General features: G+C 42.3%; 47 protein-coding genes (2 of these 47 running past the window's edge). 22 read left to right on the forward strand and 25 right to left on the reverse strand.

Features of this window, described 5'->3' with window-relative positions; genetic code table 11:
* Positions 1 to 227, reverse strand: the start of a protein-coding gene (locus BACINT_RS05545) for a glycoside hydrolase family 76 protein (protein ID WP_021967159.1). The gene continues 973 nt to the left of window position 1, outside the view; the window shows 227 of its 1,200 coding nt (coding positions 1–227); its start codon is at positions 225 to 227; its stop codon lies beyond the left edge, outside the window.
* Between the two features lie 411 nt (positions 228 to 638).
* On the opposite strand from BACINT_RS05545, the gene BACINT_RS05550 reads away from it, so the two are divergent.
* Together BACINT_RS05550 and BACINT_RS05555 are read left to right on the forward strand one after the other, a co-directional pair.
* Positions 639 to 1,946 (forward strand): AAA family ATPase, encoded by a 1,308-nt coding sequence (locus tag BACINT_RS05550; RefSeq protein ID WP_007661245.1) that lies wholly within the window; start codon positions 639 to 641, stop codon positions 1,944 to 1,946.
* Positions 1,921 to 2,709 carry a hypothetical protein gene (locus BACINT_RS05555; RefSeq protein WP_007661246.1) on the forward strand — a complete coding sequence of 263 codons (789 nt, stop codon included), beginning with the start codon at positions 1,921 to 1,923 and terminating at the stop codon, positions 2,707 to 2,709. The genes BACINT_RS05550 and BACINT_RS05555 overlap by 26 nt, the downstream gene beginning before the upstream one ends.
* 72 nt (positions 2,710 to 2,781) lie before the next feature.
* On the opposite strand, the gene BACINT_RS05560 is transcribed toward BACINT_RS05555, so the two are convergent.
* The 9 genes from BACINT_RS05560 to rbsK form a co-directional block, all read right to left on the reverse strand.
* Complete coding sequence (locus tag BACINT_RS05560; RefSeq protein ID WP_007661247.1) at positions 2,782 to 3,927, reverse strand: glycoside hydrolase family protein; 1,146 nt, start codon at positions 3,925 to 3,927, stop codon at positions 2,782 to 2,784.
* 8 nt (positions 3,928 to 3,935) lie between these two features.
* Positions 3,936 to 4,985 carry a nucleoside hydrolase gene (locus BACINT_RS05565; RefSeq protein ID WP_007661248.1) on the reverse strand — a complete coding sequence of 350 codons (1,050 nt, stop codon included), beginning with the start codon at positions 4,983 to 4,985 and terminating at the stop codon, positions 3,936 to 3,938.
* 18 nt (positions 4,986 to 5,003) lie between these two features.
* A complete protein-coding gene (locus BACINT_RS05570; RefSeq protein WP_007661249.1) occupies positions 5,004 to 6,194 on the reverse strand; it encodes a nucleoside hydrolase in 1,191 nt (396 codons plus the stop codon).
* Positions 6,191 to 7,225, reverse strand: a complete 1,035-nt coding sequence (locus BACINT_RS05575) for a glycoside hydrolase family protein (protein ID WP_007661251.1) — start codon at positions 7,223 to 7,225, stop codon at positions 6,191 to 6,193. The genes BACINT_RS05570 and BACINT_RS05575 overlap by 4 nt, the downstream gene beginning before the upstream one ends.
* Positions 7,226 to 7,280: 55 nt before the next feature.
* Positions 7,281 to 8,267: a BACON domain-containing protein gene (locus BACINT_RS05580; RefSeq protein ID WP_007661252.1), complete on the reverse strand. Its 987-nt coding sequence runs from the start codon at positions 8,265 to 8,267 to the stop codon at positions 7,281 to 7,283.
* A 17-nt stretch (positions 8,268 to 8,284) separates the two neighbouring features.
* Positions 8,285 to 9,853 carry a RagB/SusD family nutrient uptake outer membrane protein gene (locus BACINT_RS05585; protein ID WP_007661253.1) on the reverse strand — a complete coding sequence of 523 codons (1,569 nt, stop codon included), beginning with the start codon at positions 9,851 to 9,853 and terminating at the stop codon, positions 8,285 to 8,287.
* A gap of 11 nt (positions 9,854 to 9,864) precedes the next feature.
* Positions 9,865 to 12,864: a SusC/RagA family TonB-linked outer membrane protein gene (locus BACINT_RS05590; RefSeq protein ID WP_044154795.1), complete on the reverse strand. Its 3,000-nt coding sequence runs from the start codon at positions 12,862 to 12,864 to the stop codon at positions 9,865 to 9,867.
* Between the two features lie 120 nt (positions 12,865 to 12,984).
* A complete protein-coding gene (locus BACINT_RS05595) occupies positions 12,985 to 13,989 on the reverse strand; it encodes a GRP family sugar transporter (protein WP_007661255.1) in 1,005 nt (334 codons plus the stop codon).
* Between the two features lie 23 nt (positions 13,990 to 14,012).
* A complete protein-coding gene (gene rbsK / locus BACINT_RS05600; RefSeq protein WP_007661256.1) occupies positions 14,013 to 14,921 on the reverse strand; it encodes a ribokinase in 909 nt (302 codons plus the stop codon).
* A gap of 319 nt (positions 14,922 to 15,240) precedes the next feature.
* On the opposite strand from rbsK, the gene BACINT_RS05605 reads away from it, so the two are divergent.
* Positions 15,241 to 16,782: a hypothetical protein gene (locus BACINT_RS05605; protein ID WP_044154894.1), complete on the forward strand. Its 1,542-nt coding sequence runs from the start codon at positions 15,241 to 15,243 to the stop codon at positions 16,780 to 16,782.
* A 53-nt stretch (positions 16,783 to 16,835) separates the two neighbouring features.
* On the opposite strand, the gene lgt (BACINT_RS05610) is transcribed toward BACINT_RS05605, so the two are convergent.
* From lgt (BACINT_RS05610) to ychF, 6 genes are all read right to left on the reverse strand, one after another.
* Complete coding sequence (lgt, locus tag BACINT_RS05610; protein ID WP_007661258.1) at positions 16,836 to 17,663, reverse strand: prolipoprotein diacylglyceryl transferase; 828 nt, start codon at positions 17,661 to 17,663, stop codon at positions 16,836 to 16,838.
* A 41-nt stretch (positions 17,664 to 17,704) separates the two neighbouring features.
* Positions 17,705 to 18,538, reverse strand: a complete 834-nt coding sequence (lgt, locus tag BACINT_RS05615; RefSeq protein WP_007661259.1) for a prolipoprotein diacylglyceryl transferase — start codon at positions 18,536 to 18,538, stop codon at positions 17,705 to 17,707.
* Positions 18,539 to 18,559: 21 nt separating this feature from the next.
* Complete coding sequence (locus tag BACINT_RS05620) at positions 18,560 to 19,132, reverse strand: ORF6N domain-containing protein (RefSeq protein ID WP_007661260.1); 573 nt, start codon at positions 19,130 to 19,132, stop codon at positions 18,560 to 18,562.
* Positions 19,133 to 19,207: 75 nt separating this feature from the next.
* Positions 19,208 to 20,131 carry a ketopantoate reductase family protein gene (locus BACINT_RS05625; protein WP_007661262.1) on the reverse strand — a complete coding sequence of 308 codons (924 nt, stop codon included), beginning with the start codon at positions 20,129 to 20,131 and terminating at the stop codon, positions 19,208 to 19,210.
* 52 nt (positions 20,132 to 20,183) lie between these two features.
* Complete coding sequence (locus tag BACINT_RS24350) at positions 20,184 to 20,393, reverse strand: hypothetical protein (RefSeq protein WP_007661264.1); 210 nt, start codon at positions 20,391 to 20,393, stop codon at positions 20,184 to 20,186.
* Positions 20,394 to 20,466: 73 nt separating this feature from the next.
* Positions 20,467 to 21,570 (reverse strand): redox-regulated ATPase YchF, encoded by a 1,104-nt coding sequence (gene ychF, locus BACINT_RS05635; protein WP_007661265.1) that lies wholly within the window; start codon positions 21,568 to 21,570, stop codon positions 20,467 to 20,469.
* A gap of 1,031 nt (positions 21,571 to 22,601) precedes the next feature.
* Between ychF and BACINT_RS05640 the strand changes: the two genes are divergently transcribed.
* A complete protein-coding gene (locus tag BACINT_RS05640; protein ID WP_007661268.1) occupies positions 22,602 to 22,820 on the forward strand; it encodes a hypothetical protein in 219 nt (72 codons plus the stop codon).
* A 14-nt stretch (positions 22,821 to 22,834) separates the two neighbouring features.
* The gene (locus BACINT_RS23300; protein WP_007661269.1) at positions 22,835 to 26,224 is read left to right on the forward strand and encodes a hypothetical protein; all 3,390 of its coding nucleotides are present in this window, start codon (positions 22,835 to 22,837) and stop codon (positions 26,222 to 26,224) included.
* A gap of 135 nt (positions 26,225 to 26,359) precedes the next feature.
* Here BACINT_RS23300 and BACINT_RS05650 read toward each other — a convergent pair whose 3' ends face one another.
* The 3 genes from BACINT_RS05650 to polA form a co-directional block, all read right to left on the reverse strand.
* Entirely contained in the window at positions 26,360 to 26,983 is a 624-nt protein-coding gene (locus BACINT_RS05650; RefSeq protein WP_007661270.1) for an HD domain-containing protein, read from the reverse strand.
* A 144-nt stretch (positions 26,984 to 27,127) separates the two neighbouring features.
* Entirely contained in the window at positions 27,128 to 27,520 is a 393-nt protein-coding gene (locus BACINT_RS05655; protein ID WP_007661271.1) for a DUF3836 domain-containing protein, read from the reverse strand.
* Positions 27,521 to 27,799: 279 nt separating this feature from the next.
* Positions 27,800 to 30,625, reverse strand: a complete 2,826-nt coding sequence (gene polA / locus BACINT_RS05660; RefSeq protein WP_007661272.1) for a DNA polymerase I — start codon at positions 30,623 to 30,625, stop codon at positions 27,800 to 27,802.
* Positions 30,626 to 30,711: 86 nt separating this feature from the next.
* Between polA and BACINT_RS05665 the strand changes: the two genes are divergently transcribed.
* Positions 30,712 to 31,686 (forward strand): polyprenyl synthetase family protein, encoded by a 975-nt coding sequence (locus BACINT_RS05665; RefSeq protein ID WP_007661273.1) that lies wholly within the window; start codon positions 30,712 to 30,714, stop codon positions 31,684 to 31,686.
* A gap of 280 nt (positions 31,687 to 31,966) precedes the next feature.
* Here the strand turns inward: BACINT_RS05665 and deoC are convergent, their stop codons facing one another.
* From deoC to mnmG, 6 genes are all read right to left on the reverse strand, one after another.
* Positions 31,967 to 32,869 (reverse strand): deoxyribose-phosphate aldolase, encoded by a 903-nt coding sequence (deoC, locus tag BACINT_RS05670; protein WP_007661275.1) that lies wholly within the window; start codon positions 32,867 to 32,869, stop codon positions 31,967 to 31,969.
* The gene (locus BACINT_RS05675; protein WP_044154797.1) at positions 32,856 to 33,194 is read right to left on the reverse strand and encodes a nucleotide pyrophosphohydrolase; all 339 of its coding nucleotides are present in this window, start codon (positions 33,192 to 33,194) and stop codon (positions 32,856 to 32,858) included. The genes deoC and BACINT_RS05675 overlap by 14 nt, the downstream gene beginning before the upstream one ends.
* Complete coding sequence (gene dtd / locus BACINT_RS05680) at positions 33,194 to 33,646, reverse strand: D-aminoacyl-tRNA deacylase (protein WP_007661277.1); 453 nt, start codon at positions 33,644 to 33,646, stop codon at positions 33,194 to 33,196. Before dtd ends, BACINT_RS05675 begins: the two co-directional genes overlap by 1 nt.
* A gap of 107 nt (positions 33,647 to 33,753) precedes the next feature.
* Positions 33,754 to 35,589, reverse strand: coding sequence for an excinuclease ABC subunit UvrC (gene uvrC / locus BACINT_RS05685; protein ID WP_007661278.1), 1,836 nt, complete (start codon positions 35,587 to 35,589; stop codon positions 33,754 to 33,756).
* A gap of 26 nt (positions 35,590 to 35,615) precedes the next feature.
* Positions 35,616 to 36,140: an adenine phosphoribosyltransferase gene (locus BACINT_RS05690; RefSeq protein WP_022392428.1), complete on the reverse strand. Its 525-nt coding sequence runs from the start codon at positions 36,138 to 36,140 to the stop codon at positions 35,616 to 35,618.
* Positions 36,141 to 36,197: 57 nt separating this feature from the next.
* Positions 36,198 to 38,072: a tRNA uridine-5-carboxymethylaminomethyl(34) synthesis enzyme MnmG gene (mnmG, locus tag BACINT_RS05695; RefSeq protein ID WP_007661280.1), complete on the reverse strand. Its 1,875-nt coding sequence runs from the start codon at positions 38,070 to 38,072 to the stop codon at positions 36,198 to 36,200.
* Between the two features lie 321 nt (positions 38,073 to 38,393).
* Between mnmG and BACINT_RS24505 the strand changes: the two genes are divergently transcribed.
* The 16 genes from BACINT_RS24505 to BACINT_RS05775 form a co-directional block, all read left to right on the forward strand.
* A complete protein-coding gene (locus BACINT_RS24505; protein WP_007661282.1) occupies positions 38,394 to 40,025 on the forward strand; it encodes a hypothetical protein in 1,632 nt (543 codons plus the stop codon).
* Positions 40,026 to 40,174: 149 nt separating this feature from the next.
* Positions 40,175 to 40,534 carry a DUF3244 domain-containing protein gene (locus tag BACINT_RS05705; protein ID WP_007661284.1) on the forward strand — a complete coding sequence of 120 codons (360 nt, stop codon included), beginning with the start codon at positions 40,175 to 40,177 and terminating at the stop codon, positions 40,532 to 40,534.
* 164 nt (positions 40,535 to 40,698) lie between these two features.
* Positions 40,699 to 41,364, forward strand: a complete 666-nt coding sequence (locus tag BACINT_RS05710; protein WP_007661285.1) for a DUF2589 domain-containing protein — start codon at positions 40,699 to 40,701, stop codon at positions 41,362 to 41,364.
* 69 nt (positions 41,365 to 41,433) lie between these two features.
* Entirely contained in the window at positions 41,434 to 42,063 is a 630-nt protein-coding gene (locus tag BACINT_RS05715; protein WP_007661286.1) for a DUF2589 domain-containing protein, read from the forward strand.
* A 4-nt stretch (positions 42,064 to 42,067) separates the two neighbouring features.
* Complete coding sequence (locus tag BACINT_RS05720; protein WP_007661287.1) at positions 42,068 to 42,265, forward strand: hypothetical protein; 198 nt, start codon at positions 42,068 to 42,070, stop codon at positions 42,263 to 42,265.
* 34 nt (positions 42,266 to 42,299) lie between these two features.
* On the forward strand, positions 42,300 to 42,755 hold the full coding sequence (locus tag BACINT_RS05725) for a DUF2589 domain-containing protein (protein ID WP_007661288.1): 456 nt from the start codon (positions 42,300 to 42,302) through the stop codon (positions 42,753 to 42,755).
* 40 nt (positions 42,756 to 42,795) lie between these two features.
* Positions 42,796 to 43,254 carry a hypothetical protein gene (locus tag BACINT_RS05730; RefSeq protein WP_007661289.1) on the forward strand — a complete coding sequence of 153 codons (459 nt, stop codon included), beginning with the start codon at positions 42,796 to 42,798 and terminating at the stop codon, positions 43,252 to 43,254.
* Between the two features lie 274 nt (positions 43,255 to 43,528).
* Positions 43,529 to 45,346: a glycoside hydrolase family 2 protein gene (locus tag BACINT_RS05735; RefSeq protein WP_007661292.1), complete on the forward strand. Its 1,818-nt coding sequence runs from the start codon at positions 43,529 to 43,531 to the stop codon at positions 45,344 to 45,346.
* Positions 45,347 to 45,370: 24 nt separating this feature from the next.
* Positions 45,371 to 49,321 carry a hybrid sensor histidine kinase/response regulator transcription factor gene (locus BACINT_RS05740; protein ID WP_007661294.1) on the forward strand — a complete coding sequence of 1,317 codons (3,951 nt, stop codon included), beginning with the start codon at positions 45,371 to 45,373 and terminating at the stop codon, positions 49,319 to 49,321.
* Between the two features lie 157 nt (positions 49,322 to 49,478).
* Positions 49,479 to 50,771 carry a Gfo/Idh/MocA family protein gene (locus BACINT_RS05745; protein ID WP_007661296.1) on the forward strand — a complete coding sequence of 431 codons (1,293 nt, stop codon included), beginning with the start codon at positions 49,479 to 49,481 and terminating at the stop codon, positions 50,769 to 50,771.
* Entirely contained in the window at positions 50,768 to 51,016 is a 249-nt protein-coding gene (locus BACINT_RS05750) for a hypothetical protein (protein ID WP_007661297.1), read from the forward strand. Before BACINT_RS05745 ends, BACINT_RS05750 begins: the two co-directional genes overlap by 4 nt.
* A 42-nt stretch (positions 51,017 to 51,058) precedes the next feature.
* On the forward strand, positions 51,059 to 52,477 hold the full coding sequence (locus BACINT_RS05755) for a Gfo/Idh/MocA family oxidoreductase (RefSeq protein WP_007661298.1): 1,419 nt from the start codon (positions 51,059 to 51,061) through the stop codon (positions 52,475 to 52,477).
* A gap of 39 nt (positions 52,478 to 52,516) precedes the next feature.
* Positions 52,517 to 53,857, forward strand: a complete 1,341-nt coding sequence (locus tag BACINT_RS05760) for a 3-keto-disaccharide hydrolase (RefSeq protein WP_007661299.1) — start codon at positions 52,517 to 52,519, stop codon at positions 53,855 to 53,857.
* Between the two features lie 84 nt (positions 53,858 to 53,941).
* The gene (locus BACINT_RS05765) at positions 53,942 to 54,787 is read left to right on the forward strand and encodes an FAD:protein FMN transferase (RefSeq protein WP_007661301.1); all 846 of its coding nucleotides are present in this window, start codon (positions 53,942 to 53,944) and stop codon (positions 54,785 to 54,787) included.
* 249 nt (positions 54,788 to 55,036) lie between these two features.
* Positions 55,037 to 56,011 carry a glycoside hydrolase family 43 protein gene (locus tag BACINT_RS05770; protein WP_007661305.1) on the forward strand — a complete coding sequence of 325 codons (975 nt, stop codon included), beginning with the start codon at positions 55,037 to 55,039 and terminating at the stop codon, positions 56,009 to 56,011.
* Between the two features lie 33 nt (positions 56,012 to 56,044).
* Positions 56,045 to 57,671, forward strand: partial view of a glutaminase domain-containing protein gene (locus tag BACINT_RS05775; RefSeq protein WP_007661306.1) — the 5' portion only. It continues 851 nt past the right edge of the window; 1,627 of the gene's 2,478 nt are visible here — the first part of the coding sequence; the start codon lies at positions 56,045 to 56,047; the stop codon falls past the right edge of the window.

The raw sequence follows: 57,671 nt of genomic DNA on the forward strand, positions 1-57,671 counted from the left end.
TCTTCGGATGCCAGATAGGTTGCGGTGTAGTCACCGACATTCGAAGGATAATTTTCGCGAAGCAGGCATGTGCCGGGAGCAGAGTAGTTCTGGTATAGGGAATCCAATGTTTGCTTGGCCCGTGTCAGGGAGAGTTCATTGCCTACGACTACCTGTTTCCGGGTGTCGCAACCGGTCAGTGCGGCTATGCATACCAATAGCCCGAAGAATACTTGTTTTGAGTTCATCATTCTTAATTTAGATTGTTATTGGGTTAATATTTTGTTTCAGTCGGCAAAACTTTTTCTTAATATGCAAAGTTACTCGCCGACCTGTAAAACGATATACGATTTCGCGACATTAATGTACTAGAGAGAGGGAATGACACAAAAGGAGATAGATGTGTCATAAAAGCGTAAAGGAGAAAGGATAGGGGAAATCATGCGAAATGGAATCCCTGCGATTTTTTCTTTTTCTTCTACTTAGGGTGGAAATGGAAGCTTCTCGTGCGAATAGGATTATCAAATTGACAGATTGGCAAAATGGTTGTATGGTTAAAGTTTAATGATGAAGTTTGAAAGAAAAGAATCTAATGAGTTTATCTATCAATTCAAATAAATACTCTATTTTTGTTGTGTTCAATGATTTGATGAAGACTTATGAGTAATTACAGATATACATTATCCGATTATAATGCGATTAAAGAAGCAGATATTGCTATTAATGGCATAACTGTGCTTGCCGGAGAAAATGGATGTGGAAAAAGTACATTGTCCCGTTGGCTTTATTATCTGATTAATGGTTTTAACAGGTTTGATGAGTTTGCTTATAACGACTTGTTGAAGCAGATACAAGATTGCTTGCGTAAGCCGGATCGAGTGCGTAGAGATATAGTGAATCGAGGAGATGAGAATATCAATGTTACCTATAGCCGCTTGCTGGAGACCAGAGTTGTATATGGGGATATTGAAAGTCTTTTTCATGCGAGTTTGGATGTGTTAGCCTCTTTCCGGAAAGAGTTAATAAGTTATATGAATAGTGGTGACGAGGGGAATAAAAATCGAATTCTGACATATCTTGCTATACCATTGGATGGAGGTATTACTTTGGATGATTACTGTGATGATTTAGAGAATATTGTTACGGCTGCATACGTTAATATTTTAGATGACTTAAGGATGCATCCGGTTGGGAGATTACAAGGGTATATCTATGAATATCTGATTGAAGAAGGAATCTTTGATCCTCCTGCTTCTATTCAGTTATATGAAGACCAGATTCCTCTTTTGGCAGAACGGTGTTTCAGTATGCCTTATATGTTGCATAGAGCAATATATATTGATACCCCTATGGCATTAGCAGTAGAAGGATCAGAGTTAAATCATTGGAAAGAGTTGGCGAATATGATGCTTAGCTCCACGGGAACTAATATACCGGAGCGGAATAGACTTCTTTTAGCCCGGATAATGCGTTCCATTAATGGTAAGATTTCAGTGGATAAGGGATGGTTTAAGAATGACGAATTACATTATCATCGTACTGACGGACTGGATATCACGCTTGCGTCTACAGCCACCGGAATCAAGTCATTCGCTTACTTGCAACGTTTGCTTGAAAATGGATACTTGAATGAAGAGTCTCTTTTGCTTATTGATGAACCTGAGGCGCATCTTCATCCTCAATGGATTGTAGAATTTGCTCGTTTACTGGTGTTGCTTCATAAACAAGTAGGGCTCAAAATAATAGTTGCAAGCCATAATCCTGATATGGTATCTGCTATTCAGTCAATAGCCCGTAAAGAGGGCGTATTACAGAATACCTGTTTCTATCAGGCAGAGAGAGCTTCAGAAGATTCCATGCAGTATGTCTATAAGAACTTAGGCAGCGATATAAGTGAAATCTTTAAGTCATTCAATATTGCTATTTCACGTATACAGGATTATGGTTCAACTGGTCTGTCAGAATGATATTATAGTCAGCCACCCTTTTGCTTGTCATTGTCAGGCTACTTTGAATGATGTTGCTGCAAAAGATTATCAGAGAACGGGATGGTTCGATCCACGTATCACTTGTCTTTCATTGGATGACTATGAGGCTAAAGTACTTAAAGGGAGTAATGACTGTACAATGGATGCTGCCATTGGAATAGGTAATTATGCGAATAATCGTGTTACTACTTCCCGGTTGATGCTGGTAGAGTTGAGAATGGGGTATGATAATGTAGATAATTTAAGTGCATCTTCATTGGAAAATAAGATAAACCATTCCGAAAATCTATTGTCGGGTCATCGTATAGACAAGAATAACTACTTTATCTTTAGAGACGGAGTGGCGGCTCAGGCTAAAAGCTGGGCGGAGCGAAAAAAGAAAGAAGGAGGAGTATGTCATGTATGGGTTGTCTTGTCTGTAGATGAGTTTAATCATCTGATTCAGTTTGTAGAAGATATGCCTTATGTACCAAATAATGATTTGGCACAGATAAGCAAAAGACTGACAGATTGTGTGACTGATAGAAATTGGAGAGGTTTATGTGAAGAAACGGACTACTGGCGGGAAAAGGCACTTTACTATAAACATAGATATGAATTGGCTGAGTTTGAAGCTATTCGTACTTTGTTGTTAGATACATGGTGTGCTATTGAACCTGATCAACTGGGTTTAAATATACTGTCGGATGATTACTGTTTTTTATGTATAGTCAAGGAAGATCTTTCTTGTTTGAATGTTTAGCAATGATAATAAGCTTATTTTTCCGGTAATCAACTGAAACTACTAAATTCGGTTGATTACCGGAATTACTTTTTATTTACTCTTTACTACCTTACTTTTCCAGATGTGGTACGTCCACTCCGCATGGCTACTGCCCGAAGGTTGTACATCAGGGGCTGCCTTGCTGACTGTAAAGTAGAATTCCGGTTCTTCCCAGTCTTGCAAGTGGCCGAAATTATCCCTCAGCAAAGTGGCATTGTGGTTTCTCGGATAGCCGGTATCATCCGGGGTGATCCGGTAAATCGGTGTCCAGTTACCTCTTTGATTGGTGAAGTCAGAAAGGTTCATGTAGTCTATTTCCAATGAAGAATTCAAATAATTGGGATAATCATTGGGCATAGGTTGTACCGGACGTATCATGACGATTTTATCCGCATCCTTGTCAATTGCAAATTCCGAGTTACAGGTATAATCCCTTGACTGGTTGTCAATGGCCTTTAAACCTGTCTGTACAATCGTTTGCGGGGTACTGATGGAATATGTATCCATATTACTGAAATCCGCTTCGGTCCAGACGATGCGCGTACCCCCGATATCACCTACGGTATAAGTCAGCAGTAGCTTACCTTTTCCATCCAGAGATACGACAGAAGGCTGGCCTACTCCCCATGACTTACCGCCGCCACCTATTTCCTGGTCACCTTCGCTCGACCATGTTTTCTTCACAATCTGCTGCGGATACTTCACCCAGCTATCTGTATCAAGATCGTTGCTGAACGCGACACCGATTTCATTGTAATATACTCCGTACATATTACTCAGGAAGAACATGGCATACTTGTAGGTAGTATTCTTCCAAGTGAAGTTACCTTCGATAACAGAAGGGTCACAGGTATGGTGATCGTCCCATGAACCTGGTACACCAGGCTGCAATACACTTTTGGCAGCAGTCTGTGTACCATCTGGGTTGATCTTGATATGGAAGATATTATCGACCATGATCAGGTTTTCCGGATTGCCGCAGAAGTATAGATGAACTGTCCCATCAGCTTGTTTCAAGGCACTTGGGCAGTAAGAATACTTGCTCTGGCCTTGGAAGCCGAATACAAATTCCGGTTTTGTGATGGTTACGGTAGGTGTAGGTGTTGGCGGGTCTATCGGAGGGGTTTCTCCGGGAGCGGTGTCCGAGCAGGAACACATGAGGCATAAACTTATGAGACCCAATAGATATTTAGTCATAATGCTTATTATTTATTGAAGTGAGCCGGTTGCTTGGTCAGTAACTGGACGAAATGTTGTTTGATATTCTCAGCCTGAATGGAATCTACTGTCAGGTAGTAACGGTTTCCTGCGGCATCGGGAGTAAATTCAGTAGCACCTTGGTCTGTTACGTTTATTTTACCTGCCGGAGAAACGTTGAAATAGGATGGACCTTCAACAGAATACAATACGGAAGTCAAGTCCCATGTAGGACGGTCGTAGGGCATCTGCTGGTAGCTTTTATATGCTTCTACCACTGGGTGCATAGGAGCCCATCCGAAATCGTTTTCAATGCTGCTGCCGGGATAGTTGATGGCGATACCTACTTCGAAAGGAGAAGTCACTAGTGTGGTAGGCCATTCGGAGAATATCTTCTTTGCCGCCGGAATGTCTTTCACTACGTTATATTCGAATAGGTTGGGATTGTTGAAGCAGCCTGCCATGGTACACAGCAGTTTTACTTTTTGGGCAACAAGCTCTTTTCCGGTCAGCGGAGATACATCGTCAGCCGGAGTATCCAACAGGCGTGCAAGGTTCGTGGAGAAACCTACGGAGATGATGGTAACAGAACTGTCCGGTTGCTGTGCCAATAGCTTACGATAGAGGGCAGGCGCTTCCGGCAGTTGGTTATAGTCACCTTTCAGTGAGCGCTTGAAAGCCGGTTCACCGTTATCCTTCTGGATGAGGCATACGGCTTTGGCATAGTTTGTAGCATCGTTCTCACAGTCGGCTCCGTTGTGTATGATTCCGATAGGGATTTGAGGATAGCCGTACCAGGTATTCATGATGTCGGTGTATTCGGCCGGATAAGTTCCTTCTTTGTTGATGGTGATGCCTAATAAGTCGATATCTCCTGCGTCCAGATACTTGTAAAGCATATCCAGTGCCAGTGCATCGTCCACGTCGTTACCTATATCCGTTTCCAGAATAATTTTGGGTACATTCGGGGTGATTTCCGCAGTTTGTTGTTTCTTGGAAGTGCAGCTTGATAGAGCCAATACTAACAAGCCAATCAAATAAAGTTTGCTCTTTCTCATGACGGTATATTTAAAAAATTAGTGACTGGGTGAAATGGATATATAGAGTTCGGGAATCACCTGTTGGAGTGCTTTCTCGTTCTCGTCAAGGTCTGGACGATAGTAAATCTCTTTATCGGAGGATTTATCGGTGTATGAAAACTGGAATCGTCCGTCGTCTCTTATCTCATCAAGGTTACAGCGGCGTAGTTCGTTTGCTACAATGCGGTCGCCTTTGTTGCTTTTCCCTTCTTTGACGAGGCGGTATTCTCCGGTGGGAGTACAAATGATCTCCCTTTGTGTTGCTTTCAGCCAGATGGCACTTTCCCATACGTGGAATGGACGGGGGTAACGGTTGAGGTCTATATCAACCGGATAGTCGGCATTCATGGCACGGAGGAAGTCATATTGCAGTTTCTGGGTGAAAGCAAAATCAAGATACCGTTGCAATTGGGGATTCATCTTTCGGATAAAATCCATATCGGGTAATTTCCAGTAGGTATTGTTACAGTCTTTTACGAAGCCTCCGTCTTTGCCTGCACATGGATAGATGGCTACGGGTAAATCTGATTTTAATATTCTGTTGAAAGCGAACACGTCCAGTGCTACATTCCACTCACCGCCCGGAATAGCATTTGCCCCGGCATCGCTTCCCAATTCATGGTTCTTGCTTGCTGTCCCGGCACTTAGATGAATTTTGTGTATCTTCTGTTTCATCAGCTTGGGGGCACGGTTGTAGGCAACCGCCAGTATCCTTGCCGAACCGAATGACAATACCTCTACGGGTTCTTTACTCTTTTTCAGAACTTCCAGCAGTATATTGATTGCTTCCTGCTCATAGCCTGGCAGATACTCCATCCGGTCTTCTTCCGATTTCATCATGGATAACGGACCAATGCCATAAGGTACCTTTTTGTTGAAGATATAACTTAATTGTTCCACAGGGATAATTCCGGCTTCTCTCGGTCCACGCGGGTCTTTCCACAGGGTGGGATGGTCGGCGGTATCTTTCCTGAATGCGTCTGTGATGTCCAATAAGACGGCTTTCAGGTCTACATCGGGCAGTCCGAAGCCCATAATGAGGTCCATGTTATCTCCCGGGTCCTGATACGGATGATATAAGTCGGTGATTACCACTACGGGAATCTTTTTGTATTGCCCTGATGCCTTCCCACAAGGGAAGGCAAGAATAAGAGCAATGCATACTATTTGCAGGATTGTTTTATTCATTTGAAATAGTTTTTGAGATTAAACGTAGCCGAATACAGGTCGTATGACCATAGCCAGTTTTCACCTGTCATGGCGGGAGTGAAGTACATCACCAGTTCATCGTCACTAAGCATGTAACCTTTCGTATCCGTCAGGATACCCGGATTGTGATTTCTTGGGAATCCTGTTTCTTCCGGTCCTGCATGGCCGATTTCAATCCATCCGTCTTCCTCGGTAAAGAGACTTTCTGTTCTTGGTTTGTATGCCAGCCGGCAGACATCTCCTACCCAAGTCGGTATCTCTTTGATGGGGGACACACGGGTTTCCGAAACCATATATATATTCTTGTCGGACATGGCAGGATAGCTGTTGGCGCTCAGGAAAGGAATTGCTTTCTCTTCGCCCAATATGATATTATCCAGATCATTCAATTTTATTTCGCGCATACAGAAAGGTCCGTTCTCCGTAGTCGAATGATAGAATAATTGTATGGTCGTAGAGTCTTTGACGATTGTTGTACTTTGCCCTACACCCCATTTGGTAGTATCTTCATAAGCCACCAGCGGATTGCGGTCGAACTTGATATACGGGCCTTCGATGTTCTTGGAAATGGCCAGTCCTATCTGGTTGTGGTTACAGTCCCAGCGGTCTACGCCCAGGTAGGTCATAATCCAGTTGTAAGTTTCTCCTTTATAAGTCGTTTTAAACTCACGTACGTCCGGGTCGCAGATGTGGCAGTTATCCCAACCTGTCTCGGAAGGTTCGATGATCTGTGTGCCGGGTTGCCATACATAGCCTTTCTCCGTGGGGATTCCTTTGTATAGATAAACATAGTCCACAATCTTGAACGGATCACGATTCTCACATACAAAGCCGTACCGGATGCCGTACTGGTCTTCTATGATGCTCGGAGCATAGTTATAATGGCCGGCACCGCCGCTGAACTCATACCGGATTTGCGGTGTGAGTTTCTGCGGTTCATTACCGTCATTGCCCTTGCAACTCAAGAGTGTGAGCAAGGCAAGGTATATATAGGTCTTATAGTTGTTCATCTCTTTAAATTTAGTTCGTTAATAATTGAGTTGTCGGGTATATAGATGCCATAAATCAATCCTCGACTTGTATGTTTTTGACAGGCCGGATCATGGCTGCACGTGCTTTTTGTCCGTCACCCCAACCCCATGTGTCGCGGTAGCCGCCGGAGTCTCCCAGTGACATGCCACCGTGGGTAGGACTTAATGAATTTCCGCTGCGAACGGCACAGAGCCAGGTGCGGTCCATCATTCCGGTTTCATTTCTCCAACCGCTTTGAGGCAGGAAGAGGCAACCGAGTTGTTTCAGATTATCTTTTGTAGCACGTTTGGCAGTAACCTCGTCAACGCCAATAATGATACCATCAGTTTTGAATCCGGTCTGGGCTGCTGTAACCCATGTTGCTCCTTTTTCCCAGAGAGCCACCATCTCTTCCGTGGTAGGCACACGCCAGCCCTCGGGAGATGGGTCATTTTCGGTAGTCCAGTTGGTACCGTCGTTGGTATAGTTCGAAGGCCAGTTAGCTGGTGCCGGATCGTCCTGCGGGCCAGCCGGATAACCTACTTTGCGATTGAACTGATACAGTTGTCCTATATCATCGGGAGAGGTTGCGAAAGTTCCCGGAGTGCCTACATTCTTGGTAGACCATATAAGGCCGTTTATCAGCACTTCGTCTTCACCCAGTACCATTGTCTCCTGTAATACCTTTGATTTTAATATCCGGGTACCGGAGCTTACTTCAACGATAACCGAACGGTTCTTTACGAAAGAGGTGGTTGGTTTTACAGTAACGGTGATTACTTTTCTGCCGCTTCCTGACGTTTCACTCAGTGTGCACCAGTCCTGGGCTGAGCTATTGGAATTGGTCAGTTCGGCTGTCCACGACTCATTGCCGTTGACTGTCAGTTCATAAGTTCCGCCATCAGCGCTTACAGGTATGGCTACCGGAAATATGGCGAACTCATTGGGATTGCTTTCGATGACGTAATCGGAATCATTTCCGCATCCCCATAACGTCAGCAGTATAATGACTGCTCCTATTAAATATTTTGTATTGATCATAGCTCAAATGTCTTCAATTAGTACTGGTCATTTTGGTTCAAATTCGGATTGTTGTCCACTTCGCTTTGCGGGATTGGCATACGGATGGATTTACCGATTATAAAGTTATTGAAGTCGCTGTCGCGTGCTTTCAGTTCGTTCAATGTGGTCTGGTCGTTGATACCCCAACGTTTCAGGTCGACCCAACGCACACACTCCATGGCAAGCTCCAGAGCGCGTTCTATCTTCAGGTGTTCGCGGAAAGCATCTTTGTTGGTGCTGATCTGGGAGCCGTTGTAGTATTTGCTATCCTCTATGTTGGGCAGATTGACGCGGTTGCGTACGCGGTTGAGGCATTCAATGGCTTTTGAAGGCGGTGTGGCATTCAGTTCGTTGAGTGCTTCAGCATACAGTAACAGCATATCGGCATAACGCAGGGAACGGAAGTTATTATCATTCCAGTAATACAGTGGGGAGGCATCTGTACTATATTTCTTGATGAAAACGCGGTTGCCCCAGTCGCTGTTCCATGGAGAGCCGTATATCAACTGGTTGGGGTATTCAGGGAAGTCGGAGGCTGCACCATCATACCACAGTGTGTAGAACAAGCGGGAATCGTTCTTTCCATCCGTTGTTTGTTCGCGCTTGTAGTAGTCCACCAGCCAGCGTCTTGCTTCGATGTTGTTCCAGCCGATTCCGGTAGGAGCCTGGTTCATTTCAATCTGTGTACCCAGTTGCGCATTCGGGTCCAGGTAGTTGTCTGTCTGGTCGAAGCCCACCTTGTTGGTCAGAGAGAAGTGAATCTCATACAGTGACTCTTTGTTATCTTCCGTATAGTTGCTGAAATTATCAGCCCAATTGGATACCAGTGTGTAATAGTTCTTTCCTTCGCCATCAACGAGCCATTCGAGACATCTTTTGGCATCTTCCCATTTGTGATGCTGTGCATAAGCTTTGGCCAGTAATCCGTAGGCGGCGCCTTTCGTTGGGCGGCCGTAGTTATTGGCGTCGCGTGTGGAAGGGAGTTTGGTGATGGCATCTTCCAGGTCTTCTTCTATTTGTATCAAGACTTCGTCAGCGCTAGCCTGCATGGGCTTATCGGCTGCTGAAGAGGTATTTAGCACGAGAGGTACATTATCCCACAAGGCAGTAAGGTAGAAGTAATAGAAAGCACGCAGGAACTTAGTTTGCCCAATGAGGTCATCCTTGTGCGTTTCATTACTGAACGGTACGTTACCTATATGGTCCAATACTTGATTAGCACGGAAAATGGCAGTATAGTGTTCTCGCCATATCTTGGTATTGACTTCTGAGAAGTTATAATCGGTAAAGATGAACTTGGTGTACTCGTTCAATTCGGTCCATCCGGCATAACTTACGCCTTCGTCCGCCATACCTATCATCTGTGTATAGATATTACGTGTCCAGGTTCCCTGACGGTAGAACATTCCGTATACGGCTACTACACCGGCTTCGATGTCAGATTCTGTCTTCCAGTATACGCCTGTACTCAGGGTGTTTTCATTTTGCAGATCGAGTAAAGAAGGGTCGCACGACGTAAATAATGCCGTGACACCGCATAATATATAAAGAGCTATTTTTTTCATTTCAGCAGTATTTAGAAAGTGAATGATAATGCAAACTGAACAGCGCGTGGGTTAGGGAACGAACAATAATCTGCTCCCATAGTGAAGATGCCGCTGTCTGCAAATTCAGGATCCAGGCCGGAGTATCCGGTAAAGGTCACCAGGTTCTGTAAAGTAACCGATGCACGGAGTCTTTCTAATCCAATCTTCTTAATGTAACGGGTAGGTACTGTATAACCTAATGTAATATCGCTCAGGCGGAAGAATGAACCGTTTTCCAACCAGCGGTCCTGATCGCTTCGACTGTTGCGGGAGTCTCCGTATACAATGCGCGGACGGTCGTTAACCGGGTGCTCTTGTGTCCAGGGGATAATGCCGTTGAAGTTGTTCTGGTTGTTGGCAAAGTCACCGGCTGCTGATGCCGAACCGTTCCATACTTTCTGCCCGAAGCGACCGTAGCCGTTGATGTTCAGGTCGAAGCCTTTGTAGGATGCACCGAGACTTATTCCTAATTCAAGTTTGGGCCAAGGGCTGCCTACTATCTGGCGGTCTTCGGATGATATATTGCCATCGCCGTTGTAGTCGTCATACTTAATATCACCTGGCAAAGCATTAGGTTGTATGATCTTGCCTTCTGAGTTTACATAGTTCCGTACTTCTTCTTCTGACTGGAAGATACCATTCATCTTGTAGAGATACCACATACCGAGCGGTTCACCGATTACGGTTTTGGCAAGAGTCGTATTGTAGACTGTTTGTCCGTATCCCAAATCAAGTACTTTATTTTTGATATGTGAAATGTTCAGTGAAGCGGAGTAGGCAAAGTCGCGAATCTGATCGTTCCAGCCGATTTCCATTTCAAATCCTTTATTTTCCAGGCTACCAGCATTCACGGCAGGTGCACCACCTTCATTACCCGAACTCATCAGGATGGGGAGGTAAACCAAGAGGTCTTTACTCTTTGAATAGAAATACTCAGCACTTAAACGGAAACGGTTATTGAATGCAACCAGGTCGAAACCGACGTTAGCGGTTGTTTTCTTTTCCCAAACCAGGTCATTGTTGGTTAACTGAGATTGAGTCATACCAATCAATATGTTTTCCGGACTTCCGAATACGGCGCGCGGAGCTGTGTTGATGGTGGACTGGTAGTCCCAATAACCGATACTACTGTTACCGAGAGTACCGTAATTGGCACGTATTTTCAGGTCATCAATCCAAGGTACATTGAAGAACTTCTCGCCACTAATACGCCAGCCCAATGAAACGGAAAGGAAGTTTCCCCAACGGTCATTCTTAGGTAGGCGGGAAGTACCGTCACGACGGGCTGTTACTTGTGCCAGGTATTTGTCGGCATAGGAGTAGTTGATGCGTCCAAGATAAGATATCAATGCTGATTCGCCATAGCTACCGCCTGCGGTGGTATTTCCGGTGGCAGCATCCAGAGATGTGATGTATTTGTCGCCTATCGTCAATGGATCGAGTTTGGTAATCCAACGTTTTTCTTCGTGGAACTTATTGTAAGTGATACCAAACAGTGCATTCACATCATGTTTACCGAATTTATGCTTAAAATTGTAGGTTTGCTCAATCAGTATATCATGATTCTTGGCACTATCGTAACCCAGATGCGCGGCATCGTCACCTTGTCCCATAACCCAATTACCTTTCTTGCGCAGGGAGTTCGTAACGCCCATATAACTTTTATAGGCAACATTCAGTTTTGCATCGAACATCCCAAAGAGTGAAATCTGCCCGTAGATGTTTCCGGTCAGGTATTCCTCTTCATTGTTTCGTATATACAAGTCCTGCATGGCTACTGAATTCAGGCCGTAAGAGTTGGCACGGTCTACATCGCCGTATCCGTATCCGCCGACATGTGACTCGTCATATACCGGAATAGTGGGTGGCATACCGATGAAGTCGCTCCAGGGATTACCGTTCAGTATCTTCCTGTCGGATTTGGTGTAGTAGAAATTCTCACCGTATGAGAAAATACCTTTCTGTCCGCTAGTGTTGATACGGAAGCCGTATTTGTCGTAACCGGTACGGTAGAGAGCACCATCATCGACCATGCGGTTCAGAGATGCGTAATACTTCACAGTTTTGGAACCTCCGGAAAGGGATACATTGTAGTTCTGCAATACACCTGTACCCAACATTTCATCTTGCCAGTCTGTATTTCCATCATAGTGGTTCTGGCGTTTTGTAACGCCTGAAACTCCTGCCAGGATGGCTTCGTCATAAGCACGGTCGTTATAAATCTTGTAAGTCTCTGCATCCATCAGGTCGTAGCGGGGGAGCCAACTTAGTGTCAGTTGTGAATCAAACTTCACTTTCAGGTCACCTTCTTTACCTTGCTTGGTAGTGATGATTACAACTCCATTTGCTGCACGTGAACCATAGATGGCTGCTGATGAGGCATCTTTCAATACTTGAATAGACTCAATGTCTTCTACATTGACACCCAAATCACTGCCACCATAGGCACCGTCGATGATGAATAACGGGTTGTTGTTGGTCAAACTACCCAGACCGCGAATGTTGATGGTGGCACTGGAACCCGGCTGTCCACTACTTGTAATCTTTACGCCCGAAGTAAGTCCGCGCATGGCTTCCACCACATTGCCCGAAACACGTTCGGCCAAAGCGTCTTCCTTTACCGTAGAAATGGAACCGAGCAGGTCTTTCTTCTTGACAGAGCCGTAACCAATTACAACTACTTCATCCAACATTTCATTTTCAGGCTCTAATGTGATGTTAATGACATTGTTAGTGCCTACTTTCACCTTTTGCTTGGTAAATCCGATAAAACTGAATTCGAGGGTAGCCCCCTGATTCACTTTGATTTCATATCTACCGTTGATGTCGGTGGTGGTTCCAAAGGTACGGTCACCGTCCTTCGCCAGAATGGATACTCCGGGAAGACTTTCCCCGGTATTATCGTTTACAGTGCCTGTGACGCTGACTTGTGCGTACAAATTGAGCGAGCACATGCAAAGACAGAATACTATTATTTGAATCGGTCTCATGTATTAAAATTTTAGAGGTTGAACGAAAAATATATTTTAGTTCAGGCAATTCCCTTCTCCTTTTTCACTCCGTGAGAAGTAGAAAAAGAAAGCGTTTATTTAGTAAGAGTGAGGAGCCGGTTAATTGGCTCCGGAGATGATAATTGCTCCTAAACCGGATATAAACAGAACGAACATGCAGGCCAGAAGAATATTTACCGTGCGGGAAGAACCTTTGAATTCTTTCCAGATAAATATGCCCCACAGGGCTGCGATCATGGGTGCTCCTTGTCCTAATGCGTAAGAGATAGCTGCACCGGCTTTTCCTGCTGCAATGTAACTGAGAGCCGTACCCAGTCCCCAAATAGCTCCTCCCAGCACTCCGACCATGTGTGTGCTGAACTTGCCTTGGAAATACTCCTTATAGCTCACCGGAGTACCTACAAACGGTTTTTTCATCACGATGGTATTGATAATGAAATTACTTATGAAGATACCTATTGCGAATATAAAGAATGCTGAATACGGAGTAGCCATTGTGGGGGTAGGTGACTCAAAATTGTTCAAGTCCATGGCGGCAGCAACAAACCGATAGAAGAAAGACATCAGTACACCGGCTATAATGGCAATGATAATCCCTTTCTTATTGGTGCTGCTTCCTTTCTGGTTCATCTTTCCGGCAGCTATGGCATTAAATATTATAGCCAATACGACGAGTGCCACACCACTGAACAGGATTACTGCATCGCCTTTAGGTTCACCGAAATAATTGACGAAAACACCTAATACCAAGGCTATGCCGACTCCTAACGGGAATGCTACCGTAAGCCCTGCCATAGAGACGGAAGCTGATAAAAGGATGTTGGACAGATTGAATATGACGCCTCCTGCAAAAGCACTTGCATAGTTCTCCATACTGATCTGCTTCAAATCTTCAACAAAACCGCGTCCGGCATCTCCCGTGCTGCCCAGAGTGAAACCTAAGAGGAGAGAGAAGGCAAGGATACCGATTACGTAATCCCAGTAGAACAATTCGTAACGCCAGGTTTTCCCGGCAAGTTTCTGTGTATTACCCCACGAACCCCAGCAGAGCATCGTGACAACGCAGAAAATAACTGCTAATGAATAACTGTCGACTATAAACATGGTATTAGATTTTAAATTACTATTTATAAAACATCAATTTCTTTACGATAGGGTAGGGAGGGCTGGGCTCCCATTCGGGTCACAGTGATGGACGCACATTTATTGGCGAATTTAACTGCATCCAACACATTTACATCTTCGGATAAAGCAACGCACAATGCACCACAGAAAGTATCTCCCGCTGCTGTTGTGTCTACGGCTTTGACTTTGGGTACGGGTACTTCATGGAATGTATCTTTTTCTTTAATCAATGCTCCTTTGGAACCAAGGGTGATAACTACGATGTCCACTCCTTTGGCACTGATGATATCCGCAGCCTTGCGTGCGCTTTCCCAATCGGTTACTTTGACGCCGGAGAGGATTTCAGCTTCCGTTTCATTGGGGATGATCATGTACAGGTTCTGTAGTAGTTTGTTGGAGAGCGCACGGGCAGGTGCTGGGTTTAGTATCACCTTGATGCCTTGTTCGCTGGCTATCTGGGCGGCATATTCCACTGTTTCAATAGGGATTTCCAATTGCATCAGCAGGATATCGCCTTTTTCTATGGTAGGCTGTGCCTTCCGGATGTCTTCGGGACTCAATGAACCATTGGCTCCGGAAGCGATGGCAATGCTGTTTTCTCCGTTCATATCCACCATAATTAATGCTACGCCCGAGGGGAGTGTGGGGTCTGAATAGATATTCTCAACATGAATACCTTCGTCTTCGTACTGTTCTATGGAACGTTTGCCGAACAAGTCATTTCCGGTTTTGGCTATGAAATGCACATTTCCTTTCAATCTGGCAGCGGCTACGGCCTGGTTGGCTCCTTTGCCTCCGGGATTCATCATGAAACTACCGCCTATGATTGTTTCTCCTGGTACAGGAAGACGATCGGCTTTGATGACCATATCTGTATTACAACTGCCTATTACAATGATATTTTTGCTCATGGTTACTTTATTAGTTTTAAGATTGAATAATTGAATATTGGATACTGTGCTTTCTTTTTCTATTCCAAAAGTATGCGATACTTAGTACATAAGCAAACAAAAAACTATGATTTTTAATACTGGTAAAATGAATATAATTATAAATTGATACATTTAAATAATTGATATATAAATATATAATAAATGGTTGATCGTAATGAATATGATATTAGTAATATTGGTAAAGCCTATATTATTCCGTGAAAATATTGCTTGCTTTCATTTTTTTCTCTACCTTGCTATCGTAAAAGATGTGTATCTAAAAAAATCTGCTAATACTATGCTAAAGTCCGAATCCCTCATTCATCTGATTAATAATCTCACTAAACAGGAGAAGAAAGAATTCTCCCTGTATATCTCTAATAAACCGGAGAAGGATTATATCTTTCTTTTCAGGTTGATTGATGATAAAAAATTAAGTGATCCCGAAGAATTGAAGATGTCTTTTCTGACAGCTAAACCTACTTCTTCATTTAATACGGTAGTTATTTATTTATTTGATTTGTTGATAGACATATTGACCCGGTTGCGGACAGAGCAGGACAGTTATTATCTCTTGTTCAATGAATTGCTGCACGCAAGGGTTTTGTATGAGAAATCCATGTATCAGGAATGCTTTCAGGTATTGAAAAAGGTAAAAGAGAAAGCGGTGTATTATGAGAATCACTTTGCGTTGTTGGTAGCGCAAAGGCTGGAACTGAACTATCTTCTGACATTGGATTTTGAAGATATGGATGAACAAAAGCTGCTGAATAAGCAATATAAGATGAATAATACATTAAAAAGTATCCGCCAACTGAATGAGCAGTCTTCACTGTATGAGCTGTTGAAGTATAGAATGATAAACAGAGGGGCTTCGAGGTCACTTGAGGAAACTCAGAAATTAGATGACTTGGTAACCAGTGAAATCAGTATTGTAGCAAGTGCAGGCGTTGAGAACTTTGAAATAAAAAAGAATCATCAGTTATTCCAGGCGAATTACTTTATCACAGTAGGGGATTACAAAGCAGCATTTAACTCGTTTGTAGAATTGAACAAGCTCTTTGAAGAGAACAGCCATTTGTGGAATAATCCTCCGGTCTATTACCTGATGACGGTGGAAGGTATGCTGGAAAGTCTGCGTATCATGCACAATTATGAGGGCATGAATTATTTCATTGAAAAGTTGGGGAAGTTGTCTTCGCCATCATCCAGTTTCCAGCTGAATGTTATGTATGTGATCTTTATCTACCGGTTGTTTTCGTTTATTGATGCAGGTGATTTCGATAAAGCAGGAATATGGATTGCTGAACATCAAACCTCGTTGATTGATAAGATGCTACTGCTGAAGGAGCAACAACAGGCGGAAATGTCATTGTATATTGCTCTGATCCATTTAGGAAATGGGGAGTACAGGAAAGCCCGGAAACGGCTGAGTGCGACTATCGGTAGAGGTCATTTATATTCTCTTCCGTTGTTTCGTACCATTAGGATCGTGAATGTGATGATTCATTATGAATTGGGGGATGTAGACTATATTCAGTCTGAAATTCGCTCTATCAAGCGGGAAATGTCCAAAAACAAGGGATATAATCTGAAGGTGGAATCCTTTTTGCTTAAGTTCCTGAATTATTCTTTCGCTGATACGAATCGGAAAAAGCGTGCGGAGATATGGGAAAGTATGGCGGAAGAAGTCCATGCCTTGTATGCAGATAAATATGAAACTCAGATTCTGCGTAAGTTCGACTTTGTGGCATGGGTTGAGGCTAAGATATTTGAGGTGCCTTTGAGTGATATTCTGAAGCGGGAACACGCTTCAAAGAGTAAATGGCAGCATCGATAGAATGAATGAGGATGTATCAAAATAAGAATTGTACATCCTCATTCATTCTATTTCTATGCTTTCTTCTTTCCGTAGAAGAACATGAAGTACACGCCTATAATCACGAACGGAACGCTGAGCCATTGTCCCATATTCAGTGACATGCTATTCTCGAAATCTACCTGGTTCTCTTTCAGGAATTCCACGAAGAAGCGGAATACGAATATCTCTGTGAGACAGAGGCCGAAGAAGAAACCACGGTGTAATTTCTTGCCATAATTCTTATACAAGAAAATCATGATCAGGAAGAATATGAAATAAGCGATGGCCTCGTAAAGCTGTGCCGGATGGCGGGGGAGCATATCTACCCGTTCGAATACGAAAGCCCAGGGTACATCGGTTGCTTTACCTATGATTTCGGAGTTCATCAGGTTGGCGAGGCGGATGAAGCAGGCGCAGATAGGGGTGGACACGGCTATCATGTCCAGCACATCCATATAGTGCATCTTAGTTTTGCGGCAGTACATCCACAGGGCAATAATCAATCCGAGTGTTCCGCCATGACTGGCAAGACCTGCATAACCGGTCCATTTCCAACCACCATCGGGCAAAAACTGTATGGGTAATATCATTTCCCAGAAATGATGCAGGTAATATTCCGGCTGATAGAATAGGCAGTGCCCTAATCGTGCTCCGATGAGAATACCGAAGAAGCAATAGAAGAACAGCGGTTCGAACTTGTCGTCACCAATTTTTTTGTCTTTATACTGGTAACGAACTACAAAATAGGAGCATGCGATGCCAATGACCCACAATAGGCCGTAATAACGGACGGGTACATGACCGAACAGGTTGAACAGTTCGGGGTTGGGGTTCCAGTTGATGGTTAGTAATGAGAGCATATTTTCAATATATTTGGTTTACAAATGAGCTTATTTACTTTTTATTGCTTGTTTTTCCCATAAAAGAGCATGAAATATATTCCGATGATAACGAACGGAACGCTGAGCCATTGCCCCATGTTGAGAGTCATTGTATTCTCGAAATCCACTTGGTTTTCTTTCAGGAACTCTACAAAGAAGCGGAAGACGAATATTTCTGTCAGGCAAAGTCCGAAGAAGAAACCTCGGTGCAGCTTTTGGCCATGGTCTGATTTCTTATATAAGTAAATCATTCCCAGGAAGAAGATAAAGTAGGCGATTGCTTCGTAAAGCTGTGCCGGATGGCGGGGTAGCATATCTACTTGTTCGAATACAAAAGCCCAAGGCATATCGGTTGGCTTGCCAATGATTTCGGAGTTCATCAGGTTGGCAAGGCGGATACAGCAGGCGCAGATGGGGGTGGCTACGGCTATCATGTCCAGCACGTCCATGTAGTGCATCTTGGTTTTACGGCAATATAGCCACAGGGCGATGATTAGTCCGAGGGTGCCGCCATGACTGGCAAGTCCCTTGTAGCCTATCCATTTCCAGCCTTCGCCTGGAAACTGCCTGATGGGAAGTATCATTTCTATGAGATGATTCTGATAATAACTCCAATCGTAGAAGATGCAGTGCCCTAACCTTGCTCCGAGGGTGATGCCGATTACGCAATAGAAAAAGAGCGGGGTGAACTTGTCTTCACTGATTTTCCTATCCCGGTATTGGCGCTGGACTATGATGCAGGAAAGTACGATGCCGATACCCCACAGTAGCCCGTAATAGCGAATGGGGAAACTTCCGAAGAGGTTGAACAGTTCGGGATCGGGATTCCAATTGATGGTGAGCAGTGATGGCATAAATGTATCTGATTATATGGTTTATTGTTTTGGTTTTATAAAGCCGATAGGGTTTCTGGTGCTATCTGCCAGCCTTTTCTGGGCTTGCAGTTCGGCAAGGGTTTGGTTGATTAGCTCCAGTTGCATACGGGTGTCTTCGTTGATGTCGTTGTAATCGGTGAAGACTTCTTCGATGTAGGATTTGAGTTCCTTCAGTTCTTCCTCCAATTGGCCTATTCTATCTGTGGGGGGAGTAGAGATGAGGCGGCGAGTGGCAACGAAGGTACGCATGATGGCAATGTTGACTTCAATGGCGATTGAAGAGTTAAGCACGCTACTTAACATAGCGACTCCCAATTCTGTAAATGCATAAGGATTTCGTCTTAATCCCATTTTGATAGAATTGGAGGTCACAAGTTGTGACTTCCAATTTTGAGTTTCTTCGTTGGTTAGTTGAAACATAAAGTCGTCAGGAAAGCGTTCTATATTACGTTTTACTGATTGATTGAGAACTTTTGTTTCGACTCCGTATAAGTCCGCTAAATCCCTGTCAAGCATCACTTGTTGCCCTCTTATTTCGTATATTTTACTCTGTATGATTACTGTTAATTCCATCTGCCTTTTTTATGTTGGGATGCATAAATAGTATTTCATAGGTTACTGCCTTATTTGAAGTCGCAATTTGCGACTTCAAGATTTGAACTTCTCCGCCACCATCCTGTACGTCGGAATATCAATCCCCTGTTCTTCTGCGGCAGCAATCATATCAAAAAGCAACCCTTGCACCTCACTTTCGTGTCCCTTAGCCATATCCTTCTGCATGGAAGCGGTACTTTCCGGGTCCAGTTTGTCGATAACTTTAAGATTATATTCTACAATGTCTTCCTTGAAGTCAATACCAAGTTTAGCGCCCAGTGCGGCACTCTCGCGCGACAGTCCGATAAACGTATCGCGCACCTCTCCAGGTTTCTGTACTTCGCCCATAGGCACATCGTAATAAGCTCCGGTGACAGCCATAGCAGAGATGAAAGACCACTTCACGAAAGTGTCCCGGTTGATGTCGGGAGATATCTCGGCTTTGATGCCGCTTTCCTGCAAGTCCTGTTGTATAGTTTCCAACGTTCCACGGGGAACAACCGTGCCTTTGTGTGCACCGTAAACCAGACGGAATATCTTGCCCATTTGCGTGATTTCTCCTTTGCCGGACACGAAGCCGACAATGTAGATGCAACCGTCCAGAACCGTCACTCCGGGCACCAGGCGCTGAATGCGGAGACCTGTGCCGTAGACATTGAGAATAGGGATTACGACCGTGTTCTTGTGGGCGGAGCGTTTTATCAACTCCGTTATCGAATCTATGGAATAGCCTTTGACGCATACAAAGATGACGTCGGCTTTGCCTGTATATTCTTCGGCGGTATAGGCTTTGATGGGTAGTGTATGTTCGCCTTTCAGGTCGGAGTGCAAACGCAATCCGTGTTCGCGTATGGCAGCCAGATGTTCACCGCGGGCAATGCAGGTCACATATTTGCCGGCAAGGGACAGAAAGGCGGCGATACTGCCTCCCACGCCGCCTGTTCCGGCTATAAGGTATTTCATATTATTGTTTTCCATTTTGCAATGTACTATTTTACGTAGATTTCTTTTTTCATATAGTAAAGTCGTCCTACCTTATTTTCTGCTTCATCAATACGGGGACTTCTTTACCGTGCAGTATGGATTCGGGCTTTGCCTTTTCCATCCATTGGTAGAAGCGTGTCAGGCTCATGGGACGGGCGTGTTTCTGATAGGTGGGCAGACCGCTTTTCATGGCGATATGTGCATAAGCGACACTACACAGAAGCATGACGAGCAGAGTGGAGAAAGGTTGCTTCATGGTTGGTTTGCAGTATTATTCTGTGATTAAATCGCCCGCCACTTGGCGGACGATTTATAATGAGTTCTGTAAATCAGACGTTGAACCGGAAGTGCATGATATCTCCATCCTGCACCACGTATTCTTTGCCTTCCACGCCCAGCTTTCCGGCTTCGCGTACGGCGGCCTCGCTGCCATACTGGATGAAGTCTTCGTACTTGATAACTTCGGCACGGATGAATCCTTTTTCAAAGTCGGTATGGATAACTCCGGCGCATTGCGGAGCTTTCCAGCCTTTCTGGTAGGTCCATGCTCTCACTTCCATTTCTCCGGCGGTGATGAAGGTTTCCAGATTCAGCAATTGGTAGGCCGATTTAATCAGGCGGCTTACGCCGGATTCTTTTAATCCTACTTCTTCGAGGAACATCTGGCGGTCTTCGTACGTTTCCAGCTCGGCGATGTCGGCTTCGGTCTTGGCGGCTACAATCAGGATTTCGGCATTTTCGTCCTTCACTGCTTCGCGCACCATTTCCACGTATTTATTGCCATTCACTGCGCTTGCCTCGTCCACGTTGCAGACGTACATCACCGGTTTACTGGTCAGGAGGAAAAGCTCTTTGGCAATCTTCTGTTCGTCTTTGGTCTCGAACTGCACGGTGCGTGCGCTTTTGCCTTGTTCCAGTGCCTCTTTATACTGCACCAGTACATCGTAAGCCAGCTTGGCAGTTTTGTCGCCACCTGTTTGTGCTTGCTTCTGCACTTTCTGGATGCGGCTTTCAATGGTTTCTAGGTCTTTCAGTTGCAACTCGTAGTCGATGATTTCCTTGTCGCGCACCGGGTTGATGCTTCCGTCCACGTGTGTCACGTTTTCATCGTCGAAACAACGCAGCACATGGATGATAGCATCCGTTTCACGAATGTTCGCGAGGAATTTGTTACCCAGTCCTTCGCCTTTGCTGGCACCCTTTACGAGTCCGGCAATGTCCACGATTTCCACCGTAGTGGGCACGATGCGTCCCGGATGTACCAGTTCGGCGAGCTTCGTCAGGCGCTCATCGGGTACGGTGATTACACCCACATTCGGTTCTATTGTACAAAAAGGGAAGTTTGCCGCCTGCGCTTTTGCGTTGGACAAACAGTTGAAAAGCGTCGACTTGCCTACATTTGGCAGACCGACAATACCACATTGTAAAGCCATTATCTATTTCGTTATTACTTTGTTTTCTGCCTGCAAAGATAGGTATTCTTCTGTTTATTGCCTTATGGATTGTACATTTTTACCATTGGGGGTATTGGTTTTACTCTGAGATTAGTGGTAAATGCAGGTAGGTTTGTTTTTGAGGGAACGGGAATAGAACTTAATCAGTGAAATCCATATCTAAAATATATTCATAGCTTTTCCGGATATGAATAAAGTGTGATAGAGTGGTAGGGTGATAAAGTGATAGTGGAATAATACTCTGTGATATATAACGCAGCTACTTTATCACCCTATCACCTTACCACTTTATCACTCCTTTTGTTCCTTTCTTTCCCGATATGAACACAATCCAATTCCTGATCCGCATAAATAATATTAAGTTTCAGAGGTTAAGCTGCCGCATCGCCACTTTTATCCCTTTTCGCTGCGACGGTTAAGGAAAATTGTAGTAGGTACTTATTCTTTCCACCATGGAGAAAGTTGCTTTCCATCACGGGGAAACTTTCTTTCCACCATGGTGGAAAGAAAGAAACTCCACGGTGGAAAGAATAAGCGTTCGGAAGGAAAAGGCTAACCGTTGGAAGGGAAAAAGCATAGGAATGCCTAAGAAAGGAGTTAGCTATTGCATTTAGTTCATTTCTGCACGGTAATGAATCAGACGGCTGGTGATGAGTGATTTAAAATAAAAATAGGACAAAATGTATCAAGGTAAATAATTTATAACTATATTTGCCCAGTGTTCACTATAGCGTAGTGAACTTGTTATATTTAACAAAAGCGTTATTGAAATTATCTTCATACATCAAACTTCGCAACTTTGATTAACACTCGAAGATAATAATAACAACGCTCACGTCTTTGTTATATACCTGCATCTTCTTCCACGAGAGGAGTGGTGCGTCTATATACATAATTGACGTGAGTAGCTGTTGTTTATCCGGGTGTGAGGCATTGCGAAGGCCTGATGTATGGGTAAACAGATACGGCGACTCACGTTTTTTTATGTTAAACTTTAAACAATTAAGTGTATGACAACAGACAAGCAAACCCAGAAAGAGACCTACGAAGCCCCTTCCATGGAAGTAATCAAAATGGAGAATGAAGGTGTAATCGCGGCAAGCAGCGAAGGTTACAACCCCGTTCAAACGAAATCTTACTCTAACAGAACTTCTACACGCAACTATGGCTCTGCATCAAGCAGTGATTTGGAAGATTTAATCAATGACATTCTAACCATAGAAAACTAAGGAGGAACTTTATTATGCTAAGACTACGAAAACTCATGCAAGTTGCCTGCACGGCAACTGTTGCTTTAACCGTATTCAGTTGCAGTCAGGACGAATTTGAAATGACCAATGGGAAAGGGAACACCACTATTATGGCCACCTTTGAAGGTGCAGGCGGCAATACCCGTACCACAGTAAACGACCTATATCAGATTGTATGGCAATCCACCGATGCATTGGCATTGTTCTGTACGGACTATTCTAAAACGACGCTTAATTATCAAAGCGGTGTGGGAACAACCTCTGCGACTTTCACCGGAAGTGTAGAAAGTGGCAAGACTGCATCTTTCTCCATCTATCCTGATCAATCGGATATGAGTGTAACCAACAATGCGTTGACTATGACCTTGCCCGCCACCCTCAAAAAATATGCCGGTTCGAGCAATGGTCCGATGTATGCAAAAGTAACGGATGCTGGTAATTTAAGTGCTCTTTCCTTCAAGCATATGGCAGCCTTGATTAAGCTGACGGTAAACAAAATACCGGCGGATGCCACGATTTTCAAGATTACCGCATCCAATAATATCGCGGGAACTTGCACGGCAGACTTAAGTGCGGAATACCCTGTATTGACAATAAAGGATGAAAGAGCCAGCAAGACTATCACTGCTACTTTCGATGCTTCATCAAGCACTACTTCACGGAGTTTCTACATTCCATTACCCATAGGTACTTATCAATTCATCACAGCCGAACTGACCAATGGAAGCGACAAAGTGTACTTTACCAAGACTTTGAATGACAAGACGCTTAACCGCAGAGACTTGCTGGAAGTTCCGGCTTTAGACTGTGTTACGGTAGAGGCAACCACACCAACTGCACTTAACGAAGCTTTAGCAGATAGTAGTAACCTTCCGCAGACAGCACCGGAGAAAAAAACTACTACAGACATTGCCATAACCGGAGAGTTTGCCACAGCAGAACAAAGTACCGGAATCGAGATACCTGTAGTGAAGAACTCCGATATTAATCTGGCTTTTAATTCAGTCCCCGGCACAAGCAACGGGGCATTACAACTGACGGACAAGAATAAGGAAAGCCAGACGGACCCTGCAGAAATAGCCACTAACAAAGTCTCACTGGCAATTCCGGAGGTAAGCGACGGTGGAACCAGCGCCCCTTCTGTCGCTATTGATATGCCCCGAACAACCGTTACATTGAGTGCGGTGGGTGCAACGTCTACCTACAATGAAGTGACCGTTACCACCGCCAAACAAACATTAGTGGTGAATGCTGGGGTAACGGTTAAGAAACTAATCATCAAAGGCGGTAACGTAGAAATCTATGGAACAGTAGAAGAATTGGTGCGTGATGGCAGTAACAGTGCAACTGTGGATGTCGCTTCTTTTGGAGCCGCAAACATCAAAGCGGTAACCAATCCTGAGAACTTTAAACTCACTTCTACTTGGGATGGAATCTCTCAGGTGGAAGCTACAAACGGTAATATCTATACGGCTGCACAACTGGCATTTTATCAATCGAAGACAGCCCCCAACGACGTTAATTACAAATCACTTCCGGTGACATTGACTGCTGAAACAACTACTCTGTATGCTGATGTTGACCTTGCCGATAAGCCGTGGTTGGGTATGGTTATCAATGGAAAAATATTCGAAGGAAAGAGTCATACTATTAAAAACTTGAATATGAGCCAGTATATCATGAACCAGCAGGAAACCAAGTATACCCCACAGGCTTGTATTGGTCTGTTTGCTGTTGTATATGGTGCTGCCACCATCAAGGATATCACACTGGACAAAGTAACCATTCGTCCCGATGCCTCAGTTTCTCCCAAATGGGTAGGCGCACTGGTGGGCTATTCAAGAGGTAATGTTACCAAGTATGAGAATTGCATTGCCAAAAATGTGGAGATCTTTACCCATGGTGCAGCCTCTTACCGTGTAGGTGGTCTGATTGGCTATATCGAAGCGGATGGAGCGGCAGCTAATACTGCAACGGCCACACTGAAAGGCTGTAAAGTAGAGAAGGCCTCTATAGCGGCATCCTTCGGGTATGGAGGGTTGGTAGGTTCCATGTATGACAGTGTGACGTTTGAGGATTGTTCTACAAAGAATATCACTCTGAGCCTGAACGGTGAATGTGATAACACTTACGGATATGTGTCCGGCTTTATCGGCGATATTGCCAATAGTGGCACCAAGGCGCGAACTGTCATCATCAAGAACTGTACTACAGATGCTTTGACTAATGAAACTGCTTTGAAAGTTCCGATGGGTGGCTGTAAATGGTGCGGTATTGTAGAGCCGGAATCAGTTCCTAATTTTACGATCAAAGTAACGGAGAATAGCGGAACAGAAAAAACGTTAGTTGCTGGTACGGACTTTAATATAGTCAATAATATTCCCTGGGATGGCAGCTGCGCCTTTGAACCGAAATGCGAAAACAATATTTATGCTATCACTGCTCCCAGCGAGCTGGCGTGGATAGCAAAACAAGTAGAAAAGAACAATACATTTGAAGGAAAAACGATTCAACTGTCCAATGATCTGGATATGGGTAATAAAAGCTGGAAACCAATAGGGGATAATTCAGCGCATAAAACGATTAACATGGATAAACAAGAGGCTGAATACGTGAAAACCGTGAAATACTTCAAAGGCACTTTCGATGGCAACAATAAGACTATCAGTAATCTTACGGTCAATCACAAATATCCTGGAGCCGGTCTGTTGGGCAATGTACAAAATGCAGTCGTTAAGAATCTGAACGTCACTAATGCCACTATTAATGGAAGTTCCAAATGGACAGCCATCGTAATAGGCTTTTCCAATGGAAGTCTGACGGTAGAAAACGTAAAGGTCAGCAATTCTGAGATTAATATGGAAAGTGATACGGATGGTGCTGTAAAACTGGCAGGTATTGTGTCTTATATGAATGGAAACAATACTGAAGATATCCATTTGAAAGGATGTTCTGTATCTGATTTTACAATTAACGGTGGAAGTTATAACATTGCCGGATTGGCGGGGTATATTATTAAAGCCAAATCATTCATCATAGAGAATTGCCAGACAAGCAATATAACGCTAAAGGTGTCTGATGCTAAATATGTCAATAAGGTAAACTATAGCTCGCCATTCCTTGGTTGTTTCGGGGTTACGGCAAGTAAGAATTCAGCCGTATTTAAGAATAATACGGTCAGCGGAACCTATACCTATAATGGTAGTACGGTCAATCTGAGTAGTTTTACTATAAGCGATGCTGGTAAGGCAAATGATAGTAATTATAGTAGTTTTGTCTGCGCTCCACTATTTGGAGATTGCGATGCTACAAGTATGGACATTACTATTAATGACAATGTTTATGCTTATAGCAATGGAAAATACATTCAGAAGCAGGATTAAAATAATTACTTAACAGATAGAAGAGGATGTGTCATATGATAGCAGTTCAAGTTGACACATCCTCTTTTTCTTTTAAAAGGGTAGAATTGCATAAATTCTGAGATATATTCTCTGTTTTATATATGGCTCTATTCCTTATTCTTTTTCCTCGGCAAGCAACTGTTGGAAGATACTCCTCAACTGTGCTTCGTCTGCGATAATCTTTTGCAGTTCTTTCAGCTTTTCTGCATTCTTTGATTTCGGAAACCAAAGTTTCAGATATCCACCCGGTGCATATTTCTCCATCAGATGCTGGCGGAAACGTTGGTAGTGCCATTCTTTTTCCGCTTCCGGTTTCTGTTTTAATCCGTATTGCACGGTGCGGCGTAAGGTGATTACGGGGTCAATCACACGATCTGCCTCTGCCACTATTTTGCCATAAATGCTTCGCGGTTTGTGATCGGTAGATGCCCGATGGTCTTCCACCGCCTCTTTCATGGTTTCTATTTCTTCCTCACTGAACCATTGGCAGAGCATTTTGTCTTGTTTCAGAATCTCTCCTGAGATGAGATGATGTGTAGCACGATCCCGACAAAGTCCTGTATCATGGTATGCGGCAATGGTATATGCCATGCTTTCGTTCACATTATATTCCTTGGCAAGTGCGAGGCTTTCTTCTATAACAGTACGTACGTGTGCGAGGTTGTGTGCCTTGTCAAAGTGCTCGTGACGGGGAATAATCTCTGTTTCAATGTAGTGGGTGAGGGTAGCAGGTATCATAAATAGGTTTTGTTTAGGCAGGCAAAGTTATGAAAAAAGCCGAAATACATCACGTATTCCGGCTTTCACTTGGTGTACAAAACTTATAAAGGTTTCGGTTTGTTCAATTTGTTTGTTAGATTTTTAAGAGAGTATCTGCTGTTTTTACAGATTTGGATTGTCCATTGTAACCGTCATTTCGGGAACAAGGACATATGCTTTTTGTTTGTTATTCCACTTATAATAAGTAGTAGTGAGAGTTTTTCCTTGATAAGCGTAGCAAACGCGAAGGTCGTTTTCCCAAGCATTCTTTCCGCTGTTCCATTTCATAGTCTCGCTTTCAGTCATGCGTTTTTGGTCATCATATTTATAACTATGCTTCATATAATTTGCTAAAGTACCACCGTCCATTTTGTAAACGGTCTGTCCAACCATTACTCCATCTTTCTCTTCCGAATTGTAAATGAGGTTGTTTTTGTTAGCTGCAGAAGCTGCAATGCCACCAAATAGAATAACTGCTGATAATGCAACTGTTTTTAAAAATACTTTTGTTTTCATGGTTCTATATGTTTTTAAGTTATCTCTTACTATATTCTATCATTATGTCATTAAATTCGCTGCAAAGGTACGTATTATATTGACATAATAGCGATAAATAGATTAAATATAGTCAAAATGTTAGCATGAATGGGTTTGTTATGTTTTCTTTTTGCCAATATTAATGATAAAAAAATATCCGGTAGCGATGTTGCCGGATATTCTGGTGAGCAAACTGTATTTTGAATAGATTACTTCAGTTGCTTTCTGATTGTAAGTTAAATAAAGTTATAGTTGGATTTAGTGGGCCTTTAACCAGTTCTTTCCCCATCCACAATCGGCTCTCAGGGGTACGTGCATGCGATATGCGCGTTCCATCTCTTCGATTACAATTTGTTGCACAAACTCTTTTTCAGCCTCTGGAACGCTGAAATTTAGTTCGTCATGGACCTGTAAAATCATCTTAGCTTTCAATTTGTAACTTTGGAAGCGTTCATAGATGCGTGCCATGGCAACTTTGATGATATCGGCAGCGCTTCCTTGAATAGGTGCGTTGATAGCATTGCGCTCTGCATATCCGCGTACGGTTGCATTTCGCGAGTTGATATCAGGTAAGAAACGTTTGCGATGGAAAATGGTTTCCACATACCCTTGCTCACGCGCTACTTGGATACTTTTATCCATATATTCGCGTACCTGCGGATAAGTTTCAAAGTATCCGTCAATCAGTTCCTTAGCCTCTTTGCGGTCCACGTTCATACGTTCTGCCAGGCCAAAGATAGAGATGCCATAGATGATACCGAAATTGGCGGTCTTTGCCTTACGGCGCATATCGGGGGTGACGTCTTTGATATCTATTTTATATATTTTAGCGGCAGTGGCGGCATGAATGTCATAGCCGCTAAGGAATGCGTCGATCATATTCTTATCTTCGCTTAGATGCGCCATAATACGCAATTCTATTTGCGAATAGTCGGCAGAGAAGAACTCGCAATCATCATCCGGAATAAAAGCCTTGCGGATTTCCTTTCCATCTTCGTCACGGATGGGGATGTTCTGCAGGTTCGGATTGCTGGAACTGAGGCGTCCGGTAGCTGTGACTGCCTGGTTAAAGGAAGTATGGATGCGTCCGGTACGTGGATTGATCAATAGAGGAAGAGCATCCACATAGGTTCCCAGTAATTTCTTCAATCCACGGTATTCGAGTATCTTTCCAATGACCTCATGTTTATTGCGCAGGCTCTCCAGCACTTCTTCCGAAGTAACATATTGACCAGTCTTTGTCTTTTTTGCTTTATCTATAATCTTCAGCTTGTCAAACAGGATCTCACCTACTTGTTTAGGTGAAGCGATGTTGAATGTTTCACCTGCCAGCTCATAAATTTCTTTTTCGATCTCCTGCAGGCGGACAGTGAAGTGTTCGGACGTTTGCTTCAGTGTTTCGGTATCAATACGCACTCCGTTGCTTTCCATGTTGGCAAGCACACGTACAAGTGGCATCTCTATTTCATAGAAGAGGTGTTCCACGCCTTGTTTCTTTAATTCTTCCTCAAGAACGTTTTTAAGTTTCAGGGTAATGTCCGCATCTTCGCAAGCATATTTGTAAACTTCCTCCGGTGGGAGGTCGCGCATGTTCTTTTGATTCTTTCCCTTCGGTCCGATAAGTTCGTCGATATGGATAGTTTGATAGTGCAGATAAATTTCTGCCAGATAATCCATATTATGGCGAAGTTCGGGTTGCAATACATAATGTGCAAGCATGGTGTCGAAAAGTTCACCTTTCACTTCCACTCCGTAATTTTGAAGAACCAGAATATCGTACTTGATATTTTGTCCGACTTTCATTGAATTCTCATTTTCGTAGAGTGGTCGGAATTCATTTACTATTTTTAACGCTTCTTCCCGTTCGGGTGGAACCGGAACATAATAGGCCTGATTTTCGGTGTCGCTGAAACTCATTCCTACTAATTCTGCCTCCATTGGCTCAGCAGAGGTGGTTTCGGTATCTATTGAGAGAATTTTCGTTGTAAGTAACTTTTTAATAATTTCAGATCTTTTCTCTTCTGTATCAAGGAGTTGGTAGTCGAAATTGCTGGTTTCTAAACGCGCGAGATTCGATTTTTTTTCATCGTCCAGTCGGTCGCCCGCAAATTCTTCAAACAAATTGCCTTGAACCGGGCCATTATTTGGGGCAAAAAGCGGACCTGGTGAAAAAAGATCGGGAGCAGCGGAAGAAGGAGAGGGGGCATTACTTTTTTTGAGTACGCGATCAATGAGTGTACGAAATTCCATCTCTTCGAAAATTTTCCGAAGTTCTTCTTCGTTGGGTTCTTCACGAACGAGTGCTTTCATATCAAGTTTGATGGGAACATCAATTTTGATAGTTGCAAGAAATTTGGAGAAGGTAATCATTTCGCGATTGTTTTCGACTTTAGTCTTCAAGGCACCTTTCAGTTGGTCGGTGTGTTCCAGAAGGTTTTCGATGCTGCCGAATTCGCTGATTAGCTTTTGTGCGGTTTTCTCTCCTACGCCGGGACAGCCGGGTATGTTATCGGATGCGTCACCCATTAACCCCAACATGTCAATGACCTGCTGGGTCGATTGGATATCAAACTTAGCTTTTACCTGTTCTATACCCATGATCTCGAAACCACCTGTATGTTTGGGGCGGTACATGAATACATTTTCAGATACCAGCTGTCCATAGTCTTTATCCGGTGTCATCATATAAGTTGTGATGCCTTGGCGACCTGCCTCAGTAGCAAGCGTACCGATGACATCATCCGCTTCATAGCCCGGTACTTCCAGGATAGGGATGCGGTAGGCACGAATAATATCTTTTATAATAGGTACGGAGAGACGGATTGCTTCCGGGGTTTCTTCCCGCTGTGCTTTATACTGTTCGTAGGCCTCGTGCCGGAAAGTAGGACCTGCCGGGTCGAAAGCCACACCAATATGGGATGGATTTTCTTTTTTGAGTACTTCTTCAAGGGTATTTACGAACCCTAGAATGGCAGAAGTGTTGAAACCTTTGGAGTTGATCCGTGGACTCTTGATGAACGCGTAATAGGCGCGATATATCAATGCATAAGCATCGAGAAGAAACAATTTATCGTCAGAATTCATATATTTATCCTTTTTTTCATGGTAAAAGTACAAAAAAATACCGTATTAAGTGTTTTATTACTATTTTTGTCGGAAAATAGCGATGCATGGACACCTCATCACTCATAAAAACTCCGATAGCGGCAGAACTGGATGACTTTAAGAAACTGTTCGACAGCTCACTTACCAGTTCCAACTTTTTGTTGAATGAAGTTATATCTCATATTCGACAAAAGAATGGGAAAATGATGCGTCCGATGTTGCTGTTACTTATGGCAAAACTGTATGGCAGGATCTGTCCCGAAACACTTCATGCAGCGGTATCCCTTGAATTATTGCATACAGCCAGTTTGGTCCATGACGATGTGGTGGATGAGAGCACTGAACGTCGTGGTCAGTTATCGGTAAATGCAATCTATAATAATAAGGTAGCAGTATTGGTGGGCGATTATTTGCTGGCAACTTCACTTGTGCAAGTAGGCAAAACGCATAATTATGCTATTATTGAGGTGGTTTCCCGTCTGGGACAGAATTTGTCAGAAGGGGAGCTTCTCCAACTTTCCAATGTGAGCAGTCTTCAGTTTTCAGAAGAAGTTTATTTTGATGTAATCCGTAAGAAAACGGCTGTGCTCTTTGCTGCTTGTACCAAATCCGGGGCTCTTTCGGTAGGGGTGACCGATGAACAGGCTGAATTTGCACGTCAGTTCGGTGAATATATCGGTCTTTGTTTTCAGATTAAAGACGATATTTTTGATTACTATGACAGCAAGAAGATAGGTAAGCCGACAGGAAATGATATGTTAGAGGGAAAATTGACCCTTCCTGTTCTTTATGCTCTGAATTCAACCAAAGATAAAGCTGCCGAAGAAATTGCCGTAAAGGTGAAGAGTGGTTCGGCTACTACCGATGAAATCGACTATTTAATTGAGTTTGCCAAGCAGCAGGGCGGCATTGAGTATGCTGTGCAGACTATGCTTGCTTTTAAAGAAAAGGCCCTGTCTTTGTTGCTAACTTTGCCGGATACGGACGTTAAAACTGCACTTGTGGCTTACCTCAATTATGTGGTGGATAGGGATAAGTGATTTGTTGCATGGAAAGTAATCTCCTTCTTATTTGCAAAGCATTATTTTTGCTCATTGCTGCACATCCTATACTAAGTGTGCTTCGTATGACTTATGCATTTATTACAAGAAGTATGTTTAAAAAGTTGTATTGGGCTATTCCTGTGTCCTTATTGGCTGTGGCGTTTTACGTTTGGCTTGTAAGTTTTACGATGGATGCGTTAAAATAGTCAGATAAATAGAAATGCCTGATAGGAAAGGTTTGCTTCCTATCAGGCATCTTTGTATATTAGCTTTGCTTCTAGAAGAATTTCATTTCCTCGCCTTTAATTTCAGAAAGTAAAAGATTAGCCAGACGACTGGTACCTAAACGGAACCATTGATTGTCAAGCCATTCTTCTCCAAGTATCTCTTTGACAATCGTATAGTAAATAACTGCGTCATTTACGGTGTTGATTCCTCCGGCAGGCTTGAAGCCGACTTTGTTACCAGTCTTGTCGTAATATTCTTTAATGGCCTGGCACATTACGTAAGCGGCCTCCGGGGTTGCGGCAGGTTGCTGTTTCCCGGTAGAGGTTTTGATGAAATCTGCTCCTGAATACATGGATAGGATAGAGGCTTTCATAATGTTGGAAGCGCTTTTCAGTGCTCCTGTTTCCAGAATAACCTTCATGTGATGTTCTTTGCAGACATCTTTCAGTTCCTGAATTTCTTCACACATGCTCTCATAGTCTCCACTCAGGAATTTACCTACAGAGATAACAATGTCTATTTCATCTGCACCTTCCATCAATGCCATAGCAGTTTCTGCTACCTTTACTTCCGTAAAAGTCTGCGAAGAGGGGAAGCCAGCCGAAACACAAGCTATTTTTACGTCTTCCACTTCCAGGGTATCCTTTACGATTTCTGCAAAATTTGGATAAACGCAAATGGCAGCTACGTTCTTTAAATCGGGGAATTCATTGTCGAATTGATTCACTTTTTGTGTAAATTTCATTACGCTTTCATCGCTGTCCGTGGTGTTCAGCGTGGTGAGATCAATGCAGTGAAACAAGAATTTCTTAACTTCTTCCGTATGGTTTCCAGGTACTTTTTCTGCGATGAGCTTCGCTACTTTTGCAGCTATTTCTGCATCATCCAGTTGTGTGTTATACTTTGCCAAAGCGGCATCATACTTGTTCTGCGTAGGTTCATTCTTCTCCATGGTCTTGCAATTTAGGGTTATTTATATGTCGGACGCTATCCCGTTGGGTTTTCTTCTCCAGATTCCGGGCAAACGCTTCAGTGACGTTTACGCCTGTTTGATTGGCAATGCAGAGGAGTACCCACAGGACATCTGCTATCTCGTCGTCAATGTTATCTTTTTCTCCTTCTTTAAAGGATTGGTCACCGTATTTACGGGACATCACTCGGGCCAGTTCTCCGACTTCTTCGGTAAGAACAGCCATATTGGTGAGTTCGCTGAAGTAGCGTACTCCATACTTCTTAATCCAGCAATCTACTTGATGCTGAGCCTCTTCTAATGTCATCATTCCTTGTTTTTTGTATCCATACAGATGGTCACAGGACCATCGTTCAATAATTCTACCTTCATATCGGCGCCAAATTCTCCGGTACCTATCTCTTTACCTAAAGAAGAACTCAATTCCCTGCAAAACTGTTCATACAAAGGGATTGAAATTTCGGGTTTTGCCGCCCGTATATAGGAGGGACGGTTCCCCTTCTTTATAGAGGCATGCAGAGTGAACTGACTGATTACCAGTATCTCACCGTTAATGTCGAGGATCGATTTGTTCATAACTCCGTTTTCGTCGTCGAAGACACGCAGATTGACAATTTTTTTGCAAAGCCAGTCAATGTCTTCCTGTCCGTCTGTCTCCTCAATACCTACCAATATTAAAAGTCCTTTTCCTATAGCGGATTTACACGTTCCGTCAATAGTAACAGAAGCGTGTCCGGCACGTTGTATGACTACTCTCATGTTCTTTTATCCTAATCTTTTTAATCTTTTCCGGTGTGCAAAGTTACGAATAAATTCGTGATTGTCTGTAATTTGAGTGTATGATTCATTTTTAATCGATAGAAGATTTAGCTTGTGGCCTGTCTGAAGTATTCTTTAATAACTTTTGCTTTTGCCTCTCCTGTCACCTTTGCAAGTGCCTCCAAGGATGCTTCTTTAATGCGTTTTACGCTCTTAAACTCTTTTAGAAGGGCAGCTTTTGTTTTCTCTCCGATACCTTTTATCTCATCCAATTCAGACGCTATCTGCCGTTTACTGCGTTTATCCCGATGGAAAGTAATGGCAAATCGGTGTACCTCGTCCTGTATCTGTGTCAGAAGACGGAAAAGGGGAGTGTTTTGCTTCAGTCCGATGGTCTGTGGTGGAAAACCGTACAATAATTCTGATGTGCGGTGTTTACCGTCTTTGGCAAGCCCGGCAATAGGTATATTCAGATTTAGTTCGTCTAGGACTTCTTTTACGGCACTCATTTGCCCTTTTCCACCATCGGTGATAAGGAGGTCGGGTAGAGGAGCGTTTTCCTCAATAGCACGCTGATAACGGCGTTTTACGACTTCTTTCATGGAAGCATAGTCGTCTGCACCTACTACGGTTTTGATATTATACTTCCGATAGTCCTGTTTAGAGGGTTTGGCCTTCTTGAAAACTACACAGGCAGCAACGGGATCGGAACCTTGGATATTTGAGTTATCAAAACATTCTATTTGCATGGGCAGGCGGTCGAGGTGCAGCTCATCCTGTATTTCTTTCATCAGACGAACGTTCCGTTGTTCAGGATTCAACTTCTCAGCCTGCTTCATACGATCTGCCTTGTACTGTTTTACATTCAGAATAGAAAGGTCCAACAGTTTTTTCTTGTCTCCTCGCTGGGGGATTGTGAAAACCACATCCTTTAGTTCCATATCGACCTCAAACGGCACGATAATTTCGCGTGAAAGGCTTTTGTATCGTTCTCTCATCTCGATGATACCCAGTTCGAGAAGCTCTTCTTTGGTCTCGTTAAGGCGTTTCTTATACTCAAATGTAAATGCTTGGTTGATGGCTCCGTTCGTAATATGCAGATAGTTGACGAATGCTGATTTTTCGTCGCTATCTTCTTCGATGGAGAATACGTCGATATTGTGCAGTATATTGCTTACAACTTCTGATTTAGCGCGATAATTCTCAATCAGCATATACTTTTCTTTCACCTTCTGTGCTTCTTCAAACTTCATGTCGGTTGCCAATTCTTGCATTTGCTGGAATAAATGGCGTTGTATCTCCTGCGTGTTTCCTTTGAGGATTTCCTTGATTTCACCAATATTTTTCAAGTAATCATCCAATGATTGTTTTCCGATGCAAGGACCGGCGCAGTTCTTGATGTGATACTCCAGACATACATTGAATTTGCCTGCATTGATATTCTCGGGCGAAAGATTCAGGCTACAGGTGCGCAACGGATATAAATGCTTGATCAGGTCGAGCAATGCATTCATGGAAGGTATATGGCTATAAGGGCCATAGTAGGAGGAACCGTTGCGTATAATCTTGCGAGTCTTAAATACACGGGGAAAATATTCGTTTTGAACGCAGATAGATGGATATGTCTTATCATCCTTCAATAAAACGTTGTATCGCGGTCTATATTTCTTTATCAGATTGTTTTCTAACAGCAATGCGTCCTCTTCTGTATTTACTACGATATAACGTATATCTGCGATCTTGCTGACGAGTACTCTTGTTTTTCCCGGTTCGTGCTCTTTATTGAAATAGGAGGAAACCCGGCGTTTCAGGTTCTTTGCTTTACCTACGTATATAATAACTCCTTCGGTATTCAGATATTGATAAATACCGGGGCTTTCGGGAAGGTTTAATACTATCCCTTTCAAATATTCGCTGGTTTTAAGTTCCGGGTTATTCTCCATATATTGCTTGAGGCTATTCTATCTGTTTATAGAGAAAGTACTGATTGTACATCTACATCTTTATTGAATAAATCTTTTCCGTGCAATTCTTTCAACTCGATAATGAAGTTAACATGAATTCTTTTTGGATTCATCTTCTGTACTAACTTGCAAGCAGCCTCCATTGTTCCACCTGTAGCCAATAAATCGTCGTGGAGCAGAACCACATCGTTTTCGTTCAAAGCATCCTTGTGTATCTGAATTGTGTCTTTCCCGTATTCCTTATCGTAGCTTTCTTCAATGGTTTCTGCCGGAAGTTTCCCCGGTTTGCGGATAGGAATGAATCCTGCGCCCAAACGAGTGGCGAGGATAGGGCCCATAATGAAGCCTCTTGATTCAATACCTACAACTTTTGTGATACCTTTGTCTTTGTACATCTCGTACAATGTGTCCGAAAGTTCCTGTAGCCTTGCAGGATCTTTGAACAATGTAGTCACGTCGTAAAATAGAATCCCCGGTATTGGGAAATCGGGAATCTCCCGAATGCTTTTAGCAAGAGTTTCTTTGCTCATAATCAGTATTTTTAATGCGTTTATTGAATTCTTTTGTTTCACGTGGAACGTTCTGCGTTATCTGCCCGAAAGTACCAGCAGGACGTTAATATCGCTTGGAGACACTCCCGGAATTCGGCTTGCTTGAGCAATGGTTTCCGGGTCAATCTTTACCAACTTCTGTCTTGCTTCGGTGGAAAGGGATTGAATGGAATTATAGTTAAACTTCCCTTTGATTTTTATACTTTCCAGACGGGCAAGCTTATCTGCTATAATTCGTTCCCGCCCGATATAGCCTTCATATTTAATAAGGATCTCGGCAGCCTCGATGATTTCCTCTTTTCTTTCGGTAACCTTATTCAGCTCCCGGCGGAAAGCGTCGACGTGTTCCGCCATATTTTCAAGAGTGACTTGCGGACGGTTTATCAAATCTATTAATTTGCATCCCTGGCGCAGGGGAGTAGTTCCTAACTGTTCGAGAACCGGATTTATTAATGCCGGTTTCATCGAATAGTTTCGGGTAAATTCTACAATATTACTGATAGCTTCACGTTTCCGCTTCAGTAGTTCATAGCGGTCTTCTTTCACTAATCCGAGCTTCCATGCTTTTTCAGTGAGTCGCATGTCCGCGTCGTCCATGCGCAGCAATATTCTATATTCCGCACGTGAAGTAAACATACGATAAGGCTCATCCACACCTTTTGTTACTAAGTCATCGATCAATACGCCGATATATGCTTCATCGCGTGCCAGCGTAAAAGGTTCTCCGCCATGGCAATTAATATGTGCATTGATACCGGCTATGATTCCTTGTCCGGCAGCTTCTTCGTATCCGGTGGTTCCATTTACTTGTCCGGCAAAGAATAAGTTCTTGATTCTTTTCGATTCCAACGTATGTTTAAGTTGGGTAGGATCGAAGTAATCATACTCAATGGCATACCCCGGACGGTAAATCACCAGATCTTTAAATGCAGGGACTTTCTTTAAAGCTTCTATTTGTATATTCATCGGAAGTGATGAAGAGAAACCATTCAAGTAAAGTTCCTGTGTTGTCTCTCCTTCCGGTTCCAGGAAAAGTTGATGCTGTTCCTTATCAGGAAAGGTCACAATCTTGGTCTCAATGCTGGGGCAATAGCGGGGGCCTATACTTTGAATCTGCCCGTTGAAAAGGGGAGAATCTGGCAGACCCTCACGTAACACACGATGCACTTCTTCGTTCGTAAAGCAAGTCCAGCACGGGAGTTGTTTCAGGTGACGCACACTAGTATCCATGAACGAAAATTTGTGGAAGTCACATTCTCCATCCTGGGTTTCCATATATTCATAGTGTACACTTCGTCCGTCTATGCGTACAGGGGTACCGGTTTTCATGCGTCCGTATTCGATGCCATGTCTTGCGATAGACTCCGTTAATTCGTAGGATGCAGGCTCTGCCATACGTCCACCTGCAAGCTGGGTACGTCCTATGTGCATTAACCCGTTCAGGAAAGTTCCAGCTGTTAATATGATACACTTAGCTCGGAAAGTCACATCAAGGAAAGTAGTCAGCCCGGTAATTTCTCCATTTTCAACGAGAATTTCGCGTACAGTATCTTGCCAGATGTGCAGGTTAGGAATGTTTTCTAATATTTCGCGCCATGCCCAGATGAATTTATTGCGATCGCATTGTGCACGCGGGCTCCACATGGCAGGACCTTTGGAACGATTCAATATACGGAACTGGATAGCGGTTTGATCGGTTACTAATCCCATGTATCCGCCTAAAGCATCTACTTCGCGTACAATTTGTCCTTTGGCAATACCGCCTATGGCAGGGTTACAACTCATTTGACCTATCTTATTCATGTCCATGGTGATAAGACAGGTTTTTGAACCCAGATTTGCCGCAGCTGCAGCTGCTTCACAACCGGCATGTCCGGCTCCAATCACGATAACGTCGTATTTAAACTCCATTCATTCAATGTATTTAAAACTGTGCAAAGTTACGAAAAAAACTGCTACCCATCCAGTTTTTCTTTTTCTTATCATTGTTTAAGGTAAGGCAAGATGTAGGGAAAACCTTAAATACGTTTTGGTCAGAAACACTTCTGAACTACACCGACTCTGTATCAACTCCGTATTTTCTTCACTCCTATGCGGAGATGAAAGAAGTGGAGTTGGTCCTTTTTTGTTCCATTTTTCGTCTACAAAAGAATACTCCCGATATTTTGTATCTATCTGTTGTTATTTCTTTTTATTTTTGTTTTCTTTGTTGACAAATAACCGAATAGCTTTATGTTAAACCGATTGAAAGGCTTACTCTCTGTTTTTTGTTTGATTCTGATTCTTGCTTCTTGTAGTAAAAAAGTGGAGAATAAGCAATTGTTGCGTGCTGAAATATTAATGCATTCTTCTGTCGATAGTAGTTACCAGATTCTACAATCCATCTCTCCGGATATTCTGACCAAATCCGAACAGATGCATTATGGATTGCTTTTGGCAGAAACTATGGATAAGAAATATCTTTCTCTGTTACCTTGCGATTCTTTGCTTAATGAGGCTATTCATTACTATGGTAGTGGCATCAATCGTGCTAAGGCTTTTATGTATAAAGGACGCCTTCAGCTTCGTATGAATATGTATAAAGAAGCTATTGAGAGCGATTTTGCTGCTTTGAAAGAGCTTGGTAATACGGATGCTGAAGAGTTAAGGGTAAAAGGAATGATTTATGAAGATCTGGGTAATTTGTATGTTTCGCAGGTTCTCATAGATAAAGGAATGGATATGTTCCTAAAGTCGAAAGATTGCTTTATAAGTTGCGATTATAAAAAGGGATTGTGTTTTGTTTTTAATGATATAGGCTGGGGGTATTTATTGAAAGGTGATACTCTGCGTGCTCGTGATAATATGAAGTGTGCTTTGGGGCTGGCTTTGGAAGAAAATGATTCAATGATCGTATCAATGACTAATCATAATCTGAGTTGTACCTATGAGGAAGTCGACTCTATGCTTTTTTACGGGAAACAGTCTTTGGCGTTTGGTAAAAGAATGGCTTCCAAGGCAGCAATTATGGTAGGCTATGCATTTATGAACCATGAACAATTGGATTCTGCTGATTACTATTTCAAACAGGCATTACAGGATACGGTGATAGAGACAAAAGCTTTAGCTTTTTATGGTTTGAAAGATGTGATGGAGATGAAAGGAGACTATCAGCAGGCATTAGGTTATCTGGATAACTACTCTGTGACTATGAACTCCATTCTCGATAAGCAAAATCCCGAAGTGGAGCAGAAGATTTATGAATATGAGGCCAAAATGAAAGTTTATAAAGAAAAAGTGCAGATGCAGATACTGTTTATTGGTCTGGCTGTTTTGTGTTTGCTCGTTATTCTTTCTATGGTTTGGTATATTCAGCGAATAAGACGTCGGAGAGACTTTTTTGAATTGGAACATAAGTATGATAGGGCTTTATTGGAGGTAGATATAGTAGGACTACAATATTATGTCTCTTCGTTGCGGAGGGAGCAGGAAGAGGATAAAAAGAAGATTTCTCAAAAAGAATGCGAAATCAGAAAATTAGCCGATGAAAAGGCGGAATTATGCAATGTTATTTTTAAAGAGACCTCCATTTATAAGAAAATAGAACAGCTTAGTCATCAGGAAAAGACTAAGAATAAACAGGAACTGCGTATTTTGTTGGAAGATGAACAGAAGCAGCTTCGTTCCACTGTTATGGAAATATACAAGGGTTATATAGACTATTTGTATCAAACCTATCCTAAATATACCGAGAATGATTGTCTTTTCTCATGCCTTTCACTTTGTGGGTTAGATGATTTTACAATTGCCCTTTGCTTTGGGAATGTGAACAAGCAAATTGTGGCTCAAAGGCGACACCGGATTAAATTGAAGACTGCTAATTAGCCTTTTACTGAAAGAATGTTATCTGTTTATTGTTTAAATATCTGATAAACAGGGTGTTGTTGTAATTAGATGTTATCATTTTTATTCTGTTTTTTGCTTTTATGTCACTAACTTCGTCACATTATTAATCTCTAATAAGTGTGAGACATATGAAAGCATTATCGTTTGTTCTATTCAGTGGTTTATTTATAATGCAGCCGCTTTGTATATCTTTAAATGCATCAGCTGAATCTGCATCTGTTCCTACAGAAAAGAAGGAAATCAAAAGACCGATTAATATTCATTTATTAAAAGGGAATGGATCAGTTCGTTCCATATATCCTATAATTCCGGGTTATATTCAGGATAATCAACTTTATATCTGTTTCGAGACTTCTATCGACAATCAATGTTTGGTAGTTAAAGATGCTGGTTTCGGTGAAATCGTGTATTCTGGCACTTTTATCGGTAATACTCTTGTTGTAGCCTTGGCCAATTCGGGTGAATCTTATACAGTGGAATTTGTGTAGGGAAGTGCTATGGGTGAACACATTACTATCAGGTTTTATCCGACAGAACTACCTAAAAGGAAGAAAGGTTTTTTTGTCCGCCTATTCAATCGCATAAAAACAGTGATTAGGAAATTTCTGAGTTTTAGTTAACTTTTTTAATAACTTCTTTAAAACACATTAGTATGGATACAAATTTATTGTCAATGTCGCAGCAGTTCTCCGGGCTGCCAATGGAAAGTTTAATCGGAGGTCCTTTGAATGCAGCTGCTAAAGCGAATTCTGCAATGGCTCTTACTCAAACAAGATTTATGTTGGACACTTGTTTTAACAGAAAGGAAGTTAGTACAACCGAACCGAAGAGTTATCAGTATGAACCCATTATGATCGATATGATTCTCACCAGGAGTGTTATTGGTCCGGGAGCTACTGAGGGCGCCGATCCTGTTATTAAACCAGCTTCAACCAAATTTACTTTGCCTCTGCTTACAATTCTTCCTATTAATTCCCTCGCTGTTGAAACTGTGGATATTAATTTTGAAATGGAAGTGAAATCAAGTTTCTCAGAAGATGACAATAAGGCAAAAGAATCTGAGAGTAAAGGAGAGGGTAGTTTTGAAACAAAATTAGGTTGGGGACCACTGTCTGTATCTATTAAAGGATCGGCCAGCTATTCTTCAAAGGATTCTGAGACTCATAATACGCATTATGAGAAGAGTAATTCTGCTAAGTATACTGTTAATGTACATGCAGGTCAGCTTCCACTTCCTAAAGGAGTAAATACTATCATCGAAGCATTTACAAAAGCAATTCAACCGATAGAGTTGAAGAGTCCTAGTGCACAACCGTAAAGAATAGGATTATTCCTGCTACTAAGTAAATAGGATAAAATATTTGATATCAAGTAAAAAGAAAAAAATATGGCTGAAAACGAGCAAGGTACATTCAAACCTCAATTTGGGGCAGAACTTAATATTGAGTCGATCATTGGTGCTCCTTTGGTAGCGGCATCCAAGGCCAATGTTATGATGCTGACCGGGCAGGCTCAATTTTTGCTTGATTATTGCTTCACAAAGGAGGAGGGAAGTGACTTGCGTCAGCCTCTTATGATAGAGATGATACTGAGTCAGCCGGTTGTTGATCATACAAAGCAACCGACTGATCCAGAATACATCTCTATCAATAAAATGGCTTTTCAGGTTCCTTTGCTGTGTTTATTGCCTTTAAATTCTCTTGCAATAGATAAGATCAATGTAGATTTTGATCTGGAGATTACATCGGTGGGTTCTTATAATTATGAATCAAAAGTGAATGCGGATGTACAACTTGTAGAGAGGAAGGCGGTTTTGAACGGAAGAATTGCTCCGGCCAAACAGGAGTATAAGAGGAATTCGCATGAGCAATATGATAGCACTTTGTCAAGCCGCCTTAAAGTAAATATTCATGCAGGCAGATTGCCTTTGCCCAAAGGAGTATTGACTATACTTGATTTGTATACGAAATCAATACAACCCATACAGAAAATAGATAAACAGTCAGAAAAAAAATAAAAGTATGATAGATCAGTATATTCCGTGTCCGGTATGCAAAACTCAAATTCCCATTGATTTGCATTTGTTAGTTCAAGGTATGCAATTTTCATGTCCTAATTGTCAGGCAGCCATTGGATTGAGTACAGAGAGTCGTCCGATAGTGAATGAGGCTGTTGATAATTTTGAAAAGCTGAAGAAATTATCTCCTCAGAAAGAGTGAAATGGTATAGCGTCGAATCATTAAATTTATCGATATGATTAGTTTTAAATTGTTTGTGGAAGCCATCCACCATGCCATTGTTAGTGCCAGTGACTCACTGATGGACAAGAATGAAGGCTTGTTGGATAAGTATTTTGAGAAACCGGTTGTCGGGGTAGGAAAAGATAAAGGAGCATTGATTCCGAAGATAGTGCAACTTGAATATCCTACTTTGGATGATGCCGGGGCAGTTACCACTACAACGGTTCAGGTTCCCTTAATTACATTGGTGCCCGTCACAGCCTCTAAAATAGAGAAAGCTACAGTGACGGCAGAGTTTGCATTGGAGGTTATAAACAATGAATTGCAAATCAGTTTTCCCAATAATAAATCATCGGAGAATGCTACGGTTGGGAAACTGGAAATTGTTATTTCGCCACAAGAATTGACGGACGGGCTGGAATTGATTATTGAAGGATATGCCAATGCTTTGAAGAGGCAGATTACCTGATAGAATTTCTCAGTTATTCATTTTAAAAATTGAAGCTACTATGAGTGTTTATAAATGTAAGTACTTCAAAATTCAGGAATTAGTCTGTAATCATGTGATGCAGAGCTATTCGGAAGAACAGATATGGTCTTTTCTGGATGAAGATTTAAAGAAGACATTAGATATTATCCGTGAAATACTGGGTGTTCCTCTTACAATTAATCAGCCCAAGATGAAAGTGTATCAAAGGGGGCTAAGATGTCATTTATGCAATCTTGTTCAGAATAATAAGACTCCCTATATTACGACTCATATACAAGGTAAAGCCGTCGATATCCTGTTACCGGCAGATTGTGGAATGACAGCAGAAAGTGCAAGACATAAAGTTCAGGAGTCTGCTGATAAACTACCTTGCAATATCCGCTTTGAACATCTGCAAAAAGGAGTTCCTATCTCATGGGTACATGTGGATGTAAGAGATAATGAAAAGGATGAAAAAGTATATTGGTTTAATGTCTGAATATTCCTGAAAGTTCTGTTTTTGCAAGGCATTGACTTCTTGCAGGCAACACATTATTTGTTTGCCTGCAAGAAGTCAATTTTGTTATTGATCTGATTAGAAGGCTGTAGTTGTAGCTTTCTAAGTTCCTACTATTATCTTGGCAGATTGATTATTTCTTTCTACATTTAGTTATTAAATGATAAGATTCTTGCATTTATTGAACCAATTGCGTTATTTTGAAAATGAATTAGTGGCTAACTTTGCTTCCAAACATTTAGAATAGTTACATACCATGAAGAAATTATTTATTGCGTTATCTTTGGTAACGTTTTTTAGTTTGGAGAGTTCGGCACAATGGAAACCGGCCGGAGATAAGATTAAAACAGAATGGGCGGAGCAAATTGATCCTTCAAATGTATTGCCCGAGTATCCAAGACCCATTATGCAGCGTAATGATTGGAAAAACCTGAATGGGCTGTGGGATTACGCCATTATTGATAAAGGTGGGCATATTCCGGCTGATTTTGAAGGTAAAATACTTGTGCCGTTTGCTGTGGAATCTTCTTTGTCGGGAGTAGGCAAGAGGATAAACGAAAAGCAGGAATTGGTATATCAACGTAGTTTTGATGTTCCATCGGCTTGGGAAGGAAAGCAGATTCTGCTGCATTTCGGTGCTGTAGACTGGAAAACAGATGTATGGGTGAATGATGTTAAGGTGGGAAGCCATATCGGAGGATTCACTCCTTTCTCCTTTGATATTACCCCGGCTTTATCAGCTAGAGGCAGTAATCGTTTGGTTGTAAAGGTTTGGGACCCCACGGATAGAGGACCTCAGCCGCGTGGTAAGCAAGTCAGCAGACCGGAGGGTATCTGGTATACTCCTGTTACTGGTATCTGGCAGACTGTATGGCTGGAACCTGTTAGTGGAAAACATATTGAAAACCTTCGCATTACTCCTGATATTGACCGCAATTTGTTGACGGTAAAGGCTGAACTGAATGCCAATTGTGCAACAGACCTCGTTGAAGTGAATGTATATGATGGCAATCAGCTGGTAGCTGTCGGTAAGAGTATCAATGGAGAAGCTGTAGAGGTAGCGATGCCTGAAAATGCTAAATTATGGAGTCCTGATTCTCCTTTCCTTTATACCTTGAAAGTAGCTCTGAAGGATGGAGGTAAAATTGTGGACAAGGTGGATAGCTATGCAGCTATGCGTAAATATTCTACTCGCCGGGATGCTAACGGTATTGTACGCCTGGAATTGAATAATGAAGCGTTGTTCCAGTTCGGACCGCTTGATCAGGGTTGGTGGCCTGATGGTTTGTATACAGCTCCTACGGATGAAGCTTTGCTGTATGACATCCAGAAGACGAAAGATTTTGGTTTTAATATGATTCGCAAACATATCAAAGTTGAGCCTGCCCGTTGGTATACCTATTGTGACCAGCTTGGAATTATTGTATGGCAAGATATGCCGAGTGGTGACCGTAATCCACAGTGGCAGATGCGTCAATATTTTAATGGTACGGAAATGAAGCGTTCTGCTGAATCTGAAGGCTATTATCGCAAAGAATGGAAGGAAATCATAGATTGCCTGTATTCTTATCCTTGTATTGGTACGTGGGTGCCGTTCAACGAAGCTTGGGGACAATTTAAAACGGTAGAAATAGCTGAATGGACAAAGCAATATGATCCGACCCGTCTGGTGAATCCGGCAAGTGGTGGTAACCATTATCCCTGTGGTGATATGCTTGACTTGCACCATTATCCTGCACCGGAAATGTTTTTATATGACGGTCAGCGTGCAACGGTTTTAGGTGAATATGGTGGTATCGGTTTGGTTTTGAAAGATCACCTTTGGGAGCCGAACCGTAACTGGGGTTATGTACAGTTCAATTCTTCTAAAGAGGCTACTGATGAATATGTGAAGTATGCCGATATGTTATATCGGATGATTGACAGAGGATTCTCGGCAGCTGTTTATACGCAGACTACTGACGTAGAAGTGGAAGTGAATGGTTTTATAACTTATGACCGTAAGGTAATCAAGTTGGATGAAAAGCGTGTGAAAGAAATTAATACACGTATTTGTAATTCATTAAAGAAATAATCTTTCCTAAAAAAGGAGGGAACTATGAATCGAACTATTATAAAGCTTTTCCTCTGTTTGTGCATAGTGACGGCATTGCCGTCCTATGCCTATAATACCGTTCACTATTATTTCAGAACGGTAGATATCAGAAATGGTCTTTCTCAGAACTCTGTGAATTGTATTTTCCAGGATAAGAAAGGCTTTATGTGGTTTGGTACTAAAGATGGCTTGAGCCGCTACGATGGCTTGTCTTTCCGCATCTATAACAATGAAAATTCAAATCTGGGCAGGAATTTCATAACGGTACTTTATGAAGATAGTAAGGGGAATATATGGGTCGGAACCGATGGTGGACTTTATATTTATAATCCTATACTTGATTCTTTTACCGAATTCAATTTAGTAAGTGATAAAGGGACCATTATTCGGGATTTCGTAACTATGATAAGGTGCGATGAACATTCAAATCTTTGGATATCGGTTGAGAATCAGGGGCTGTTTTACTATAATAGTAGCGAAAACAAATTGCAGAATTACCTTCATGATGCAGGACTGGCCAACGTTCATCGTTTCTGGTTAAATGGGAATACCTGTTGGCTGGCATTGTATGGTGATAATCTTTATTATACAAAGGCTGACTTTGAATCGCCTTTACAGCCTTTTAAGGATGCGAATGGCGATGAGATATTCAAAGATGATATCATCAATTGTGAGATTGTCGGTCCTCATAATTACACTTACATAGCATCATCGAACGGATTGACTGAGGTTAATTTTGTGACGGGTAAATCCCGTAGGATTTTGGATGCTTTTGCACGTACGTTAGAATTTAAGTCCGATGATGAATTATGGGTAGGTACGGAAAAGGGATTGTACATTTATAATTTGACGACCGACAAGATCACACATCTGACAGTACCCGATCAAGATGACTCCTATGCGTTATCAGACAATGCTATTTATTCGATTTATCGCGATAGTGAGAATGGAATGTGGGTAGGTTCTTATTTTGGTGGCGTAAATTATTATCCGTATCAATGGACCTATTTTGAGAAGTTTTATCCGAGAGAGGAGATCAAGTTCTTGGGGCGTCGGGTACGTGAGATATGTGAAGGCAATGACGGTACTTTATGGATAGGTACTGAAGATAAAGGATTGTTTAATTTTGATCCGGAGACAGAAAAAATAGTACCATTTGAGCATCCGGATATATATAAGAATGTCCATGCTCTTTGTCTGGATGGAGATGATTTATGGGTCGGTACTTTTTCGGGGGGATTGAATAAGGTGAATTTACGTACCAGACAAGTGAAGCATTATTTCAAAGATAAAGGTGAAGGGGCGCTGACTGCCAGTGATGCTTTTACTGTTTGCAAAACTGCTACGGAGGATATCTGGATAGGAACAACATCCGGTTTATTCAAATATAATCGTTCTTTCGATAATTTTACCCATATTCCACAGTTGGGAAATTTGTTCGTTTATGATATTTTAGAGGATTTTGAGGGGAATTTGTGGTTCGCTACTTTCTCAAATGGGGTATTCGCGTACAATACTCAGACCCAACAATGGAAGAGTTATCTTTCAAATGAAAAAGATTCGACTTCTCTATCTTATAACAAGGTAATTTCTATTTGCGAGGACAGCAAGAAGCGTTTGTGGTTTATGACGATGGGAAAGGGGTTCTGCCGTTATAATCGGGAAACGGATAATTTTACACGTTATGATACGTCGAAAGGGCTTCCTAACAATACCGTCTACAAAATGGTTGAAGACAAGCGGGGAAACCTTTGGATTACAAGTAATTATGGGCTTACTTGCTTTAATCCGGATAGTGAGGCTATGCATGTATATACTACGGCAAATGGATTACTGAGCAATCAGTTCAATTTCCAGTCTGGATATCGTGACAAGAGAGGGCGTATCTATTTTGGCAGTATTAATGGGTTTGTCATATTTGATCCGGATAATTTTGTCGAGAATACCTTTCTTCCTCCGGTGGTTATTACCGACTTTTATCTGTTTAATAAACGCTTTTCTGTGGATACTCCGGGATCTCCTTTACAGCAGAATATAACTTATGCTGACAATATAGAGCTTGATGCAGACCAAAATTCTTTTGCCTTCCAGGTGGCAGCTTTAAGCTATCAGGCACCGGAGATGAACCGCTTGATGTATAAGCTGGAAGGTTTTGACCAGGAGTGGTATATGTTGGGGCGAAATTCTATGATTACTTATTCTAATTTACCCTATGGAAGTTATACGCTGCGCATAAAAGGGTCTAATGGTGACGGAAAGTGGAATGATGTGGAACGGGTGCTCAATGTACGTATTCATCCTCCTTTTTACTTATCAGTGTGGGCATACGTTATTTATGTTATCTTGGCTCTGTGTTCATTGGTTGCCACTATTTTATATTTCAGAAGACGGACGCAAGAGAGGCATCGATTGGCAATGGAGAAGTTTGAGCGGGAAAAGGAGCGTGAGCTTTATTCTGCGAAAATCGATTTCTTTACGAATGTAGCGCATGAGATACGCACTCCGCTCACATTGATAAAAAGTCCGCTTGAGAATGTCCTGCTTTCTAAAGAGGTTTCTGACGAAATCAGGGACGATCTGGAAGTGATGGATCTGAATACAAACCGGTTGCTTGATTTGGTGAACCAGCTACTTGATTTCCGTAAGACGGAGACACAAGGATTTCAATTGAACTTTGTGGAATGCAATGTTGTAGATATATTGCAAAAGACCTATAAGCGTTTTAAACCTTTGGCACGTGAGAAGGGGCTGGAACTTACCATTGATTCTCCGGAGAGTCTGTATGCCTCGGTAGATAGGGAAGGGCTGACCAAGATCATCAGTAATTTGATGACAAATGGCGTGAAATATTCGGAAACATATATCCGCATTAAGTTATATGTTGAGGGGGATCAGATGTTGCTCCTGGCGTGTAATGACGGACGTGTGGTTCCGCTGGAGATGCGTGAAGAGATATTTAAACCATTCGTTCAATACAAAGCCGGAGTGCTGCATTCTGTTTCCGGTACGGGTATAGGATTGCCTTTGGCGCGTTCGCTTGCCGAACTTCATGGAGGGACTTTGTGTATGGTAGATTCCATGGAAAGCAATCAGTTTTTGCTTTCGCTTCCGATAAAACATGCCCATACAATACAGACAAAAGAGCAAGTTGTGCCTGAAGAATCTTTTGAAAGTCAGGAGGCTAAAGAAGAAGTTGATTCGCAAAATCGTTATACGTTACTTGTTGTAGAGGATAGTTTGGAAATGCAGGCGTTCATTGTAAAACAATTATCGGCGAAATACCGGGTTTTGACAGCCTTAAATGGTGTGGAAGCCTTGAAAGTATTGGAAGAACACACTGTCAATCTGGTTATTTCGGATGTCATGATGCCTGAAATGGATGGACTGGAATTATGCGAGCATTTAAAATCTGCGGTTGATTATAGCCATATTCCTGTTATTTTATTGACAGCTAAGACCACCCTTCAGGCTAAGATCGAAGGTATGAAGCTTGGGGCGGATGTCTATATAGAGAAACCTTTTTCTGTGGAATATCTTAAGGTTTGTGTTTCTAACTTGCTAAGTAACCGTGAGAAACTTCGTGTTGCTTTCGTTCATTCACCTTTTGAACAGGTCAACAGTATGGCAATGACTAAAGCGGATGAAACTTTTTTAAAGACCTTGAAAGAAGTAGTGGTCGCAAATATGCAGGATCCAGACTTTAATTTGGATGATATGGCAAGCCAGCTGAATATGAGCCGTTCGAGTCTTAACCGGAAAATAAAAGGTATATTGGATATGACTCCGAATGATTACATTCGTTTGGAGCGTTTAAAGAAAGCGGTGCAATTACTCAAAGAGGGGGAATGCCGGATAAATGAGGTTTGTTACATGATCGGTTTTAATACCCCTTCTTATTTTGCCAAATGCTTCCAGAAACAGTTTGGTGTTTTGCCTAAGGACTTTATAAAATAGCTATGAGGAGGGCTTGGTACTATTTTTGCATTGTTTGAGTGGATTTTTATATTTTATATCTTAAAATTTCACTACTTTTGGGCTGTTATTTTTATATGGGTATTCTGCCTGGAAAAAAGAAAGGAGTATATCTGGATTTTATTTTAAAGACCATATTATGAAAGATACATTAATCAACAGAAGAGAATTCCTTAAAAATATAGGGGTGCTTGGAGCTGGGGTGTTGTTGTCAGCAAGTCCTTGGCTTTCTGCCTTTTCGGAAGTTAAGGAAACTTCCAATGAAAAATGCCGTTTGGCTGTTATTGGGCCGGGATCACGGGGACGCTTTTTGATGAGTTTCCTGATACAGAATCCTAAAGTGGATATTGTGGCATTGTGTGATATTTACCAGCCTTCCATTGATGAGGGGTTGAAACTTGCCCCGAAAGCGAAGGTTTATAATGACTACCGGAGACTACTGGAGGACAAAACGATTGACGCGGTATTGGTGGCTACTCCCCTTAATTCCCATTGCCAGATTGTATTAGATGCTTTTGACGCCGGTAAACATGTGTTCTGTGAAAAGACCATAGGTTTTACGATGGAAGAGTGCTACCGCATCTATCAGAAGCACATCAGTACGGGCAAGATATTCTTCACCGGTCAGCAGCGCCTTTTCGACCCGCGATATATAAAAGTAATGGAGATGGTACACGCCGGTACATTTGGCGAGATCAATGCTATCCGTACTTTCTGGAACCGGAATGGAGATTGGAGACGGGAAGTTCCTTCGCCTGAGCTGGAACGTTTGATAAACTGGCGTTTGTATCGCGAATATTCCAAGGGTTTGATGACTGAATTGGCTTGCCATCAGCTACAGATCGGAAGTTGGGCTTTGCAAAAGCTTCCTGAGAAGGTGATGGGACATGGAGCCATCACTTACTGGAAAGACGGCCGTGAAGTGTATGACAATGTAAGTTGTATATATGTGTTTGATAATGGAGTGAAGATGACGTTCGATTCTGTCATATCCAATAAATTCTATGGCTTGGAAGAGCAAATCATGGGTAATCTGGGAACAGTAGAGCCTGAAAAGGGTAAGTATTATTTTGAGAGTGTAGCCCCTGCACCCGGATTCTTGCAGATGATCAATGATTGGGAGAATAAAGTCTTTGATTCTTTGCCTTTTGCCGGTACCAGTTGGGCACCGGAAACTGCCAACGAAAACAAGGGAGAATTTATTTTGGGAGAACGTCCTAAATCGGATGGTACTTCTTTGCTGCTGGAGGCTTTTGTAGAGGCCGCTATTACCCGCAAGCAGCCGAAACGTATAGCCGAAGAGGGTTATTATGCAAGTATGCTGTGCTTATTGGGCGATCAGGCTTTGCTGGAAGAAAAAGTACTTTACTTCCCCGATGAGTATAAAATAGATTATCTGAATCATAAAGCTAAAACAATAGAAGCCGTATGAAAAATACAGTTATTACCGCTCGCCGGAAAAAGATAGAATTGCTGACCTTGCTGGTATGTTTCATTATCGGCAACTTGGCAAATTTGTATGCAATAATCTCCTATAAAACCCCTTTCTCGGAGATGCTGACATCTATTTTCTATGTTCTGGCATTTTCGTGTGTGCTTTATGCCTTTTGGACCCTATTGCGACTTTTATTCTACGGAATAAGAAATTTGTTCCTTAAGAAGAAAAGTGAAGTATAGAGATAATTGAAATAGAATTACTTAATTAATACCAATGAGATAATGACAACACGAAGAGATTTTTTGAAGACCATGACCATGGCTTCTGCCGGATTGGCATTGGGTGCTGGTGATATACTGGCAAATCCCACCTTTGCATCGCAAAGAAAGATAACAGATAAGGTGAAGATTGCCTATGTAGGTATTGGCAATCGTGGCGAACAGATTATTGGGGACTTTGCCCGTACCGGTATGGTAGAGGTTGTAGCTTTGTGTGATGTTGATATGGGAGCACCCCATACGCAAAAGGTGATGAACCAGTATCCCAAAGCAAAGCGTTTCCGTGATTTTCGCCAGATGTTCGATAAGGCAGGCAATGAGTTTGATGCTGTAGCTATAGCAACGCCTGACCATTCCCATTTCCCTATCAGCATGCTGGCTCTGGCGTCAGGTAAACATGTATATGTAGAGAAGCCTTTGGCACGTACTTTCTATGAAGGTGAGTTGTTGATGCAGGCTGCGTTGAAACGGCCTAATCTGGTGACCCAAGTGGGTAATCAGGGGCACTCTGAAGCTAATTACTTCCAGTTTAAGGCATGGATGGATGCCGGTATCATCAAGGATGTGACGGCTGTAACAGCGCATATGAATAATCCCCGTCGTTGGCATAAGTGGGATACGAACATCTATAAGTTCCCTGCAGGACAACAATTGCCGAAAGATATGGAATGGGACCCTTGGCTGGGAGTAACTCCTTATCATGAATATAACAAGGACTATCATTTGGGTCAGTGGCGTTGCTGGTACGATTTCGGCATGGGCTGTCTGGGCGATTGGGGCGCGCATATTCTGGATACGGTTCATGAGTTCCTGGAATTGGGATTGCCTTATGAAATAACGATGCAGTATGCCAACGGGCATAATGATTTCTTCTTCCCTTATTCTTCCACGATCCTGTTCCGCTTCCCTCAACGTAAGGGTATGCCGCCGGTTGATATCACTTGGTACGATGGTTTGGATAATCTTCCTCCTATCCCTGCCGGTTATGGTGTATCCGGTCTGGATCCTAACATTCCTACAACAAACCAGGGAGATGCTCCGGCTGCGAAGTTGAATCCCGGAAAGATTATTTATTCAAAAGAACTTACCTTTAAGGGTGGAAGTCACGGTAGCACACTATCTATCATTCCTGAGGAAAAGGCAAAGGAAATGGCTGATAAGTTACCGGAAGTGCCTAAGAGCCCGTCCAATCACTTTGAGAATTTCTTGTTAGCTTGTATGGGTCAAGAAAAGACTCGTTCTCCGTTTGAAATTAACGGTGTTCTGGGTCAGGTATTCTCATTGGGAGTAATGGCTCAGCGTCTCAATACGCAGTTATTCTTTGATCCTCGCACGAAGCAGATTACGAATAATGAATTTGCTAATGCCATGTTGGTAGGAGTACCGCCACGTAAGGGATGGGATGAGTTTTATAAAATGTAATAGCATCATATTAAAATAATTAATAGAAGAGATATCAATATGAAAAAGAATTATTTGTTGCTTCTGTTTGTGTTTTGTACCTCTATGGTTTCAGCACAGAATTGGGAGCCTCTTTTCAATGGAAAGAATCTGAGTGGCTGGAAGAAACTGAATGGTAAGGCCGAATACAAAGTAGTGGATGGCGCTATTGTGGGTGTTTCAAAGATGAATACTCCTAATACCTTCCTGGCTACCAAGAAAACGTATGGTGACTTTATCCTGGAATTTGATTTCAAGATAGACGATGGATTGAATTCTGGCGTACAAGTACGTAGTGAAAGCAAGAAAGACTATCAGAAGGGCCGTGTACATGGCTATCAGTTTGAAATAGACCCTTCAAAGCGTGCATGGTCGGGTGGTATCTATGATGAGGCTCGCCGTAACTGGCTGTATCCTTTGACACAGAATCCAGCAGCTAAAACAGCTTTCAAAAATAATGAGTGGAATAAGGCTCGTATTGAGGCTGTAGGTAATTCTATTGCTACCTGGATTAATGGAGTACCTTGTGCTAATATTTGGGATGATATGACTCCTGTAGGCTTTATTGCTTTGCAAGTACATGCTATCGGCAACGCAGCTGATGAAGGAAAGACTGTTAGCTGGAAGAATATCCGCATTTGTACTACAGATGTAGAACGTTACCAGACAGCTCAAAAAGCACCGGAAATCAATGTTATTCCTAATACAATTTCTCCGAACGAAGCCAAAGAAGGTTGGGCACTCCTTTGGGATGGCAAGACTTCCGAAGGCTGGAGAGGAGCTCGATTGAACTCTTTCCCGGAAAAGGGTTGGAAGATGGAAGACGGCATCCTGAAAGTAATGAAGAGTGGCGGTGCAGAATCTGCTAACGGTGGCGACATCGTAACAACTAAAAAGTACAAGAATTTCATTCTGAAAGTTGATTTTAAGATTACTGAAGGTGCTAATAGCGGTGTGAAGTATTTTGTTAGTCCTGATATGAATAAGGGAGCCGGTTCAGCTATCGGTTGTGAGTTTCAGATTCTTGATGATGACAAGCATCCGGATGCTAAGTTGGGCGTAAAAGGTAACCGTAAATTGGGTTCGCTTTACGATTTGATTCCTGCTCCGGCAAACAAACCTTTCAATAAGAAAGACTTTAATACGGCTATGATTGTTGTGAAAGGTGATCACGTAGAACATTGGTTAAATGGTGTGAAGCTCATTGAATACACACGTCAGAATGAAATGTGGGATGCATTGGTTGCTTATAGCAAGTATAAAAATTGGCCTAATTTCGGAAATCATGAGTCAGGAAATATCCTTTTGCAAGATCATGGAGATGAAGTCTGGTTTAAGAATATAAAGATCAAAGAATTATAATTAATATTATGTCTTCGAAAAGGGCAAGTTGCAACACTGTGGCTTGCCTTTTTCATTTTTCTCTTAAGAAACACAGATTTGAAAATGTCGAATGTAATTCAACATCTTTATAAGTTCTCATCTGTCCACGGTGGACTGCTTTATGCTTGGTTTCCATCGATGCATACACGCGTTGATATAGTGCTGTGTAGCAAGCAAGGTGAAGAGGCCTTGATGTTTGTGGTCGGTGCTGTCCATGAAATGCTATGCCGTTTGGAAAAGATGGCAAATTATTATGATGTAGAGAGTGAACTGGCATATTTGAACCGTGCAGCAGCCACGGAACCACAACCGGTCAGTAAGGAGCTTTATGATATGCTTGCTTTCTGTGTAGAATGTTATACTCGAACTGACGGATGTTTCGATGTCACTATTCATTCGGCTAATTATACACGTAATTCTATCTATAGTATTCAACTCTCACCTCAGGAACATACTCTCTTCTTTTTGCAACCTGGAGTGACTATCAATCTTTCCGGTTTTTTGAAAGGATATGCTTTGGAGAAGATACGGGAGCTACTTCAGCAATATGAAATAGAGAATGCATTGGTTAATATGGGGAATAGTTCTGTATTGGCTTTGGGGCATCATCCATTGGCTGATGGGTGGAAGGTTAACTTCGGACAAAGTGCTGTCACGCAAGCGAAAGAATGGCCGGAAATATTTCTTAAAAATGAATGTCTCACAACTTCGGGTAATGATTCGCATGAGCGGAAACATATTATCGATCCTCAGAGTGGAAAACTGGTAGAGGGGAAAAGGGAAGTAGCAGTTGTTACGGCTAACGGAGCTGTAGGTGAGGTGTTGTCGACTAGTTTATTCGTAGCTGATGCTCGTCAGCGTGAACTTTTGAAGGTAGAATTCTGCCCACGTTTGATTCTTGATCTTTAAAATCTTTCTTTGCTTTGATATATATGCTATTTCTATCATAGTATAAAAGACATGACAAACAAAAATGGTGGTATAAGAAGAGAAATGTATACTCCTGAAAAGTAAGAATTGCGTCAGAAAAAGTAATTATCCAGTCAAGGAGGCGTCCTAAGATGCAATTGACGTAATTATTCCATACGTTGAATCTTTTCTGTTATCCTGTGTGTTTTCGATTCTCTACTTTTGTATCACCATGAAAATATCAATTTTATGAAAACACATTTAATACTTTTCTTATTGTTTTTTATATGGACGTCTTGTGGAAATTCTACAAAGCCGTCTGCTCCTACATCAACAGATGATGATTTTGAGGTACTGGAAGAACGTTTGCCTATAGCAGACCCGTATGTACTCTTTTACGAGGATTGCTATTATGCATATGGAACAAATGTCCGGGGGTTCGAAGTTTATACTTCTACCGATTTAAAACATTGGCATCGGAACCGCAATTTAGCTTTGGCACCCGAAGATTCTTGGGGGAATAAAGGCTATTGGGCACCTGAAGTTTATTATGTAGAATCGTTGAAGAAGTTTTATATGTTCTATACAGTAAACGAACAGGTTTGTGTTGCTACTTCCGATTCGCCTGAAGGACCGTTTGTGCAGGATGTGAAGCAGCCTCTCTTTGGTAGTGAAAAGAATATTGACCCTTCTCTTTTTATAGATTCCGATGGTAAAGCATATCTCTATTTTGTCCGTTTTACGGGTGGAAACGTCATTTGGTGTGCAGAAATGAATTCTGATTTGAAAAGCTTGAAAGAGGAAACATTGACGAAGTGTATTGAAGCGCAGGATGAATGGGAACGTAAACAGGCTACTGTAGCTGAGGGACCTTCCATATTGAAGCAGAATGGAGTCTATTATTTGCTTTACTCAGCCAATCATTTTGAAAGTAAGGATTATGCTGTAGGCTATGCCACCTCGGATTCTCCTTTCGGACCTTGGGAGAAATATAGTGGAAATCCCATTCTCAGGAGAGATATGGATCAGACTGCGAGGTTGTCGGGTACTGGCCATGGTGCTCCTTTTATCTGCGAAGACGGAAGCTATAAATACATATTTCATGCTCATGCCAGTGAAGAGAAGGTACAACCTCGTTCTTCCTATATCAAGGATCTTACTCTCTCAGATAAGGGGATAGCATCAATTCATGGAACAGTTATCCGACCTGTAGTTGTGAAATAACTAATGAATAATTAAGATAAACTTTTGGATTTTATGAAACGATTGATGACGCTATTGCTGGGATTTGCTACCTTGGCGGGATGTACCTCACCCCAATCTGAGCAGCATGTGAAGAATGAATTGCGTGCGCCTGCCTATCCGTTGGTTACTATTGACCCTTATACGAGTGCATGGGCTTTTCAAGATAACTTGTATGATGGTGCAGTGAAACATTGGACCGGCAAGAGCTTTCCTCTGATTGGCGTAGCTAAAGTAGACGGACAAACTTACCGTTTCATGGGAGCGGAAGAACTCGAATTGAATTCTGTGGTTCCCAATTCGGAGCAGGAAGACTGGGTAGCGAAATATACAGTGGTACAACCGGCTGAAGGGTGGCAGAATATGGACTTTAATGATAGTCGATGGAAAGAAGGCAAAGCTGCTTTTGGAACCATGGAAAATGAGCATACTGCCAAGACGCAATGGAGTGAAAAGTATATTTGGGTACGCAGAACTATAGATCTTCAGGAAGATTTGGCTGGTAGGAGTGTATACCTTGATTATTCACACGATGATGACGTAATTATTTATATCAATGGTGTCAAAGTGGTGGATACAGGTAATGCTTGTAAGAAGCATGCCCAGGTGAAACTTTCGGATGAAGTGGCCGCTTCTTTGAAAAAGGGAAAGAATCTGATAGCTGCGTATTGCTACAATCGTGTGGGAAATGCCTTGCTGGACTTTGGACTATTGGTTGAACAGGAAAACTATCATTGTTTTGAACAGACTGCAGAACAAACTTCGGTAGATGTACAAGCTATGCAAACCTATTATACATTTATTTGTGGGCCAGTTGATCTGAAACTGACTTTTACAGCTCCTTTGTTTATGGATAATCTGGATTTAATGACTCGTCCGGTTAATTATCTCTCGTATGAAGTTGTTTCCAGAGATGGTAAAAAGCATCAGGTGGATTTGTATTTCGAGGCCTCTCCGCAATGGGCGGTTGATGTACCTCATCAGAAATCTATAGCTGGTAGTTTTGAAGAAGGCGATTTGCTGCTTTTACGTACCGGAAGCCAGAGTCAGGAGATTCTGAAAAAGAGAGGGGATGATGTCCGGATTGACTGGGGCTATTTTTATTTAGCTGGTAAAAAGGATAATGCGACTTATGGTATCGGCGATGGCAAGACTCTACGTAAGAGCTTTTTGGAGAATAAATTAGATGCACCGGCTACTGATGGTTATGATAAATTAGCCTTGGTATGTTCGTTAGGTGAAACAAAGAATGCTGATGGTTATCTGATGCTGGGATATGATGATATTTACTCCATCCAATATTTTGGTGACAATTTGCGTCCTTATTGGAATCGCTCAGGGAAAGAAACTATTGTATCTCAGTTCCAGAAAGCTGCGGTTGACTATCAGAAACTGATGAAGGATTGTGCTGCTTTTGATAAGAAATTGATGGAGGAAGCTACTGCAGTGGGCGGTCGTAAGTATGCTGAACTTTGTGTATTAGCTTATCGCCAATCTATAGCTGCCCATAAACTTGTAGAAGCTCCGAACGGTGAATTATTGTTCCTTTCTAAGGAGAACTTCAGTAACGGTTCTATTGGAACTGTTGATATTACATATCCTTCGTCTCCTTTATATTTACTTTATAATCCGGAATTGGCCA

This window comes from Bacteroides intestinalis DSM 17393, from assembly GCF_000172175.1.
In the GTDB taxonomy this organism is placed as follows: domain Bacteria; phylum Bacteroidota; class Bacteroidia; order Bacteroidales; family Bacteroidaceae; genus Bacteroides; species Bacteroides intestinalis.

Bases quoted from the DNA above. Each gene is read 5' to 3' on its own strand.
- rbsK (WP_007661256.1), bottom strand. From the start codon at position 14,921: ATGAGCAAAAATATCATTGTAATAGGCAGTTGTAATACAGATATGGTC.
- lgt (WP_007661258.1), bottom strand. From the start codon at position 17,663: ATGCTCTCATTACTAACCATCAACTGGAACCCCAACCCCGAACTGTTC.
- lgt (WP_007661259.1), bottom strand. From the start codon at position 18,538: ATGCCATCACTGCTCACCATCAATTGGAATCCCGATCCCGAACTGTTC.
- BACINT_RS05640 (WP_007661268.1), top strand. From the start codon at position 22,602: ATGACAACAGACAAGCAAACCCAGAAAGAGACCTACGAAGCCCCTTCC.
- BACINT_RS05580 (WP_007661252.1), bottom strand. From the start codon at position 8,267: ATGATCAATACAAAATATTTAATAGGAGCAGTCATTATACTGCTGACG.
- ychF (WP_007661265.1), bottom strand. From the start codon at position 21,570: ATGGCTTTACAATGTGGTATTGTCGGTCTGCCAAATGTAGGCAAGTCG.
- BACINT_RS05595 (WP_007661255.1), bottom strand. From the start codon at position 13,989: ATGTTTATAGTCGACAGTTATTCATTAGCAGTTATTTTCTGCGTTGTC.
- BACINT_RS05760 (WP_007661299.1), top strand. From the start codon at position 52,517: ATGAAAAAGAATTATTTGTTGCTTCTGTTTGTGTTTTGTACCTCTATG.
- BACINT_RS05720 (WP_007661287.1), top strand. From the start codon at position 42,068: ATGATAGATCAGTATATTCCGTGTCCGGTATGCAAAACTCAAATTCCC.
- dtd (WP_007661277.1), bottom strand. From the start codon at position 33,646: ATGAGAGTAGTCATACAACGTGCCGGACACGCTTCTGTTACTATTGAC.
- BACINT_RS23300 (WP_007661269.1), top strand. From the start codon at position 22,835: ATGCTAAGACTACGAAAACTCATGCAAGTTGCCTGCACGGCAACTGTT.
- BACINT_RS05710 (WP_007661285.1), top strand. From the start codon at position 40,699: ATGGATACAAATTTATTGTCAATGTCGCAGCAGTTCTCCGGGCTGCCA.
- BACINT_RS05750 (WP_007661297.1), top strand. From the start codon at position 50,768: ATGAAAAATACAGTTATTACCGCTCGCCGGAAAAAGATAGAATTGCTG.
- BACINT_RS05655 (WP_007661271.1), bottom strand. From the start codon at position 27,520: ATGAAAACAAAAGTATTTTTAAAAACAGTTGCATTATCAGCAGTTATT.
- BACINT_RS05585 (WP_007661253.1), bottom strand. From the start codon at position 9,853: ATGAAAAAAATAGCTCTTTATATATTATGCGGTGTCACGGCATTATTT.
- BACINT_RS05555 (WP_007661246.1), top strand. From the start codon at position 1,921: ATGGTTCAACTGGTCTGTCAGAATGATATTATAGTCAGCCACCCTTTT.
- uvrC (WP_007661278.1), bottom strand. From the start codon at position 35,589: ATGGAGAATAACCCGGAACTTAAAACCAGCGAATATTTGAAAGGGATA.
- BACINT_RS24505 (WP_007661282.1), top strand. From the start codon at position 38,394: ATGTTAAACCGATTGAAAGGCTTACTCTCTGTTTTTTGTTTGATTCTG.
- BACINT_RS05560 (WP_007661247.1), bottom strand. From the start codon at position 3,927: ATGACTAAATATCTATTGGGTCTCATAAGTTTATGCCTCATGTGTTCC.
- BACINT_RS05625 (WP_007661262.1), bottom strand. From the start codon at position 20,131: ATGGAAAACAATAATATGAAATACCTTATAGCCGGAACAGGCGGCGTG.
- BACINT_RS05605 (WP_044154894.1), top strand. From the start codon at position 15,241: ATGCTAAAGTCCGAATCCCTCATTCATCTGATTAATAATCTCACTAAA.
- BACINT_RS05715 (WP_007661286.1), top strand. From the start codon at position 41,434: ATGGCTGAAAACGAGCAAGGTACATTCAAACCTCAATTTGGGGCAGAA.
- BACINT_RS05705 (WP_007661284.1), top strand. From the start codon at position 40,175: ATGAAAGCATTATCGTTTGTTCTATTCAGTGGTTTATTTATAATGCAG.
- BACINT_RS05675 (WP_044154797.1), bottom strand. From the start codon at position 33,194: ATGACATTAGAAGAGGCTCAGCATCAAGTAGATTGCTGGATTAAGAAG.
- BACINT_RS05745 (WP_007661296.1), top strand. From the start codon at position 49,479: ATGAAAGATACATTAATCAACAGAAGAGAATTCCTTAAAAATATAGGG.
- BACINT_RS05770 (WP_007661305.1), top strand. From the start codon at position 55,037: ATGAAAACACATTTAATACTTTTCTTATTGTTTTTTATATGGACGTCT.
- BACINT_RS05735 (WP_007661292.1), top strand. From the start codon at position 43,529: ATGAAGAAATTATTTATTGCGTTATCTTTGGTAACGTTTTTTAGTTTG.
- BACINT_RS05690 (WP_022392428.1), bottom strand. From the start codon at position 36,140: ATGAGCAAAGAAACTCTTGCTAAAAGCATTCGGGAGATTCCCGATTTC.
- BACINT_RS05565 (WP_007661248.1), bottom strand. From the start codon at position 4,985: ATGAGAAAGAGCAAACTTTATTTGATTGGCTTGTTAGTATTGGCTCTA.
- mnmG (WP_007661280.1), bottom strand. From the start codon at position 38,072: ATGGAGTTTAAATACGACGTTATCGTGATTGGAGCCGGACATGCCGGT.
- BACINT_RS05725 (WP_007661288.1), top strand. From the start codon at position 42,300: ATGATTAGTTTTAAATTGTTTGTGGAAGCCATCCACCATGCCATTGTT.
- polA (WP_007661272.1), bottom strand. From the start codon at position 30,625: ATGAATTCTGACGATAAATTGTTTCTTCTCGATGCTTATGCATTGATA.
- BACINT_RS05755 (WP_007661298.1), top strand. From the start codon at position 51,059: ATGACAACACGAAGAGATTTTTTGAAGACCATGACCATGGCTTCTGCC.
- BACINT_RS24350 (WP_007661264.1), bottom strand. From the start codon at position 20,393: ATGAAGCAACCTTTCTCCACTCTGCTCGTCATGCTTCTGTGTAGTGTC.
- BACINT_RS05730 (WP_007661289.1), top strand. From the start codon at position 42,796: ATGAGTGTTTATAAATGTAAGTACTTCAAAATTCAGGAATTAGTCTGT.
- deoC (WP_007661275.1), bottom strand. From the start codon at position 32,869: ATGGAGAAGAATGAACCTACGCAGAACAAGTATGATGCCGCTTTGGCA.
- BACINT_RS05550 (WP_007661245.1), top strand. From the start codon at position 639: ATGAGTAATTACAGATATACATTATCCGATTATAATGCGATTAAAGAA.
- BACINT_RS05650 (WP_007661270.1), bottom strand. From the start codon at position 26,983: ATGATACCTGCTACCCTCACCCACTACATTGAAACAGAGATTATTCCC.
- BACINT_RS05590 (WP_044154795.1), bottom strand. From the start codon at position 12,864: ATGAGACCGATTCAAATAATAGTATTCTGTCTTTGCATGTGCTCGCTC.
- BACINT_RS05765 (WP_007661301.1), top strand. From the start codon at position 53,942: ATGTCGAATGTAATTCAACATCTTTATAAGTTCTCATCTGTCCACGGT.
- BACINT_RS05665 (WP_007661273.1), top strand. From the start codon at position 30,712: ATGGACACCTCATCACTCATAAAAACTCCGATAGCGGCAGAACTGGAT.
- BACINT_RS05740 (WP_007661294.1), top strand. From the start codon at position 45,371: ATGAATCGAACTATTATAAAGCTTTTCCTCTGTTTGTGCATAGTGACG.
- BACINT_RS05570 (WP_007661249.1), bottom strand. From the start codon at position 6,194: ATGAATAAAACAATCCTGCAAATAGTATGCATTGCTCTTATTCTTGCC.
- BACINT_RS05620 (WP_007661260.1), bottom strand. From the start codon at position 19,132: ATGGAATTAACAGTAATCATACAGAGTAAAATATACGAAATAAGAGGG.
- BACINT_RS05575 (WP_007661251.1), bottom strand. From the start codon at position 7,225: ATGAACAACTATAAGACCTATATATACCTTGCCTTGCTCACACTCTTG.